A 57,671-nucleotide genomic window follows, 5' to 3' on the forward strand; every position below is an offset into this window, starting at 1 on the left:
TCGAACACGAACAGCTCCGCGCCCGGCAGGCGCGTCTCGGTCATGGGGATGCGCAGCAGGATGCCGTCGTCGGCGGCCATGGCCTGCGGATCGAAGTTCAGCGTGCTCGTCACGCGGTCCTGCACCGCCATGGCCCACGGCTCGTGCACGCGGCGGCCGTAGGGCGAGTGCAGCATGACGCGCCAGTCGCCCGTCTCGTCCTCGCACCGCTCCACCACGAGCGTCTTGTCGTCGGGCACCGCGCCCGTGGCCGCGCGCTGCGCGCGCACGAGGGCGGCCAGGTTGCGCTGCGCGTCCTCGTCCAAGCCGTCCTCCGCCAGCCGCTCGCGCAGAGCGGGGTCGAGGCGCGACGCCGCGTCGACCAGTAGGTCGGCCTCTCCCGCCGGCTCGTCGTCGATGCCCGCGGCCAGCGCGCGCAGAAACGCCCCCCGGGCCCGCCCCGTCTCGGCGGGACGGCCCACGCCCTCGCCGTGCCAGAACGGCAGGCGCGCCGAGCGGCCCGGCGCCGGCTCCACGATCACGCGGTCGCGCGTGATCTCGCTGATGCGCCACGAGCTGGTGCCGAGCGCGATGATGTCGCCCACGCGCGACTCGTACACCATCTCCTCGTCCAGCTCGCCCACGCGCCGACGGCCCTCGTTGCCGTCGCCCTCGGGCAGCACGACCGAGAACATGCCGCGGTCCGGGATCGTGCCAGCCGCCGTCACGGCCAGGCGCTGGGCGGACGGGCGCGGCGCAAGCTCGCCGCTCTCACGGTCCCACACGATGCGCGGCGCGAACTCGGCCAGGTCGGCCGAGGCGTAGCGGCCGGACAGCATGTCGAGCACCGAGTCGAACGCACGCCGCGGCAGCTCCGAGAACGGAGCGGCCCGTCGCACCGTTTCGTACCAGCCGTCGGCGGTCGCGCCGCCCATGGCCACGGCAGCCACCGTCTGCTGCGCCAGCACGTCAAGCGGGTTGCGCACGAGCGCGGTGGCCTCGATGGAGCCGGCGCGCATGCCCTCGGCCACCACGGCCGCGTCGATGATCTCCGTGCGCGTGCGCGGGTAGATGGAGCCGGCGGAGCGGCCGCCCACCTGGTGGTTCGCGCGCCCGATGCGCTGCAGGCCGCTCGCCACGCTCGGCGGAGCGGCCACCTGCAGCACCAGGTCGATCGAGCCCATGTCGATGCCCAGCTCCAGCGACGAGGTGGCCACCACGCACGGCAGCTCGCCGCTCTTCAGCTCGCGCTCGACCTGCAGGCGCTTCTCCTTCGACACCGAGCCGTGGTGCGCTTTCGCGATGATCTCGGGCGCGCCCTGCGCCAGCTCGCCCGTGGAGCCGAGGTCGGAACGGATGTGCGACGGCGCCCCGCCGTCGGCGCTGCTGCCGGGCTCCAGCAGCCCCTCGCGCTGCGCGTACAGCTCGTTCAGCCGCGCGGTGAGCTTCTCGCACAGCCCGCGCGAGTTCACGAACACGATGGTGGTGCGGTGCGCCAGCACCTCGTCCAGGATGGACGCCTCGATGAGCGGCCAGATGGACGACGACCCCGCGCGGCTGTCGGGCGTGGCGCCCTTCGTCGGCGAGCCGGCCAGGTGCGCCCGCAGAGCCCGGTCCGACTTCCACGCCTGCTCGGCCGGCGCGCGCCGCGGACCGCCGCCGCGCGCCGCGCCCGCACCGCGCGCGTCGGCGCCCGGGAACGCCGGGATGGCGGTCATGTCGCGCACGGGCACCACCACCCGCACGTCCAAATCGGGCTTCCCCTCAGCCGCGATGACGCTCACAGGGTGCGGCCCGCCCAGGAAGCGCGCCGCCTCTTCGCGCGGCCGCACGGTGGCCGAAAGCCCGACGCGCTGCGCGGGGCGCGCGAGCAGGTCGTCCAACCGCTCCAGGCTGAGCGCCAGGTGCGCGCCGCGCTTGTTGCCGGCCAGCGCGTGCACCTCGTCCACGATGACGGTCTCGACGGTGCGCAGCGTCTCGCGCGCCTGCGACGTGAGCATGAGGTAGAGCGATTCCGGCGTGGTGATGAGGATGTCGGGCGGGTTGCGCAGAAGCGAACGACGCTGGTCGGGCGTGGTGTCGCCGGTGCGCATGCCCGTGCGCACGCTCGGGGCCTTCGCGTCCTCGGCGGCGAGCCGCTGGGCGATGCCAGCGAGCGGCGCCTGCAGGTTGCGCTCCACGTCGGCCCCCAGCGCCTTCAGCGGCGACACGTACAGCACCCGCACGCCCTTGGCGGGCTTCGCCGCCGCGGCGACCTCCGCGCTCGCGCGCTCCCCGCGATCCGCGCCCGCCTTCTCGCGCATGAGCGCGTCGATGGCGAACAGGAACGCCGCAAGCGTCTTGCCCGACCCGGTTGGTGCGATGACCAGCGCGTTCTCCCCGCCTTCGATGGCCTCCCATGCCCGCTCCTGCACCGGCGTGGGGCCGGGGAACGCGTCGAGGAACCACCCGCGCACGGCGCCGGAGAACCGGTCGAGCGCGGCGTGGGGCAAGGCGTCGTTCGCAGCGTCCATGGGCTTTCGCCACTCCCTTCCGTCGGCGATCAAGCGGCAACTTCCATCTTAGCGCAAGCGCCTTGTCCGAAGCCCCACGCAACCCACCTGTTGCAAAACGCCCCCTCCGCGCCGCCCTCCGGGGTTGCCGAAAATCCACAGCGATCGGAGCCCGACGCCTACGACACGATCTCGAATCCCTCCGCGTCCAGCTCGGGCGCGCCCGCGGCCCGGCGGCGCTCCACCAGCCGGCGCGCCGCGGGGATGGAGGCCAGCAGCGCGGCGCCCATGACCACGGACGCGACGATCACCATGATCCACACGGGCGCGAACGACAGGTACGCGTCGAACATCACGCCCGAGATCACCGCGCCCGCGGCGGCGCCCAAAAGCTCGAACGCCGTCACGATGCCCGTGACGGTGCCAAGGTCCTTCTTGCCGTACTCCTTCACCACCATGATGGGCGGCGCCACCGTGCCCATGCACGTGGCGAACCCGAAGAACAGGCACGCGAGGATCGGGCCCCAATCGGTGGCCGGGAACAGCAGCATGGCGCCCGCCAGCACCGACGTGAGGGTGCCCAGCACCGTGCCCGCCCGCATGCCGAAGCGGTCGTAGATGGCCCCGAGCGCGATCTTCGCCACGATGACGACGGCCAGGTAGAACGACCACACCGAACCGGCCCACAACACGGAGTGCCCGCCGGTCACCACCTCCGTGCCGCCCACCGTCACGCTCGTCATGTTCGCGATGGAGTTCGTGATGATGCACCCGTTCGTCACGCCCATGGCCACGAAGCCCACCACCAGCAGCCAGAACGCGGCGCTCTTGCGCAGCGCCTTCCAACCCACCGACACCGTGACCGGCTCGTCGGGCGAGCGGTCGGCCTTCTGCTTCTCGACTTGGCCCGCGCCGTAGGGCTTGAGGCCCTTGTCGCTCGGCCGCGTGCGGAACGCGACCACCGCCAACGGCAGCGCCGCCACCAGGCACACCACGGCCAGCAGCAAAAACGCCGAGCGCCAACCGGACGCCTCGATCATGGCGCTCGTGGCCGGCGAGAGCACTACGCCGCCGATACCCGACCCCGAGAGGGCGATGGACACGGCCAGCCCGCGCTTGAGCGTGAACCAGTTCGAAATGATCACCGACACCAGCAGGCGCGTGCCGGCCACCACCACCATGCCGGCGACGACGCACAGCGCGTACAGCTGCCACAGCTGCGTGATGAACGACAGTCCCACGAGCACCACCGAGCTGGTGAGCACCGTCACCGCGCCCAGCACGCGCGCTGAGCACTTGTCCGTGAGCTTGCCGATGACGAGCGACGCGAACACCGCCACCACCGTGGTTATGGACACGCCCGTGTTGAACTGCCCCACCGTGAGCCCCAGATCCTGCACGATGTGCGTCTGGAACAGCGGGATGCAGTTCACGAACACCGTGTAGCACGTGGCCATGATCAGCAAGCCGCCGATCACGATCCACCACCCGTAGAAGAACCTCCCCTGCTTGCGTGCCGCCGCGTCTGCCATGTTCCATCCTTCGCTTTCCGGCGCCCGCCGCTGCGAGCGCGCTTCCCTATCCCGCCTTGCCCGCCGTGCGCACCCGCCCGTCGGGCCCGGCTACTCCCCCAGCTGGTCCAAATGACGGATGAGCTCGGTGTAGAACCCCACGCCGCGCTTGTACGAGTCCACGTCCAGGTTCTCGTCCTGCCCGTGGACGCGGGAGCGCTGGTCGCCCTTGAACAGGAAGCCCGCGAAACGGTACGTGCGCGGGCAGACGCGCGCGAAATGGCGCGCGTCGCTGCAGCCGGACTGCACGTAGGGCGCGATGCCGGCCGCGGGGTACACGGCGTGGATGACGCGGCGCAGGTAGTCGAACGCCGGATCGTTCTCGAACGGTGAGACGGGCGAGGGCTCGCTCACCTCGAACAGCGAGAACTCGGTCTGGTCGTCGAAGCGCTCCTTTATGCGGGAGAAGGCCTCGTCCACCGTCTCGCCCGGATCCACGCGCACGTTCACCGTGGCGTGCGCCTGCTTGGGAATGATGTTGTGCGCCGGCGCCCCTTCGAGCTGCGTGAGCGCGTAGGTGGTGCGCACCATGGCCGCCGTCTCGGAGCCGCCCTTCATGATGCGCACGACGACGGGCCGGAAGAGCCAGAGGTTGCCGAACACGATGCGCAGGGCGAAGCCGCCGTGCGCCACCAGCTCCCGAAGCATGGCCGCCACCGGTTCGGACAGCTTCGAAGCCGGCGGGTTCTTCTGCAGCGCGTCCAACCCCGCCACGAGCTTCGCCGTGGCGTCCTTTAGCGAGGGCGTGGCGGCGTGGCCCCCCTCGGAGTTCGTGGTCACGCTCGTGTTGAACACGCCCTTCTCCGACACGCCCACGACGGCGAACTGGCCCTTCACGCCAAGCGGCGGGTTGTCGATGACCGCGCCGCCCTCGTCGAGCACCAGGTACGGCACCCGGCCCGCGTCCCGCAGGCGCTCGACCATGTGGGGCGCCGTGTCGCCGCCGTCCTCCTCGGTGTTCGACGAGAAGAAGTAGACGTCGCGCGGCGGCACGTAGCCCTCGGCCAGCAGGCGCTCGGCGGACTCCATGAGGGCGGCCCACACGCACTTCGTGTCCACGGCGCCGCGCGCGAACACCCTGCCGTCCTCGACGTCGGCGGCGAAGGGGTCGTGCGTCCAGCCCTCGGGGTCGGCCGCCACCACGTCGTGGTGGGCCATGAGCACGACGGGGGCGAGCTCGCGGTTCGAGCCCTTCCACAGAAGCGAGATGCCGTAGCCGTCCACCAGCTCCAGCTCCAGATGCTCGAACACGCCGGGATACAGCCGGCGCAGTTTGGGCACGAACCCGTCGAAGGCCGTGCGGTCGGCGTCCGGGTTGCGCAGGTCCCACACGGTGGCGCTGCGCAACAGCTCGCGGAAGCGCTCCACCGCCGCGTCGTCGCCCTGCACGTCGCTTTCCGGCAGCGGGTCGACCACGGGCGTGGGCTTCAAGCGCGCCGCGTTCGCCACGAGGACCGCCGCCAAAACGACGACGATCGCCAAGATAACCAAGAGTGCAACCATGCCCGCCCCTTTCCGAGCCGCGTCGGCGAACGCTGGCGCCGGCCTCCGCGAATTCGCCGCCTCGCGCAGGAAAGCCAAGCGGAAGGCCGGCGACGAGTCGCTCTGCTGTCGTCGGCCATTATAAGCCTCTTGGAGACGGACGCGCCCGGCTTTAACGAGTCGAAACAAAGACAAGGGAATGCGATCCGCAAGAAGGCCCGTCGGCGCGGGGCGAAACCGCGCAATCGCCATGCGGGCGTGTGCGGGCCGCCCGCCAAGCAGCTCGGACCTTGCGCTACAGCGTCACCAGCAACCCGAGCGCCACCACGGCGATGCCGCTCAGCAGGTTCACGGCGTCGTTCGTGATCCAGGCGTAACCGGACACCAGCGTGTAGCTCGACGCGCTGCGGGCGGGCGCGGCCTCCACGAGCGTCTCGTCGACCCCGGCGAGCGCCGCCGTGCCGGCCATCGCAAGGCCGCCCGGCAACGAGAAGCCGGTTGCCGCGGAACCCTCGACCGCGTCGGCGCCCGACACCCGGTACTTCGCCTGCAGCAGCGCGCCCAAGAAGCTGTCCACCACCGAGCCCGCGACGCCGCACGCGACGATGAGCAGGAACGCCTCGGGGCCCGCAGGCACCGCGAACCCGAACGCGTGGAACAGGAACGTGGCCAGGAAGGCCGAGGTCGCGGCCCCCACGACGGTGGCCCCCAACCCAAGCGGGCTCACGCCGCCCGACAGCCCGCGCTGCATGGGCTTGCGCGTGACGATGTTGACGGGAGGCTTTTTGCTGTGCACGCCCACTTCCGACGCCCACGTGTCCGCCGTGCTCGCCGCCAGCGCGCCGGCCGACACGACGAGGAACCACGCCTCGCCGGTGGCCGCGTAGGCCAGCGCGCACACGAGGAACGGCACGCTGTTTGCCAGCACCTGGCGCAGCCTGCGCGGACCGCCGCTTTTCTCGCTTTCCCGCACTCCGCGCACCCGGCGCATGAGCTTCGACGCCACGTTCGAGCTGCCGAAGAACCACATGAGCAGCAGCCAAAGAGGCCATCCGCCGAACGCGAAGGCGAGCGCGCCAACCGCCACGGCCCCCAGCGCCCCGGGCACCGTGAGCAGCCGCAACCGAAGGGCGGCCAAAGCCACGGCGCCCGACAGCAGCATGCCGGCCAGCAGCGGCGTGTAACCCGTCGCCGGCAGGAACAGCACCGCGTACAGTCCCGTCGCGCCCAGCGGCACGCTCAGGTTGTCGAGCCCCGCCGGCGACGCCGCCTCCAGAAACGCGGCCGCCGTGGCCAGCCCCAGCGCCACGAGCACGATCGCGCCCACGAGCCCTGCCGTCAATCCGGGAGCATTCGCCGAGACGTCCGCTCCCCCGATCGCCGTCGCGAACGACGGCGCCGCGCCCTCCCAACCCGTCGCACCCGCCGCCGTCAGCACCGCCGCGCACGAAGCGAAGCTCGCCGCGAACATCACGGCGGTGCCGACGAGAGACTTCCCGCCGCCCGTCCCCGGCAGCGCACGGCGTCCGAACCGCTTGCCCAGAACGGCCGCGAACCCGTCGCCGAACGCCATGCAGAACACGCCGAGCGCACCCACGTAGGGCGCGCCGATACCGAACGAGAACAGGGCGAGCAACGTGAGCGACACGGCGTAGTACACGGTCCCCGGGGTTTCCTCGCCCTCGCCGCGCGCCATGAAGGCGAGCGTCTGCTTGCGATAGGCCAGCGCGTTCACCACGACGAACGCAGCCGGCAGCGCGGCCGCCCACCACGGAGACGAGAAGAACAGCGCCGCGACGACCCACCAGCCGCCCAGCGCGATGTGCACGAGCTTGCGCGTTCCCTCGGCACCCATGCCGCGCCGCGAGAAAAGGCTCGACGCGCCCAGCACCGCCAGCACGTACGCCAATGAAAGCACCAGGCCCGCCACGTTCCGTATGTCCATCACCAACCTCCCGTCGCGGCGGCGCCGTAAGCGCCCTCCGCCGAAAGCGAGGGCGCGGCCCCCTGCGAAAAGGCGCGGGAGGCGCCGGGGGCGCGGCTTTCGGCCTCCTCGTCCTGAAGCCCGGCGAGGAGCGCGGCCGCCTCCGCCGCGAGCGCCCGCGTTCGGTCCGGCGGCACGACGCTGCGGCGGTCGAGACAGCGATAGCCGTCGGCGCGTACCTGGTCCAAAATGCCGCGGTACAGGAACAGCGCCGAGAGCGTGGGCAGGCGGCTGTCCCCGTCCAAGCGCAGGATGTCGCGCTGCATGGGAAGGTACAGCTCCGCGGAGCGACGCGCGACGCGCTCCCACGCGCTGCGGAAGGCGTCGCCCGCCCGGCCCGGTGCCAAGTCGGCGGCGGTGCAACGCGCCTCGTCCAGCACCTCGACGGGCAAATAGACGCGCCCGACGTCGCGATCCTCGCCCACGTCGCGCAGGATGTTCGTCAGCTGCATGGCCGCGCCCAGCGCCACGGCGTCCGCCCGCAGCGTCTCGTCGATCGGCCGTTCGGCGCATAGCAGGGGCAGCAGCATGAGCCCTACCGAGCCCGCCACGTAGTAGGCGTAGTCCTCCAGGTCGGCCATGGTTTCCGGCTGCCGGAACGCCAGGTCGCGCCGCTGGCCCTCCAGCATGTCGAAGAAGGGCGCCGCGTCCAGGTCGAAGGCTGTGAACACCGTGCCGAGCGCGCGCCACAGCGGATGCTCGGGCACGGAGCCTGCGCGGAACCGCTCCAGATCGCGAGCGAGCCCGTCGAGCCGCTCGCGGCTGGCGTCCACGTCCGCGCAGTCGTCCGCCGCGCGGCAGAACGCGTAGACGGCGTACACGCCGTTGCGCTTGAATTCGGGCAGCAGCGAGAACGCTCGATAGAAGCTGCGCGAGTTCCGCCTGATCACGTCCTCGCACCAGGCGAAGTCTGCGGCACGAGCCTCGAACGCATCGCGTTGGACGATCATCGCGCACCCCTTTCCGCGTCCGCCCGGCCGCGAATGCCCGAGCCGGCCGACGCGGAAACACGAGCCCCGCGCCCCGCCGCGAGCGTTCCGTCGCCTGCGGCGTCTTCCGCGCCCCCCGCCACGGCGACTCCCGTCCTGCCCGCCACGGCGGCCCCGCGCGCCGCCACCACGGCAACCGCGCCCGCGGCCTCGCGCTCGGCCGCCGCGCCCGCGCGGTCGTCGGCCGCGAGCTCCTCGGCCGCGAGCTTCGCGCTCAGCAGCACGATGGGAACGCCGGCGCCCGGATGCGTGCTGCTGCCGCAGAAGTACAGCCCTTCGCAGTTTTCGGCCTTGTTGTGCGGTCGCCAGTAGTTGCTCTGCCGCAGCGTAGGGCGCAGCCCGAACGTGGCGCCGCGGTGGGCGTTGAAGCGCTCGGAGAAATCGAGCGGCGTGTAAACCCGTTCGAACGCGATGTGGTCGCGCACGTCCTCGTAGACCGTCTCGCGCTCCACCAGGTCGAGCACCCGGTCTCGATAGGAAGCCGTCTCCTCGCCGTCCCAAGCGGGCCCGTCGGGCGACAGGGGCGGCACCGGCACCAGCACGTACAGCGTCTGGCAGCCCTCGGGCGCGAGCGACGGGTCGAGCGACGAGGGCGCGTAGCAGTAGAACGACGGATCGTCCGGAAAGCGCCCGGCGTCGAAGATGTCGGCTATGTTCCGCTCGAAATCGGGTGCGAACCTTATGGAGTGCACCGCGTCGTCGGGATAGCGCTTGTCCAAGCCCAGGTACAGGATGAAGCACGAGCACGAGTACTCCATGCCGTCGATCTTCTCGTCGGTGTAGCGTCCGCGCGCACGCCCGTCGTCCACGAGCTCCTTCATGGCGTAGGGGAAGTCCGCGTCGCACACCACGTAGTCGGCCGGGACGAACCCGCCGCCCGCTTCCACGCCCACGGCGCGGCCGCCCTCGACGACGATGCGCTCCACCGGAGCCGACGTATGGAGCTCTCCGCCCAGTTCCCCGAACAGCCGCCCCATGCCCTCGGCCATGGCGTACATGCCGCCGGGCATGAACCACACGCCGTACAGAAGCTCTATCAAAGGGATGATCATGTACAGCGACGGCCCCTCGTACGGCGATATGCCGATGTAGAGCGTCTGGAACGCCAGCGCCTTGCGAAGCCGATCGTCCTTCACATGGCGGGACACCGACGAGTAGGCGTCCCCCAACGTGTGAAGCCGCAATCCCGCCACCAGGCTCTTCGGGTTGTAGAAGTCGGCCGGCGTGCGGAAGGACCGCTGCAGGAAATTGTCCTTGGCTATGCGGAAGCGCTTGTACAGCAGCGCCAGGTACTCGAAGTAGCCCTGGGCGTCCGCCTCGCTCACGTCCTCGAGCGTGCGCGTGAGGTCTGACAGGTCGTTCGACAGGCGCACCCGCTCGTCCGGGCCGAACGATATCTCCATGAGCGGCTCGACCTTCTCCAAGGGGATGTAGTCGTCCGGATCGCGTCCGGCCAGCTCGAACACCTCGCGGTACAGCGCTGGCATCATCACGATGGTGGGGCCGACGTCGAAGGTGAAGCCGTCCTCGCGAATGCGGTTCATCTTGCCGCCGACCTGCGGCTCCTTCTCGTACAGCGCCACGTCGTATCCCGCGCACCGCAACCGGATGGCCGCTGCCAACCCGGCGGCCCCCGCACCCACCACGATTACCCGTTTCATGCAACTCCTAAGCCGCAACCGATATGCCATCCGGTTATGGTACGGGTTGCCGCACAGGTGCGACCTGAGCGCCCACAATTATGGGGCAAGCCGTTTCGCCCACGTCAAACGGCCGTTGCCGACCCGCTGGGGCACCTTGGCGGAAGCAGCGCGCCCGCTCAATGTCCGCGATGCTTGCGCTTGCGCTTCAGCGTGCGCAGCTCGAAGGCGCGGCGCGCCTCGGCCTCGCGGCGGTCGCGGGCATCCGCCCGATGCTCGTCCTTGCGCTCCTCGTAGGCCGCCGCAAGCGCCTGCTGCGCCTTCGTGCCCACGCCGCGCCTGGCAGCCTCGAGCGTCCTGCGCGCCTCGCGCTGGGCGCGCTTCGGGTTGCGTGCGCCGACCGGCGCGCCCTCGCTCGCGTCACCGCCTTCGCCGTCGCGCATGCGGAAGTCCAGGCGGTCCCATTGCCGGCACACGAAGGCCAGGACCTCCTCGTCGGCCGGCTCGGGGCCGAACACGAAGCGGCACGCGCCGTAGCGCGAGCCGTCGCGCTGCTCGCATATGCCCACCCAGAATTGGCCGTCGTGAAGCACCGTCAACGTCGATGACGTGTTGACCTGCATGAATCCTCCTTATGTCGTTGTGAACGAACGAAGAAGGGACAACCAAGGAGGCAGGTTACTGACGGCGTCCGCCGTGCCCGTTGGCAGGCGGATCCACCGCACCCCGACTACCCGACGGGGTCGTGTTTTCATCTTCGCAGGGGCAGTATAGCACGATCGGCCAGGGGGCGAACGCCTCGCAAGGCGGACCCGCGCACGCGCGACGAGCCGCTCCGCCGGCAAGCCCGCGCTCTTCAGCACGCCAACCGCGCCTACGCGTCGCCCGAGCGTTTCCCCACCTGCCCGAAGCGCAGGGCGAGCGTGTCCTTCGGGCAAACGTCCGCGCACGCGCCGCACTGGATGCACTCGGCGTCCACGATGGCCCCGCCCTGCAGCAGGCCCGGCACGACCAGGCTCATAGGGCACGCCTTCGCGCATTTCCCGCACTCGACGCACGTCTCCGGCCGCGCGCCCACGTGCAGCTGCGGGATGCGCAGAGCGCGCCCCAGCTTCCCGCCCAGCACCATGAAAGGCGCCATCCAGCAGATGCAGTGGCACATGGCCCGACGGCCCAGAAACAGGTTGGGAACGAAGAACAGCGCCACGATGCCGAAGTAGATGCCCAGGCCCAGCGGGTTGTTCAGCGACACGCCGCCCGGAATGCCCAAAAGCGGGTCGACCGCCGCGAACCCGCCGGCAACCCACGCGCAGGCGGCGATGGAGGCCAGCCACGGAACCCAGATCACGTACTTGATGCGCGTGCGCCACCCCAGCTTCGCCGGCTTGCCCACCGCGTCGGCCTCTATCTCCTGCAGCCCGCCCGCCGCGCACAGCCACCCGCAGAACGCGCGGCGGAACGCCAGCGCCAGCGCGAACTGCAGCGCGAACACGAGCATGCTGCCCGCCACCACCCCCGCCAGCGCGCCCTCGATGACGAGCACCGGCGAGAAGTAGAAGATGGTGACGGGAAACAGCAGGAACGACACCGTCAGCAGCAGCCGGCGGACGCGCTGGCGCCGCCCCGCCGCGCGTCGGGCGCGGGTGCCTGCCGCGCGCCCTCGCCCCGCCTTCGCCGAACGCGCCATCGCCCTCACCGCGCCTTCGCCAGAAACGCAAGCGACGCCGCGTTCAGGCGCTCGCGCATCTTGTCCGCGTCGAAGCCGGCGCCGTTCGCCAGCATGGCCGCCAAACCGTGCGTGTAGATGATCATGTCCAGGTACAGCTCGTGGGCCGCGCGCGCGTCCAAGCCGCCCATCCGCGCGATGCACTCCTCGATGCCGTCGAGCGCCACGCTGGCGAACAGGCCCTCGAAGCTGTCCGGCTGAAGATGGGGCGACAGGTACAGGAAGCGGAACAGGTTCGTCTCGGTCTGGGCGAGCCGAAGATGCGCCAAGCCGTTCGACTCGAAGGGGTTCTTGCCGTCGCGGGCATGGTCGCGGTTGTAGTCCGCCACCCACGCGCGAGCGTGCTCGTACAGCGCGTCGACCAGCCCCTTCATGTCGCCGAACAGGCTGTAGATAGGCTGCACGGAACAGCCGGCCCGTTCCGCCACCGCTCGCGCGGAGAGCGCCTGTTCCCCCTGCTCGCGCACGATGGCGAGCGCGGCGTCCAGCACCCGCTCCCTCGAAACCCGCTGCTCCGGCATGGTATCTCCCTATAGATAACATACGTTATATTACAGTCGTAATATATAGGGGTTCGAAGCGGAAGTCAAGCGGGAAGCCCCCTCCGCCTTCGATGTGTCATCATAGGGGGCATCGAACGAAACGAGGAGGACCGCACCCGCATGCCGAACGACAACCCCGCCGAACGAGAGCATCCCAACGACCCGCTGCACGGCGTGACGTTGGAGACGATGCTCAAGCGCCTGGTCAACAAGTACGGCTGGGACGGTTTGGCCAAGCGAATACGCATCAACTGCTTCAAGAACGACCCGAACCTCAAGAGCTCGCTGGCGTTCCTGCGCAAAACGCCCTGGGCCCGCAAGAAGGTGGAGGACCTCTACAAGAGCTCGAAGTTCTGGGTGGACCTCTAGGCTGCGTCCTCTTTCACGCTCAACGAAAAAGGGCTCGGCCTTCGCAGCCGAGCCCTTTTCAAACGACGCGCCGTCGCGAATCGCGAAAACCCCTACCCGTTCGCCGGGCGAATGTCCTCCAGCGGCATGGGCACGTCGGGCATCTCCTCGGGTTCGCGCGGCGCGCCGACGGCCTCCTCGTGGCCCGGCAGTATCACGTTCATCAGAATGCCCACGACCGAGCCCACCGCCAAGCCCGACAGCGAGATGGTGATGCCGCCCAGCGGCAGCACGATGGCGCCCGCCGCGCTGTAGGCGATGCCCAGCGACAGCACCAGGATGAGCGCCGTGATGAGCACGTTGCGGCTCTTCATGAAGTCCACGTGGTTCTCCACCAGGTTGCGGATGCCCACGGCGGATATCATGCCGTACAGCACGAGCGACACGCCGCCCACCACACACGCCGGCATGGCCGCCACCACGGCCGCGAACTTCGGCGAGAACGAGAACACGATGGCGAAGCACGCGGCGATGCGGATGACGCGCGGGTCGAACACGCGCGTCAGCGCCAGCACGCCCGTGTTCTCGCCGTAGGTGGTGTTGGCCGGCGCGCCGAACAGCGACGCGATGATGGTGGCCAGGCCGTCGCCCAGAAGCGTGCGGTGCAGGCCCGGCTCGGCGATGTAGTTGCGGTTGCACGTGGAGCTGATGGCCGAAACGTCGCCGATGTGCTCGATCATCGTGGCGAACGCCAGCGGCATGATGGTGATGATGGCCGTGATGGCCAGCCCCGCGTCGAAATTGTCCCCGAACAGCGCGAACACCGTGTTGTCCCACGCCACCGGCAGGCCGATCCACGGGGCCGCGGCCACGGAGGCGAAGTCCACCTCGCCCGCGAACGCCGCCACGATGTAGGACACGATCACGCCCAACAGGATGGGGATGATCTTGATCATGCCCTTGCCCCAGATGTTGCACACCACGATGACCGCAATGGCCACCACGGCGATGAGCCAGTTCGACGATGCGTTCGTGATGGCCGAGCTGGCCAGAATGAGCCCGATGCAGATGACGATGGGCCCGGTGACCACGGGCGGGAAGAAGCGCATGACGCGATCGGCCCCGAACACGCGGAACAGCGCCGACAGCACCAGGTACAGAAGGCCCGCGCACGCCACGCCCAAACACGCGTAAGGCAGCAGGTTCGCCTCGCCGTTGGGCGCGATGGCCGCGTAGCCCGCGATGAACGCGAACGACGACCCCAGAAACGCCGGCACCTTGCCCTTCGCCAGGAAGTGGAACAGCAGCGTGCCCAGCCCCGCGAACAGCAGCGTAGCGGACACGGAGAGCCCCGTCAGCGCCGGCACGAGCACGGTGGCCCCGAACATGGCGAACATGTGCTGCAGGCCGAACAGCGCCATCTTCGGCACGCCGAGCGGGCGCGCGTCGTACACCGCGTCCGGACTGTCCTTGGCCCCCATGGTCGGCGTCGGTTTATCGCTCATTGGCAAACCCCTCTCGCATCGCACCCGGCGCGGCCCGTCCCCTGACGGCCGCGTACGCAAATCTACGACATTATCCTACAAGCAGATACCGAGAGAGACGACAATCGAGAAGAACGCCCGCATTCCCGCCGGAAGGCGGAGGCCCTGCACGGGCTCCGAGCAACCCCTCCCCGGGAGGCAACCGCGCCAGCACCGCGAGACCGGCGCGACACGGTACAATCCCCTTTATTGGCAAGGCTCAAAACGGAGGGCTCTATGTTGGAGCAAGATCGAAACCCCCTGCGAGAGGGTGGGCAACCTGTGCCGCAGGCGGATAAGGCCGACGAGGAGCCGCTCAAACTGTACGAGTTCGACGCCATGATCCAAAAGGTGCCCGACATCGACGGCGCCTACGTGGAGTTTCCCTACGACGTGCGCGCCGAGTTCGGCAAAGGGCGCGTGAAGGTACATGCGACGTTCGACGGCGCGCCTTACAACGGCAGTCTCGTGCGCATGGGCACGCCCGGCCACATCATAGGCATCCGCAAGGATATCCGCGCAGCCATCGGCAAGCAGCCTGGCGACACCGTGCACGTGACGGTGCGCGAGCGCAGCTGACCTGCGCGCTCCCTACGAACGCCGGGCTTTGAGCGTCCGCACCGTCGCGTCGACGGCGTCGATGGCCAGCGCCAGCAGCACGAACCCGCAGAACGCCGTCTGGATGTTCGACAACGCCCAACGCACGGGCCCGACCACGACGTCTCCCGTCGACTCCAGAGCCCCGATCAACGCCTGCCCGTCGACAATCTGGTAATTGGACAGCCAGAACACCACGAGCGCCGCTGCCAGCACGTCCACCACCAGCGTCACCGCCAGCAACCGCATCGTGTAGCGGCCCTCGACCAGCTTGAAGCTCTCCCCGGCAACGCACAAGAGCGTCCACGCGATGACGATCCAAGCCGAGGCGCGAATGGCCCCCACGTCGAACGGATCGAACGGCACGCCGTCCGCACGGTGCGATAACGCGTTCAGCACGTCGGGGAACAGCAGGAACACGGCCGCGAACACCACGGAGAACACGATGCCCGCCACAGCGTCGCCGCGCGTGGATGCCTTCGCCTCGCGCGGCACCGGCGGCAGGTCGTCGAGCGATCCCATCACCTCCACTTCCACGCCTTTGTGCGAGAACACGGCGAACAGCACCGTCACGAACGAGAACGCGAAGGCCAGCGCCGTGACCAACGTGCCCAGCCAGCCGAGACCTTCGATCAGCATGCCCCCAGAAGCCCCGGAAGCCAGCGACAGCACTCCCGCCACGACAATGCCGCCGGTCGTGCAGGCCAGCACGATCTTCAACACGAACAGGTACTGCGAGTAGTACGGCTGTCCGATGAGGCACTTCCCCTCCCCGTCGGTGTACTTGCGCACCATCTCCCCCGGCGTGCCCAGTTCAGTGAGCACGACGCGAACGTCTTTGGCGGTGGGAGGAAGCGCTCCGCAGCGCTCGTCCAGCATGTCGGATATGAGCGTGCGCAGCTCGTCGGCCACGTCGGCGCGCTGGCCGGCGGCAGGCGTCGCGTGATGGCGTACAGGTAGCGCTCTATCAGGTCGTTATCGTGTGCCATCGTTGCGTTCCTCTCCTTCGCCGTTGCCGGTCTCTTCCACGTGCACCGCCGACTCGAATCGTTCGCCGCCGGCGGAGCCGTCGGCATCTTCTCCCGCGCGAAGCAGCGCGTTCACCCCGCCGCACAGCACGCGCCACTGCTCCTCCACCTCGCGCAGAACCCGCAGGCCTTCGTCGGTGGTTCGGTAGTACTTGCGCGGCTTCGAGCCGCCGTTGTCCCATTCGCTCGCCAGCAGCCCCTGTGCCTCGAGGCGGCGCATCAGCGGGTACAGCGTGTTCGCCTCGATGGGGATGCCGTGGTCGGCGAGCGACTTCACCAGCGCGTACCCATAGGCGGGCTCGCGAAGCTGGCTGAGCACCAGCATGACCAACGTGCCGCGGCGCAGCTCCAGCACCATGCTCGAAACGACGTCGTCGTGACCCATGCGCTCCCTTTCCCTTACTGTGTGCCGCACACTATATCATATATCACACATTAGTGTGCGGCGCACAGTATAGAAATCTCGCATGTTGCGCGAGACCGGATAACGAAGCGCGGCCGGCAGGTAGACGCAGACGAGCCGAAAGAGCGCCGAAGGAGAACGGGGTAAGCTCATCAGCCTTCAGCAGTAAAGGCATCGGCGCTTGCGACTTCGAAACCGCGCCCGGCCCCATCGCCGAGAGCGACATCAAGGAGGCGGCGGGCGGCGGCGCGGCGGTCATCGGCAGAGGTTCTTCTGGTTTGCGCCGCACTTACGGCAGCGGAGAAAGGGTCAGCCGCACCGAGGCTCGTCTGCAGCGCGTCCAAGCTGGAACGACGCTATGCGAACGGGCACGGCTACCGGCGCGTTTCGCAACGGCAACGAACGGGCTGCCACTCATGCGCCGCGCAAGGGGTGCGGTTCCGCTGCGCTACGCTGGATGCATGAGCATAGAGCAGCGACACGACTCCCGCCCTGCGGGGCATCCGGCGAAGCCTTCCACGGCGCGCCGCTTGATCGTGGTCGGTCGCTGGGCCCTCGTCGCGGCGGGCGTCGTCGCCATCGCGCTGGGATTCGCGGCCGCTTCGCCGGCGGTGCGGTTCGCAGCCTTCGCCGGCCTGAGCTTCCTTTTGGCGAACGCGCTTTGGCAGCATGCGCCTCTTTCGCGGGCTTGCGTCGCGGCGGCGGCAATCGCCATCCTCTTCGGCGCGGCCGTCGCGCTGTACCGGCTGTTTTTCTGGGGCATGGGCCTTGACAGCTGGCTGCCCGACGCCCTCGGCGCATTTATCGGGGCCCTCGTAGCCTACCCTGCCCTCAAGCGCATCGACCGCGTCTCGCCCAGCGGTTTGTAGCGCCTCCTGCCGGTACCGAAGCCCAACGGCCTTTGCCTCGGAAAACCAGCGGCCCTACGTTCGGCACAAAAACCACCGACGTCCCCGTCAAAATGCCCGCCGAAGCCCGTCAAAGCCCCTCCTCTGCACGCGCGCCTCGTCACATTAAACGCGTTTTCGCAGATCGCAAGATTCCAAAAACAGCGCGATCTCCTTGCGAGCGCTTCAGGATGGGGGCATCGGTGATTTTTGCGCAACGGACGCCCTTCCCCGAAGATGCAGGCAGCTCGTCGGCGGCGGCCCAAGCGAATGCCCCGACCCCCGATTTGCAGAGAATCCAGGGCTCCGCCGTTAAACCGCCGTTGACGTAAGCCCTTTCGAGCCGCATGGCGCCCGATGGCGACCTGGCGCTCCGCAGAGGCGAACGGGCATGCCGAAGTGTGGGTTTAACGGCGGAGATCCGAATCTTGGCACAAAAACCGAGTTCAGGGAATCGGTTCGGGCCGTTTCGTGACCTTTCGCGATGAGGGTTTTAGAAAACCCCAGGTCACACGATTCGGCAATCATCGAAAAGCGAACCGGCAAGCACTTCCCATTCCCTGAACTCGGTTTTTCTGCCAAGATTCCCCTTCTCCGTTGATAAACCACCGTTATGCACCCCTGCATAGCGCCTGATGGCGGCCTGGCGCTCCGCAGAGGCGAACGGACGTGTCAACGGTGGTTTAACAGCGGATCCAGAGCCGATGGCACGATAATGACAGATTCTCTGCACGTGTACCGCCTTGTTGGATCTTTGGAATCGTTTGCAAGTTGTGCGACCTGGGGAGACAATGGAACTGGGTGATGGCAGCCGAGTTTCGGGGAAGCTTTCGGCTTTGGACCTGCAGAGAATCTGTCATTATCGTTCCAACGCCCCCCCCCCCCGAAGAAACCATGCGTCTTGCTGGCAGTGATTTGAAGATTGCGCATCGAAAGCAACTTGGACAGAGCGCCATCCTTCCCATACCCGCACGCGCGCTCGCGACATCTTCGATGCGCCGGGCGCGACCGACCCCGCCGGCAGGCTCCGGCAGCACCGAGCGCTCAAGCAACCGCCCGCCCATCGGGCGAAATGCTTGGAGTTCGCCCCCGCCTGCCTCTTGAACGACACCGCTTTCCGTTATAATCTCCCCACGAGAAAAACCGGCTTGTGCCGGGTCGAACACGAGGAGGTCCCGCATGGATTCGAACAAGCGCCCCGAGGATATGGAGCGAATCACCACGCCCGAGCTGGCGAACGCGTTCATCGACGAGCAGGTCGACGCGATCCGCGCCCAGATCGGCGACCAGAAAGTGCTGCTGGCGCTGTCCGGCGGCGTGGACTCGTCGGTGGTGGCGGCGCTTTTGATCAAGGCCATCGGCAAGCAGCTCATCTGCGTGCACGTGAACCACGGCCTCATGCGCAAGGGCGAGAGCGAGCAGGTGGTGGACGTGTTCCAGAACCAGCTGGACGCGAACCTCGTGTACGTGGACGCAGCCGACCGCTTCCTCGAGCTGCTCGACGGCGTGGCCGAGCCGGAGGCCAAGCGCAAGATCATCGGCGCCGAGTTCATCCGCGTGTTCGAGGAGGAGGCACGCAAAGTGGGCGACGAGGTGAGCTTCCTCGCGCAGGGCACTATCTACCCCGACATCCTGGAGTCCGACGGCGTGAAGGCGCACCACAACGTGGGCGGCCTGCCCGACGACCTGCAGTTCGAGCTGTGCGAGCCCGTGAAGCTGCTGTACAAAGACGAGGTGCGCGTCATCGGCCGCGAGCTGGGCCTGCCCGAGTCCATGGTGGAGCGCCAGCCCTTCCCCGGCCCCGGCCTGGGCGTGCGTTGCCTCGGCGCCATCACGCGCGACCGCCTGGAGGCGCTGCGCGAGGCCGACGCCATCCTGCGCGATGAGTTCGCCGCGGCCGGCCTCGAGGGCAAAGTGTGGCAGTACTTCGTGAGCGTCCCCGACTTCCGCGCCACCGGCGTCCGCGACGGGGTGCGCGCCTTCGAGTGGCCCGCCATCATCCGCGCGGTGAACACGGTTGACGCCATGACGGCGGAAGTGCCGGAACTCGACTGGGCGCTGCTCAAGAAGATCACGGCGAGGATTTTGGACGAGGTGCCGGGTATCTGCCGCGTGGTGTACGACATCACGCCGAAGCCCATCGGCACCATCGAATGGGAGTAAAGGGCCTCCATAGCGCCACCCACAAAACCCTGCTATAAAAAGACCTTTCCAACGATCCTATTGGCAAGGTCTTTTTATAGCGACGCTAAACTTCGAATCCATTTCAGATTGCAGATCCGTCTTTCCCATCCAGCAGCTCCCGATGCACGAAGCAATCCACCACATGGTCGTTCACCATGCCGATGGATTGCAGGTAGGCGTACACGATGGTGGAGCCGACGAACTTGAAGCCGCGCTTCTTGAGATCCTTGCTGATGCGGTCGGAAAGCGGCGTGGTCGCGGGCACGTCCGCCTGGGTTTCCCAATGGTTCACAATGGGGACGCCGTCCACGTATCCCCATATGAATGCATCGAAGCTCCCAAACTCATCGTCCACGTCCAGGAACAGCCTCGCGTTGGTCACGGCCGCCTCGATCTTGCGGCGATTGCGGATGATCCCTTCGTTCGCCACGAGCTCCTCGACTTTTTCCCTGCCGTAGAGCGCCACCTTGGCCGGGTCGAACCCGTCGAAAGCCTCCCGGTACGCTTCCCGCTTCTTGAGAACGGTTATCCACGAGAGGCCCGCTTGCGCGCCCTCCAAAACCAGCAGCTCGAACAGCTCGCGGTCGTCATGGGTAGGCCTTCCCCACTCGTTGTCGTGGTAGTCCAGGTAGATCGGAATATCTCCCGGCCACGAGCATCTGGTTTTCTCTTCCATGCGATCGACCCTCGTTCTCAAACCGTCGCTTAGCCTAGCGAAAACATCATACGACGTTTCGACCATGAGGCCTCGGACAAAACGAACGTGCACATGCTCGAGTGCTCAGGCGGGTCGCGCAAGGAGAAGCGCGCGCATTGAAGGTTCGCCTTCCTCGTTCGCGCATCCAATCCGCGTTAATTTCTTCTCTGATGCACGGCGTGAGACCGCTCGAGCCCTACGGCGTCGAACGTGAAAACGGAGGCGGCTCGCACGGCGTCGCTACCGTCGCCCGGACAAAGCAAGGCCCAAGCCGGTTCGATCTTTGGCGAACCGGCTGGGATCGGACCGCTTTAAAACCTCCGAGACACCACCGTGGAAGCAGGATCGCTCTCGAGCTTGTCGATCTCGGTCTGCGATGCGTAAATGACTTGGCCTTCGAGCAGGACAGAACCATAGTAAGGCGCACTCCAAGTCGAGTCGGACTGAACCACCGTTTCCGTCATCGAACCGTTCGGCCAGGTAATCGAGATCCTGGAACCGGGCACTCCTTGGCCGTGAACGAATAGGTCGCCCGCGTAGACAACTTCGAACGCAGGAGGAACGCTCTTGGCCATCTTGACGTTCGAAACGGAGAAGTCGGCCAGGGGCGCGCCGTCGACGGTGACGCCTCCCGCGCCCACCTCCACGGCGTAGGCGGTCGAATCCGGCTGGTAGCCGACGGGCGCCTGCGTCTCCACCAGATCGTAGGTTCCGTACCCCACGTCGGGGAATACGACCATTCCCTCGTCCGTCGAGGTGGCGGTGAGCGCAGCGCCGCCCGACCGATCCTGCAGGGAGAACACCGCGCCGGCGAGGGGCTGCCCGGTCTCAAGGTCCAGCTTCGGGAACGATACGTCAACGGCCTGCCTCGGAACGACGTACGTTCCCGTCGCGCCCAAGGCGTAGTCTTTTCCAAGAATCTTGACGTTCTCGGTCGTCGAAACGCCCGACGGGGCCGCCACCGCCTGCGCCGAGCCGCCGCCCGCGAGGACGGGGGCCGCAAGCAGCGCCACGAGCAGAACCGACACGACGCCCGCGCCCCCCTTGCCCTTTTTCCGCAGAACGACCAACGCGGCTCCCGCCAAAGCAGCGAGGCCGACCAGCCCGCACGCCAGCAGGGGAAGGGGATCCGCCGTCTTCGCCAAGCTCTCGCCACCACCCGGGCCAACGGGAACGGGGACGGGGAGCTTCGCTTGGAAGTCGATCTCGAGGGACTCCCCCGGCTCGAGGCTCGCGGCCGCAACCGGCGCCTCCGTCGTGACGAACCCGATCTCCGCGGGAAGGTCGACCGACAGCGTCGCCTCGCTCACGGCGAAATCGTTGCCGTTCGTGAAGACGGCCTTCCCCGTGACGGTGTCGCCGGCCTCGTACGCGGCCTTGTCGGTCGTCAGGTCGAGCGTCATGCCGTCCTGCCCCGCCTGGCCGGCGAAAGCGGTGCCCGGGATCAAGAGCAACGCCGTGGCGAAAAGGGCTATGACGAGGTTCCGTGCTGCGTTTCGTGTTGCGGTTTTGGCGCCCATATCCACTCCTTTTCGGGTTTCCATGGGCGCACCATACCAAAGCCCTTTCAACGGTTGCGAATTTGTCACGAACACGTTGGATTCGAAGCTGTTCGCCGGCCTTTCTTGAACGACCGCCTGCCAACGAGACATCTCGAACGCGTTGCATCGCAACCGAACGACCCCTGGGCGCGAAATAGCTATCGGAAGGTCATGCGGTAGGCCAATGTGGCGCTCTCGCCCGGCTCGAGCGTGCGCACGCCGGGCTTCTCGGCCAGCTCGCGCGGGGAGAAACGGGCATCGGGCAGGGCCGACCACGGCTCGATGCACAGGTAGCGCGCGTCGTTCTGCCCCGCTTTCGTCCACAAGCCCAGGTAGGGGAAGTCGGGGAACTCGACGGTGACCGAATGGCCGTTCTTGGAGCAAGCCAGCATGGCCGTGCTGCCGGGCACGTTTTCCAGCACGATGGTGTCAATGCCCAGTTGCTCGGGCGTCTTCGCCAGACGGCCGTCTTCCAGCGGCACCGCGATCTTCGGCAGCGTCAGGATGCCCGCCTCGTCCATACCGAACATCTCGATCTTGTCGAGTCTCTCGAAGAGCACGTGGTAGTCGGCCATGCGCTCGCCGGGTAGCAGGCGCGTCGCATAGGCCTCGTGGCCGCCCAGCTCGAACGGCATGGGAGCGTCGCCCGTGTTCTCCACGGTATGCGTTTTGACAAGGGTGCCGCCCTCGAGCGAGAAATCCACGGTCAAGCGGAAGCCGAAGGGATAGACGCCCCGAGTGCCTTCGTCGGATGCCGTCTCGAAGCGCACCTGCGTGTGCGACTCTTGCAAGACGGCGAACGCGCGGTCCCGGCAGAAGCCGTGCGTCGGCGCGGCTATCCTGCGGCCGTCAAGCTCGTACTCCCCGTCCCTCAAACGACCGATCAAGGGAAACAGCAAGGGCGCCCGTCGCCCCCACACGGCCGGATCGCCCGACCACATGCGCTCGATACCGTCGCGCACGACGCTCTGCAACTCCGCGCCCACCGACGAGATGCGCACGGCAAGCGCGTCGTTTTCGAGCGCGCATATCAACGGATCCGCCATCGACAATCCTCCACCCTGCAAGGAAATCTTTTTAAATAGGGAACGTGCTGCCACGCTTGAGAAGACTCGCCACGAAGCAACGCCTTCCTACTTCCCGCACTCCGCGATCTCGCCGCGCCTATATGCGGCCAGCAGCTCCTCCAGCTCGGCGATCTGCTGCTTCAGCTCGGCGCCGATGTCGGTGTCGGCCACGAGGGTGCGCTTGTCCAGGCTCTCCACCACGCTGCGGGACGAGTGGATGTCCAGCTCGTTCACCACGGCGGCGCGCATCGACTCGAGTGGCTCGTGCGCAGCGAGAACGAAGCCGTACGAGTTCGAGATCAGCGTGTAGCCCGCGATGCCGGTGGTGGGCTGGTAGGCCTTCGAGAAGCCGCCGTCGATGGTGAGCACGTGCCCGTTGCACTTCACCGGATCCTCGCCGTCCTTCACCTTCACGGGGATGTGGCCGCACACGATGCGCGACGTCTCGAAGTCCAGCCCGAAATCCTCGAACACGCCGGCCATCACGCGCTCGTCGTCCAGGTAGGTGTAGAACGGGTTCTTGACCTCCTTGCGCGCCTCCTTCTCGGCGATGAGGTACAGCTCGAACGTGGCCATCTTGCTCTTCGCGAACAGGGGCGAGCCCTCCCCCAGCCACATGTACCACAAGAGGTCGCGGCCGCGCTTGCGCATCTCGGGGTCGGGGTCGAAGAACGCCGCGCGCACGTAGCGCTCCATGACGTCGTAGAGAGCGCGCCCCTTGTACTTCGTGCCGAATACGTCCGTCTCCATGAGCGAGCCGTCCGCGTTCAGCGGCACGCACGCGTGGAACAGCAGGTTGTTGTTGTACACCTTGTACAGGCTCCCCGCCTCCAAGAAGAAGCGCATGTGGCGCTGCAGCTTCTCGCAGCCGGTGAACGCCTGCTCGAGGCGCTGCATGACCTCCTCTTCCTCGGGCGTCAGCCGGTAGGGATCGGCCGGGTCCACCGTGGGGAATACCGTGTCGGTGAGCGCGTACTCGGTGCCGTCCAGCATCACGGTGCCGCGTTCGTAGTCGATCTTGTCCAGCAGCTTGCGCCCCTCCAAGCCGAAGCCGGGGTTCTCGTCGATGAGCTTGCCTTCCACCTTGAACTGGATGATGGCCATGGCCTTCTGGATCTTGACGTTCATCTCCAGCTCTTGCGGCGGCAGGTCGGGGTTGCCCTTCAGGCCGAACGCGACGCAGGGGTCGTCGGCGTACGCATCGAGCGCGAACGAGGCCAGCGGCAGGATGTTGATGCCGTAGGCGTCCTCCAAGATGGACAGGTTGCCGTAGCGCGCGCAGTTGCGCACGACGTGCGCAATGCAGCCGCGCTGGCCGAGCGAGGCGCCCATCCACACGATGTCGTGGTTGCCCCACTGCATGTCGAGCGAATGGTAACCCTGGAGCGTGTCCATGATGACGTCGGGGTACGGTCCCCGGTCGTAGATGTCGCCCACGATGTGCAGATGGTCGATGGCCAAACGCTGGATGAGCAGGCACAGCGCCTCGATGAGCGCGCCCACGCGGTCCGTGCGGATGACGGCGTCGATGATGGCGGCGTAGTAGGCCTTCTTGTCCGCGCCGTGACGGTCCTCCGTCATCAGCTCCTCGATGATGTAGGCGAAGTCGCGCGGCAGCGCCCTGCGCACGCGGGAGCGCGTGTACTTCTGGGCGGCGCGCTTGCACACGGCCACGAGGCGCGGCAGCGTTTCCTCGTACCACGCCTGCGGGTCGTCGGTCTGGGAAAGCACCAGCTCCATCTTCTCGCGCGGGTAGTAGATGAGCGTGGCCAGCGAGCGCTTCTCCTCGGCGCTCAAGGCGTCGCCGAACACGTCGTCGATCTTGAGGCGGATGGAGCCGGAGCCGTTGCGCAGGATGTGCGAGAACGCCTCGTACTCGCCGTGAATGTCCGAGGCGAAGAACTCGGTGCCCTTCGGAAGGTTCAGGATGGCGCTGAGGTTGATGATCTCCGCCGAAGCCTTGGCGGCGGTGGGAAACGACCGGGAGAGAAGTTCCAAGTACCGCTTTTCCGTCACATCCATGTACAGCCTCCTTGCAGGGTACCGTTCAGCACGTCAACCGTTTTATAGTAGCCGCTTGCGCGCCGCATGGGGCGACGTTGCATCCAAACGGCACGAATAGTCGATGGAAAAAGTCCGTGTCTTTTCCGGCCGAGCGCCGCCAAGCCCCTCTTCGCAAGCTTCGCAGAGCCCTTCCGCACCGCGAACCGCACGCGGACATCGCATCCCGTCCGAGCAGCCAAGGACTCGCGACGCGTTTTCCTCCTGCAAGCTGCGAGAGCCGGCGCGTTTGTTCGATCCGCAGCCGCAACGGAAGATCGACTTGGGGTAGAATGGGGTAAGCGGTCTAGCATTTACCGCAATACCGTCGAACCGCGAGGCCTTCTGCGCCTCCCCTGTTCGGAGCGCACTTTGCGAAACCCACGTCCGGATTGCGTCGTCCCGTTCAAGGGAGCGCGGCCCGTATAAGAAGAGGGAACGTATGACCGAGACGAACGCAGCCGAAGAAAAGGCGGAGACCCCGCAGCCCGCAGCGAAAAAGGGCACGGATCGAAGCGAGGTGCTCGCCGACCCGCACGATGCCGAGGTCCTTGCGCGGGAGATGAACGAGCAGCTCCTCTTTCTCGGCGATATTTCCCGCTACCTGATCGTCGGCAAGAACCCGGACGAAGCTATTCACCAGGCGCTGCAGAAGATCCTGGAGCACTTCGACGGCGATCGATCCTACATCTTCGAGCTCGACGACGAGAGGCGGGAATCCAGCAACACCTACGAGGTGTGCGCCCCGCACGTCGTTTCGGAAAAGCCGAACCTGCAAAACGTGCCCTATCAAAAGCAAAGCTATCTTTTGGAGGAATTCCGCAGCAGCCGCGTGGTCTGCATCGAAAGCGTGGACGACATGCCGCCCGCCGGCAAAGAGGAGCAGCGAATTCTCCAGCGGCAGGGCATCCGCAACGTCTTCCTCGTGCCCCTGTGGAACGACGGCGAACTTATCGGCTGCACGGGAGTGGACAACCCGAAAAGGAACGCTCGGCATGCGAGCATCTTGGCGTCCGTCGGCGATTATATAGCAGCCATGCTCCTAAGGCGCGACCACGTCATGCGCATGGAGAAGGACAACGAGCTCATGCAACGCCTCATGAACGACACCCCCGGCGGCTTCGTGCGCATGAAGATGCTGCCCGGCGGCAACGCGGTCCCCGAGTTCATCAACGACGGCTTCTGCGAGATCATGGGCATGACCCACGACGAAGCCATGGCGCTCTACACCGAAAACGCCTACGCGGGCGTGCACCCCGACGACATTTCCGGCATCCAACGGGCGGCCGCGAAGGCCATGGAGGAAGACGCCATGTTCTCGGCGCGAGCGCGCTTCCTCCACCGAGAGAAAGGCTACGTGCCGTTCCAAGCGTTCTACCGAACCACCACCGAACCCGACGGGTCGCAGTACACGAACGGCTACTACGCCGATATGACCACAGAGGCGGAGCAGGAAGAGCGCCAGCGGGAGCTGCTCGACAACCTGCCCTGCGGGGCCATCATCTTCGAGATCGACGCGAACGGCACCATAGACTCTCCGCACATCAACAAGCGCTACATGGAGCTGGTGAACCGATGCGACGAAGAGCTGCGCGCGCACGACTCCATCCAGGCCATACACCCCGACGACCGCGAGAGGCTTACGCGGTGCATCGACGACGCCATCCGGCAGAATTGCGACGTGGAGACCGACGTACGCGTGCTGAAGGGCGGAGGCGGTTACGTCGCATTCCATCTGGTGGGTCGCATCGTCGAAAAAGAAGAGCAGAAAACCGTCATGTACACCACCTACACGCCCATCAACGAAGAAACCCGCTCGCTCAGCGTCGCGCTGGCAGACCAGCGCAGGGCCGAGCAACTGGCCCGAGAGACCAACGAGCAGCTGCGCTTCCTCAACGACGTGTCCCGCTGCCTGCTCACAGGCGACGACCCTCACGACGCGATCCACTCGGCGCTCCGAAAGACGATGGGGTACTTCGGCGGGGACCGATCCTATATCTTCGAATCGAACGACGAGAAGCGCGAAACGTCCAACACCTACGAGGTGTGCGCTCCGGGGGTGACGCCGGAAAAGGACAACCTGCAGCACGTGCCTTTCGAGCTTCAAGAATATGCTCTCGATCTGCTGCGAAAAGGCGAAAGCATCTACCTTGACAGCAAGAGCACGATAGCGAACAGCGGAATCGACGCGGAACGAATCATCACGAGCCAGGGCATTGACAGCATCATCCTCGTTCCGCTACGGGTCGGGAAACGGCTTGTCGGGTTCATGGGAGTGGACAACCCGAAACGGCACATCGTCCACATCAGCCACCTCATGGGCCTAGGCGACTCCGTGACCGCCATCCTCCAGCGCCGCGACAACGAAGAGCAGATCCTGCGCGACAACCGCGTCATGCGGGACCTCATGAACGACATGCCCGGGGGCTTCGTGCAGCAGCGAGTGAGCCCCGACGGCAAGACCGTACCGGTCTTCATCAACGAGGAGTTCTGCCGTATGAGCGGCATGAGCCACCGCGAGTGCGTCGAGTTCTACAGCGCGGACGGCTTCACCGGCGTGCACCCCGACGACAACGAGATGGCGAAGCGCGCGTTGGAGAACCTGATCGTCACGAGGGAAACGCTGACGCTGCGCCTGAGGCTCATACGCGGCGACGGCAGCTACGTGCCCATGCAGGTGTTCTACCGGGTGACCGACGACCGCGACGGCAACCTGCTGCTGAGCGGATACTACACCGACCTCACCGACCAGTTGGCCCTTGAAGAGCGCGAGATGGCCGAGCGCGACGAGCTGACCGGGCTGTTCAACCGAACGAAGCTCGCGCATATGCGGATGGGCGCGTACCAGGAGCTCCAGTCCTGCGGCATCCTGTTCTTCGACGTGAACCGCCTCAAGATAGTGAACGACACGCAGGGCCACACCCAGGGAGACGTGCTGCTGCGCCTCGTCGCAGACGGCATCCGTTCCCTCGCCAACGACCGCGTCCACGGATACCGCTACGGCGGCGACGAGTTCCTCGCAGTGGTGTGCGACGGCACGGAGTCCGAGCTTGAGAAGCTGGTCGAGCAGTGGAAGGCGGACATGGGCGAGCTGGCGAGGGAGAGCGGAACCCCCGTTACCGCCGCCGTGGGAACCGCTTGGGGCGAGCGCCCGTTCTCGCTGAGCGATCTGATCCGCCAAGCGGATCAGGCGATGTACGAGAACAAGCACCGCAACAGGCAAGGGGCGGAGTAGCGGAGCAGGACGGGTCGAAGGTCGAAGGTCGAAGGTCCGCTCGAACCGCCCCTGCGCAACAGAGAACGGCCCTCGGACCGCAAAACCGGATCCGAGGGCCGTTCGGCGTTCATGCCGCTGCGTTCGCTACGCCAGCGGCGGGGTGCCCTCGGCGTTGCCGAAGATCGCGTCGATCTGCACCAGGGCGTCCATCGGCAGGGCCGAGGTGCCCACCACGCGACGCGCGGGCGCGCCGGTGAAGTAGCGGGCGTACGCGTCCTCGATGGCGGCGAGGTCGTCGAGGTTCCTCAAGTAGACGTTCACCTTGACGGCGTCTTCCATCGTGTGCTCGACGTTCTCGATGATGGCTTTGATGTTCTTGAGCGCCTGCTCGGCCTGCTCGGCCACGCCGCCGGCCACCAGCTTGCCCGACGCGGGGTCGACGCCGATCTGCGCCGAGATGTTGTTGTAGTGCGAGAAGGCCACGGACTGCGTGGACAGCGGGTCGATCGGGGCGTTCGTCGTGTTGTTCGCCTCGATGATGAGGCCGTGGCGGGCCTCCACTTCCTGCGGGGGCGTGCCGTCGCCATGGGACACCACGGCTTCGATCTGCACGAGGGCGTGCATCGGCAGCTCGGCGACCTCCACTACGGTGCGGGCGGGCACGTAGGCCACGGCGCGGGCGATGGCGGAATCCGGGAAGAAGCGCGTGTACACCTCGTTCACCGCGTCGAGGTCGGAGAGGTTCTTCAGGAAGACGGTGATCTTGACGATATCGTCGAAGGGCACGTCGATGCTCTCCAGAATGGCCTTGACGTTCTTGAGGCACTGGGCCGTCTGCTCAGCCACGCCGCCTGTCACGATCTGGTTCGTCTTCGGGTCGAGGGGCAGCTGGGCCGTGACGTTGTTGTAGTGCGAGAAGGCCACGGTCTGCGTGGACAGGGCGTCGTAAGGGGCGTTGTGCGTGTTGTTCGTGTACTTGACCAGGTCGCCCGCCTGCGGCTCGTTCGGGATGGTGCCCTCGCCGTTCGTCAGCAGCGCCTCGATCTGCACCAGGGCGCCCATCGGCAGGTCGGCCACGGCCATGACCGTGCGCGCGGGAACGTAGGTGGCGAAGAACGCGCGGTACACCTCGTCGACGGCGTCCATGTCGCGGATGTCGCGCACGAAGACGGTGAGCCTGGCAACGTCGTTCAGCGAGTGGTCGATGCTCTCGACGATGGCCTCGAGGTTCTCGAAGCACTGCTCGGCCTGCTCCAAGACGCCGCCCTCGACGATCTCGCCGGTCTCCGGGTCGATGGGCAGCTGGGCCGAGATGTTGTTGTAGTGCGAGAACGCCACGGTCTGCGAACGCAGAGGGCTTTTCGGGGCGTCGTCGGTGTTCCTTGCCAATACCACGTTGTCGCCGCTCATGTAGTACCTCCCTTGTATAGTGCTCCGCTTAACGATTCCTGCAACCAGGCCGCGCGGGCCTGCCTTCCCCTTTGGGCCGTTCCATCGAGCCCCGTCTTTTGGGAAGGCTGCATTATATCGTTTTGTGCACATGCACAAAACAGGTTTCGAGCGATTTCTTTTTTCGGGGAAATCAGGCGATAGACCGTTCGCCGGAAAATGTGGAAGCCCCTGGGGGCGCCATGCAGAAAACGGGTGCGAAGCCCGCGTTTCATGCAGGATTATCGCACCTACCGCTCGCCGATTGGTTTCCGGCGTTTCCGCGCCCTCCGCAGAAAGTCCATCAATTCCGGCCTACCCCACCAGCTTGGAGGACTCCACCTGCTCCACGTACCAGTTCATGAACTTCGCCAGCGGCTTGCGCAAGACGAGGCCGACGAGCGCCGCAGGCACCAGGAACAGCAGCAGCAAGCCGATCTCGATCCAGAAGTCGTTGCCGTAGACGCCGAACATGGCGGCGCGCATGGCGTTCACCACGTGCGTGGCGGGCAGCCAGGGGCTGAGACCTTGGATGAACGACGGCAGCAACTGCAGCGGGAACGACCCCCCGCAGCCCGTCACCTGCACGATCAGCAGCAGCACGGCGATGGCCTTGCCCAGGTTGGCGAACGCCGCCACCAGCGCGTAGATAAGGAACGTGAACACCAGGCCCGCCGTCCAGAAGCACAGCATGAAAAGCATCGGGTCCGCCACCTGCACCTGCAAGAACAGCATGTTCCCCAAACCCATGAGCGTGGTCTGCGCAAGCGAGATGAACGACATGACCCCGAAGCGGCCCAGGAACAGCTCGTGCGGCTTCGGATCCGCCAGACCCTCCCGCGCGCGCCCGGAAACCGTCGGCTTCACCACCACCAGTATGAGAAGCGAGCCGATGAACAGGGCGAGCGTCGTGTACAGCGGGGCCATGGCGGATCCGAAGTTGTCCACCGGGAACACGGCGACGCGCTCGATGCCCACCGGGGCCGCCAGCGCCTTCGCCAGCACCTGCGAGTCCGACCCCAGCACCTGGCGGAGCAGCTCGACATCGCCGGTGGCCAGCGCCTGGTCGATGCCGTCCGCCAGCGTGCCCAACCCGGCCGAGGCGTCGTGCAGCTTCTGGACGACCGCGTCGATCTTGTCTGCGGCGCCCCCCATCAGGCCGCCGGCGGATCCCGCCGAATCGGACAGGCCGGAGCCCGCGGAACGCAGGTTGTCCATGCCGGCGCCCACATTGGCGGCAAGGGAGGCCGCGTCGTCGGCAAGCTGCTGCAGGCCCGGCCTCAGGTCGGTGTCGAACTCGTTTTTGAGGGCGGCGGCGTTTTGCCGCGCTTGGTTCGCCAGCTGCTTGATCTCCTCGCGCTCGGCCTGCGTGTCGGCATCGCCCGCCTCCAGTTTGGCGGCGGCGCTGCTCAGGTTGTCGCGCATGCCCGCCATCAGGTCGATGGACGCGTTCAAGCGGGCGATCGCGGCATCGACGGCCGGCCGGTACTCGTCGGGCACGCTCTCGCGCAGCTTCTCGAGCTCGTCGACGATGGCCTCGCATTGGGCGACCTGCCCGTCGAGCACCTCGGCCTGGCTGCGCATCTGCGCCGCGCATTCCCGCGCCCCCGCCGAAGCGGTGTCGAAGAGCGCGTCGACGGAGCTCGACACGGCCTCGAAACCCTGCCCGCTGCTCTCGATGGCGCGCGAAAGATCGTCGAGCGAGGCCCTGAGCGCATCGACCATGCTCTCGGCCGACGACGCGCCCTGCGATGCCGCGGCCCCCATGCCGTCGATCTCGCCTTGGGCCGCGTCCACGAGCTTCGCGGAGTCGCAGATGAGCGACTGGGACGCGCGCGCGAGCGACGAGTACAGCGCCAGCACCGACGCCGTCCGCTCCGTCTGGTCGCCCATGCTGCGCACGTGGTCGGCGACGTCGGCGATGCGGCCGTCCAGGCCGGACTCGTCGGCGTACTTGGTGAGCGAATTGGCGATTCCCAGCGCCACCTCGGAAAGCGTTTCCGCGAACACCTCGTTCACCTGGTACGAGACGGAGTCCGCGCCCTTGTCGGTGATCTTGGGGGCGATGGCGCTCTTCTTCTCGTTGGAATAGTAGACGATCTTCGCGTGCTGCACGTCGCTGGAATAGAACGTGAGCATGTCCCTGCTGAAGCCCTGCGGAATGACCACCGCCGCATAGTAGCGGCCCGACTTCGCTCCGTCGACGGCGTCCTGCTCGGTGGTGAAGGTCCAGTCGATCTCGTCGTTGGCGCGCAGCGCGGACACCACCTGCTCGCCCACGTTCACGCGCAAGGGCACCAGATCGCTCTCGTAGCCTTCGTCGACGTTGGCCACGGCCACGGTGAGGTTGCCTGTGTTGTCGAACACGTTCCAGCAGGCGATGATGTTGTACCACGCGAAGATGGACGGCATGACCACCAGCCCGACCACGATGATGACGCTCATCGCGTTCGCGAACAGGTGCTTGAAGTCGCTGCGGACGAGGTGCCAGACGTTACTCACGAGCAGCGCCCCCTTCCGCCCCGTCGCTCGCGTCGCAGTCGGCGTCGACGTCGGAACTCGCGTTCGCATCCGTCTCGGCGCCCGAGCGCTCCATGGCGTTGCGCGCAGCGCCCAACCCGAGCAGCCCTTCCTCGGTCATGTCGTCGAGCCTCATCTGCCGCTCGAAGCTGGCGCGCAGGCTCTCCAGCACCACCAGGAACACGAACACCGCCACCAGCCACACCAGCCACGCGGTGAGCAGCCACACCTTCTCGGTGGGCGTGAGCGCGAAGACCACCGTGAGCGCGACCGGCACCGACAGGCCCAGGGCCACGGAGGCACGGATGAGGCGCGGGTACCATCGCGCGAAGCGCTCGTAGCGCGCCTGCAGCTCCTCGCGGTACTCGTCTTTGTCCGACAGCGCGCGGAACAGCTGCGAGAACCGGTAGGGGCGCGCGGGTATCTCCACGTCCTCGCCGTTGAAGATGCCGCTTTCCCTCACCTGGCCGGCCACCATGCGGTTGACGTTCGCCATCAGGGGACGCACCAGCAGCCCCAGCGCCATGAACAGCGCGAAGAACAGCGCCAGCGTGCCGATGGCGTCCGCGTAGTGCGATCCGTAGAAGCCGCATATGGCCTCGCGCATGGCGCCGATGCCGTACGTGAACGGGAAGAACGGGTAGACGGCCTGGAAGAAGCCCGAGGTCATCTCGATGGGGTACAACCCCGTGGCGCCCGGAATCTGCGCGAACACGAGCACGATGCAGATCCCCTTGCCGATGTGCTGCAACGTGACCGAAAGCGCGTAGATGATGCTCAGGTACGAAAGCGAGGCCACGGCGGCCGCGAAGAACAGCGCCGCCGCGTTGGCGGCCTGCACGCCGAGCGCCAGCACGCCGGCGCAGCAGATCACCGCCTGCAGCACGGCCATGGCCGCAAGCAGCAGGAAGCGGCCCAGGTAGCGCTGCGTGACGGTGAGGTTGCGAATGCCCTCGCCGTCCACCTCCTGCTTCATGATGACCAGCAGCATGAAGGCGCCTATCCAAAACGTCAGGTTCATGAACAGCGGGGCCATGGCCGAGCCGTAGGCGTTCAGCTCGTAGAGCTGCTCGGTGACGAGCTCGGTGGGAGAGCCCATGAAGTCGGCGATCTTGGAGGCGTCGAGGCCGTCTTCGCCGAACGCCTTCGTCAGGGCATCCGATTCGCTCAGCGCCAGCACGTCCGTGCGCACGGTGTCCATGTCCCGCTCGAGGTCGCCGAGCATGCCGTCGGTTTGGCCGAGCGCGTCCTTGGCGACGCCCAGCGTGGAGGAAAGCTGGTCGAGCACGAGCTGGGCCTGGTCGATGAGCAAGCGCTGGTTCGACACGGCGGTCGCCAGCGACGCCGACGTCGCGCCCAGCTGCGCCAGGCTCTCGTTGACGGCGGGTATCGTGGTGCCGAACAGGCTGTTCGAATAGGCCTCGGCTCCGCTGGCCGCCTGCTGCACGGCGGCGTTGAGGGAATCGCTCGCTTGCGACACGGCCTGCGTGGCGCTACCCGCCTGGTCGTTGAGCTTGCCCAGGCCCTCCAACGTTTTCTCGGCGTCGGCGGCGTTTCTGTCGAGCTCGTCGGCGATGTCCCGCATCGCTTGCTTGGCCGTCTCGTCGACCTGCGAATCCGCCAACTCCCGCAGATAGGCGGCGAGGGCCTTGCTCTCGTCGACCACGGCCTGCCCCTGCGCCAGCGTGGTGCCGATGCTCCCCTGGGCCTCTCCCGCCGCGCCGATAAGGCCGGACGCCGCCTCGTTCGCCTTGGAAGACGCCTGGGAAACCGCAGCCAGCCCTTGGCTCACGGCGGGCATGGCCGCCGCGGAGAAGCCCGCCAGCTCGGATTGCATCCGCATCGTCAGGTCGGAAATGGTCGAAAGCGCGTCGCTTGCGGTCCCCGCCGCCGTGCGCGCGCGGCCGAGCGCGTCCCTCGCATCGCCCACCTTGCCCTGCGCCTGGTCGGTGGCCGACGATATCTCCGCGAACGAGGCGCGGGCGTCGCCCACCGCCCGCACGACCTCCGCTATCTCGGAGACGGCCCGGGAGCGCGACGCGTCCATCGTTTCGCGCGACTCGTCCAGCGCTTGGTCGATGGCGTCGGCGGCGACGTCGCTCACCGTGGACACGAACGTCGAGTTGATGGTCTCGTCGAGCGTGCTGGCGCCCGTGTCGGTGATCTTGGGGGCCACAGGGCCGGCCTTCTCGTTCACGTAGTACTCCAGCTTGGGCTGCGTGAAATCCCCCGTGGTCAACGAGAGCAGTTGCTCGGTGAAGTTCTCGGGGATGACGAACGCGGCGTAGCTTTCCCCCGACTCAAGCTCGCGCATGGCGGCGTCGCGGTCGGTGAACGCCCAGTCGAGCTGCGTGTTCTCATGCAGCTCGTCCACGATCATGTCCCCCACGTGCAGCTCGCCGGTGAGGTCGCTCTTGCCGCCCGCGTCCTCGTTCACCACGCACACGCGCAGGTTGCCCGTGTTGTCGTAGGGGTTCCAGAAGCCCACGACGTTGTACCAGGTGTACACCGAGGGCAAAACGAGCAGGGCGAGCACCACCACCAGGGCCGGAGGCACTTTGAGCAGGCGCAGGACATCGCGCTTGAATACGCGCCACACGTTTCCCATGCCCGCCGAGACCCCTTTCCGCACCCGATCGAAATACCGGTCAATGATACTCCTACCGCGAGGGACCGTCAGGCAAGTTTGACGGATCGGCGCGTTTTGTCAATCCGCAGCGAAGGCCCGAGCAGAGACCGAAGGCCGAACCTTTTTCGTCATCCTGCGGAAACCGAAGCCGGACCCCCGTTGTCATCCTGAGCGGAGCGCGAAGCGCGCAGTCGAAGGATCTTCAAGAACGAAAGCCCTCTGTTGCCGAAGATCCTTCGACTCCGGCCTTGCGGCCTCCGCTCAGGATGACAACGGGGGCAGCCTTGCGGCCTCCGCTCAGGACGACAACAGGGACGACCTCCTTTCGCAAGCGCTGCCAGGCTTCCGCCTCTCCCAGTTGCGTCCCGTCATCGCCTATAATGGCAAGCCGACACATCCTCGAGATCAGGAGCAAAGACCGTGCCTTCCATCCAAGCAACCATCGCCCAGGAGCTGAACCTCACCGCCGCGCAGGTGGCGGCCGTCATCGCCCTCATCGACGAGGGGAACACCATCCCCTTCATCGCCCGCTACCGCAAGGAGGCCACCGGCGGCGTGGACGACGCCACGCTGCGCGACCTGGACGAGCGCCTTGCCTACCTGCGCAACCTCGAGGCCCGCAAAGACGAGGTGCTGCGCTCGATCGAGGAGCAGGGCAAGCTCACGGCCGACCTGCGCGCGAAGATCGAGGCCGCCACGGTCATGCAGCGCGTGGAGGACCTGTACAAGCCCTATCGGAAGAAGCGCGCCACCCGAGCCTCGAAGGCGCGCGACGCCGGGCTCGAGCCGCTCGCGCTGCTCATCCTCGCTCAGGGGCGCAGCGGCAAGGAACCGCTGGCCCTGGCCGCCGACCTCGTGAACGCGGAAGCCGGCTTCCCCACCCCCGAAGCCGCGCTGCAGGGCGCCCAGGACATCGTGGCCGAGGTCGTCGCCGACGACGCCGAGCACGTCGCGGCCCTGCGCACCTTCACCAAGCGCAACGGCGCGCTCGCCGTCGAGGCGGCCGACGCCGCCGAGAAGACCGTCTACGAGGCGTACTACGATTTCTCCGAGCCGCTGACGCGCATCCCCAACCACCGCGTCCTCGCCGTCAACCGCGGCGAGAAGGAGGGCAAGCTCAAGGTGAAGGTGCGCGTCGACGCCGATGCGGCCATCGAACAGCTGGAGCGCCGCATCGTGCGCGGCACCGGCCCGTTCGCCGCGCCCCTGAAAGCCGCCATCACGGACGGTTACAAGCGCCTGATCGCGCCGTCGGTGGAGCGCGACCTGCGCGCCGAGCTCACCGAGCGCGCCGAGACGGACGCCATCCGCGTGTTCGCCAAGAACACCGAGAGCCTGCTGCAGCAGCGCCCCGTGCGCGGCGCGCGCGTCATCGCGCTCGACCCCGGCTACCGCACGGGCTGCAAGGTGGCCGTGCTGGACGAGTACGGCAAGCTGCTCGACCACACCACCGTCTACCCCACCCCGCCGCGCTCCCAGGTGAAGGAGACGCAGGCACGGCTGGCGGAGTACGTGCGGCGCTACGACGTCAACGTCATCGTCATCGGCAACGGAACGGGCAGCCGCGAGACCGAGGAGGTGGTGGCCGACCTCATACCCCAGCTGAATAAACCCGTGCGCTACACCATCGTGAACGAAGCCGGCGCGTCGGTGTACTCGGCGTCCAAGCTGGCGAGCGAGGAGTACCCCGACCTCGATGTCACCACGCGCGGCGCCATGAGCCTGGGCCGCCGCCTGCAGGACCCGCTGGCGGAGCTCGTGAAGATCCCGCCCCAGTCCATCGGCGTGGGCCAGTACCAGCACGACCTCAACCAGGCGGCGCTCGAGCGCGCGCTCACGGGCGTGGTGGAGAACGTGGTGAACCGCGTGGGCGTCGACCTCAACACGGCCAGTCCCAGCCTCTTGGGCTACGTGTCGGGCGTCAGCGCCGCCGTAGCCCGAAACATCGTGGCCTACCGCGAGGAGCACGGCGCGTTCGCCGACCGCAAGGAGCTCAAGAAGGTGCCGAAGCTGGGCGCGAAGGCCTTCCAAAACTGCGCGGGCTTCCTGCGCATCAGCGGCGGGAAGAACCCGCTGGACGCCACGAGCGTGCACCCCGAAAGCTACGCCGCAGCGGGTGAGCTGCTCAAGCGGGCGAAGGTGAATCCCGAAGCGCTCGCGGACGGCGGCGTCCCCGACATCGCAAGCCGCCTCGGCGACGTGGACGCGCTGGCCGCCGAGCTGGGCGTGGGCGCGCCCACGCTGCGCGACATCGTGGCCGAGCTGGAGAAGCCGGGCCGCGACCCGCGCGACGACGCGCCGGAGGTCGTGTTCAGCGAGGGCGTGCGCGACTTCGACGACCTCGCGCCGGGCATGGAGCTCACCGGCACCGTGCGCAACGTCGTGGACTTCGGCGCGTTCGTGGACGTGGGCGTGAAGCAGGACGGCCTCGTGCACGTGTCCAAGATGGCCGACCGCTTCGTCAAGCACCCGAGCGAGGTGGTAGCCGTGGGCGACACGGTCACCGTGTGGGTGACCGGCGTGGACAAGGACCGCGGCAAGATCTCCCTTTCCATGGTGAAGGGCAAGGCGTAAAGCCCCTCCCCCGATCCTCCGCCCCATCGGCAGGGCGGGCTCCCTTCTTGCAGCACAGCATCCGCTGGCGAACGAAATGCGGAAAAGAGGGGTGAAAGGGCGGAAAACCGCCTCGATACACTACCATGTCAAAGAAACCGACTACGCGGAAAGCAGGCGATCCTTCGGCATGGAACCGGTCCATTCGAACGCAACGGCGGCAAACGCAGACCGCTGCCAGCACGGCCCCGACCGCATCCAGGTGCGCGGGGCGCGCGTGCACAACCTGAAGAACATCGACGTGGACATCCCGCTCGGCCGGCTCGTGGGCATCGCGGGCGTGTCGGGGTCGGGCAAGTCCTCCCTCGCTCTGGGCGTGCTGTACGCCGAGGGATCGCGCCGCTACCTGGAGGCGCTCTCCACCTACACGCGGCGGCGCCTCACGCAGGCGGGCCGCGCGGCGGTGGACGAGGTGCTGCACGTGCCCGCGGCCCTCGCCCTGCACCAGCGCCCCGCCGTGCCCGGCGTGCGCAGCACTTTCGGCACGTCCACCGAGCTGCTGAACAGCCTGCGCCTGCTGTTCTCGCGCGCAGGCAGCCACGTGTGCCCGAACGGCCACCGCGTGCCTCCCACGCTGAACGTCGCCGCGGAGCGCCCCATCACGTGCCCCGTCTGCGGCGTGGAGTTCTTCGGCCCCGGCGCGGAGGACCTGGCCTTCAACAGCGGCGGCGCCTGCCCCGAGTGCGACGGCACGGGCATCGTGCGCACCGTGGATCGGGATTCGCTCGTGCCCGACGAGACGCTCTCCATCGACGAGGGCGCCGTCGCGCCGTGGAGCACGCTCATGTGGGACCTCATGAAGCAGGTCGCGCGCGAGATGGGCGTGCGCACCGACGTGCCCTTCAACCAGCTGACGCCCGCCGAGCGCGACATCGTGTTCAACGGCCCGGCCGAGAAGAAGCACATCCTGTACAAGGCCAAGAAGACCGACACCTTCGCCGAGCTGGACTTCACCTACTACAACGCCGTCTACACCGTGGAGAACGCGCTGGCGAAGGTGAAGGACGAGAAGGGCCTGAAGCGCGTGGCCCGCTTCCTCAAGCAGGGCGCCTGTCCCGTCTGCCACGGCACGCGCCTATCCGAGGCGGCGCGCCGGCCGCAGGTGGCGGGCATCAACCTGGCCGAGGCGTCCGCGAAGACCTTGGGGGAGCTGGTCGCATGGGTGGATGCCGTGCCCGACGGCCTCGCGCCCGAGATGCGCCCGATGGCCGCGAACATCGCCGAGTCGTTCCAGCACACGGCCGGCCGCCTCGTTGACCTGGGGCTGGACTACCTCGCGCTCGACCGCGCGGGCTCCACGCTCTCCACCGGCGAGCGCCAGCGCGTGCAGCTGGCTCGCGCCGTGCGCAACCGCACCACCGGCGTGCTGTACGTGCTGGACGAGCCGTCCATCGGCCTGCACCCGTCGAACGTGGACGGCCTCCTGGACGTGATGCGCGACCTCTTGGCCGACGGCAACTCCATCGTCATGGTGGACCACGACACGCGCATCCTCTCCGCCGCCGACCACATCGTCGAGATAGGCCCCGGCGCCGGCGCGGACGGCGGGCGCGTGATCGCGCAGGGCTCCGTGGCCCAGATCGAGGCGGACCCCGCCTCGCGCACCGGCGGTTTCCTCTCCGGCGCGCAGTCGGTGCGCGTGCGCCGGCGCGCGGCAGCGGAGCACGTCTTCGACCTCGGCCGCATCCGGCTGGCCACGGACGCGCTGCACACGGTGAAGCCGCTCGAGGTAGCCATCCCGCGTGGCCGCCTGACCGCCGTGACGGGCGTGTCCGGCTCGGGCAAGACCACGCTCGTGCTGGAGAGCCTCGTCCCGGCGCTCAAGGCGCGCGCGAGCGGCGCCAAGCTCCCCGCCCACGTTTGCGCGATCGAGGCCGAGGGCATCGATCGCGCGAACCTCATCGACGCCTCCCCCATCGGCATCAACGTGCGCTCCACCGTGGCCACCTACGCCGACGTCCACGACGAGCTGCGCCGCGCTTTCGCGCGCACGCCCGACGCCAAGGCAGCCGGGCTTAAAGCGGGCGACTTCTCCTACAACACGGGCAAGCTGCGTTGCCCCGAATGCGACGGCACGGGCTCCATCAGCCTGGACGTGCAGTTCCTGCCCGACGTGGACATCACCTGCCCCGTGTGCGGCGGCTCGCGCTACGCCCCGGAGGCCGACCGCATCCGCCGGCCGCATGCCGACGACCCGGTGGATATGGTCTCGCTGCCCGACCTCATGGCCCGGAGCGTGGACGAGGCCCTGGAAGCCGTGGCGGACCTCAAGAAGGCGCGTGCCCGCCTGCAGACGCTTCACGACCTAGGGCTCGGCTACCTCACGCTGGGCGAGGCCACGCCGGCGCTGTCGGGCGGCGAGGCCCAGCGCCTGAAGCTGGCCAGCGAGATGGGGCGCGAGCAGGAAGACGCCGTGTTCGTGTTCGACGAGCCCACCATCGGCCTGCACCCCTTGGACGTGCGCACGCTGCTCGAGGTGTTCGAGCGCCTGGTGGAACGCGGCGCGACGGTCGTGGTCATCGAGCACGACCTGGACGTCATCGCCAACGCCGACTACGTGGTGGACCTCGGCCCCGGCGGCGGCGCCCTCGGCGGCCGCATCGTGGCCGTCGGCACCCCCGAGGAGGCGGCCGCGAACCCCGATAGCGTCACCGGCAGGTACCTGTAGGACCAGGCGAGCCGACCGGCACCCCGAGCGAGCAAGGCTCCCCGGCTGTCATCCTGAGCGCAGTCGAAGGATCTTCGACAACGGGAGACCTCCTGCGCTGAAGATCCTTCGACTCGCTTTGCTCGCTCAGGATGACAAAGGAAGGAACGGCGAAAAAGAAGCAAAGGCTATGCATCCACCTCGATGTCCGCGATGTCGTCGAAGGCGATGCGGGTGCGGACGACGGTGACAGTACGGGCCGCGAGGTCGATGTCGCTCACTAGGCCGCGCGTCGTCACGTACGCCTCGCCGTCGTAGTGGACGACGCGCGCCATCGTGCGCCGCTCCACCTGCGCGAAGCGCTGCGACAGCTCGAGCGCCTCCTCGTCGGTCAGCTCGCGCTTCGGCTCCACCGTGCGCTCGCGCTCGCGGATGAGGTCGTAGTAGCCCCTGAGCGCCGCGAAGGGCATGAACTGCTGCGCGCGGTCGGCGCGGGGGCGCTGCTCAGGCATGGTGGCCCCCTATCTGCTCGTTGCGCTCGCGCGCCGTGGCCTTCTCCTTCAAGCTGGTGCCGCGCAGAAGCGCGTTCTTGCCGAACCGGTCCTTCACGGCCAGCACCGCCTTTTGCAGGTTGCGCTCCTCGGCCTCCGCAGCCTCGTCTGTGAACAGGTCCATCGTGGCGAATTCCTCGGGCATCACGCCTCCAAAGCCCACGCTGATGCGACGAATGGGAAGGTCCTTGCGCGTCGTTTCCTCGAACAGGTCGAGGAAACGCGGCATGAGCTTGGAGTAGAGGTTCGTGCGGTCGGGCTGTCGGCGCGTGGCGCCGGTGTGGGCTCCGCCGCGCCTGCCGCTTGCGGGACGCCTTCCGTGGCCGCCGTCGAAATACGCGCCGGGCCCCTCCCGCCCATCCGGATCCGCATCCGCTCCCCGCTCTTTCGCGTACCCCACGTACAGCGATATCGAATCGGCCACCAAGCCTTTGTCCACCAGGTCGAGCACCAGCTGGTCCACCATCTCCTTCAGCACGTCCTTCGCCTCGTCGTGGGCGTAGTCGCACGGCAGCGCTTGGCCGTTCATCAGCGAGTGCGCGCTGGGCTCGTAGGCGTGGATGTCGGCGATGGTGCACGGCTCCACCCCGTGAGCGTGGTCGATCAGGTACTCGGCGTTCACGCCGAACTCGCGGTACAGCGTGCTCTCGCTCATCTCGCACACGCCGCGCAGGTCGTACACGGCGTACTTCGCCAGGCGCTTCGCGATGCCCGGACCGATGTTCCAGATGTCGGTGATGGGCCGGTGGGTTTGAATGGTGCGCTCGAACTCGGCCTGGTCGAGATAGCCGATATGGTCGTCCACGTGCTTCGCCGTTATGTCCAGCGCCACCTTGGCCAGAAACAGGTTCGTGCCCACGCCGGCCGTGGCGCAGATGCCCGTCTCGGCCAGCACCGCGTCCATGAGCATGACGGCGAACTCCTTGGCGTTCACCTGGTACAACGCCAGATACGGCGTCGCGTCGATGAAGCACTCGTCGATAGAGTACGCGTGGACGTCCTCGGGCGACACATAGCGCAAGTAGACGGAATAGATGTTGGCGGAAACCTCCATGTAGCGCTGCATGCGCGGCTTCGCCATGACGTAGTCCACGCCCGTGGGAATGTCGAACACGCGGCAGCGGCTCGAAAGCCCCAGCGCCTTCATGGACGGCGTGATGGCCAGGCAGATGGTCTTCTCCGTGCGGTCGGGGTCGGCCACGACGAGGTTCGCCGTCAGCGGGTCCAGCCCGCGGTCGACGCATTCGACGCTCGCGTAGAAGCTCTTCAAATCGATGCACATGTACGTGCGCTCCTTGGCCACGCCGCCCTCCTCACCGCACAATCATAGAAACACTTGTTCGTACAGTATACTTCTTTTCCAACGGAAACCTTGTGCGGATATTGCATGGATCTTGCGCGGATCTTGCTCGAATCCAACGCCGAAAAATTCTACTCTCATCAGGTATTACACCATGGTACACTCGCGCCATGAACATGATCCTCGCCTATACGTCCGCACTCGAATTCTGGCGCTCCGCCCTCAGCGACGCGGGCTCCGCGCGCGATCCGTGCCGCACGTGCAAGCTCCCCGAGAACGCGCCGACCTCGTTTTTCGCGCAGGAACACCCGCTTGTCAAAAACGGAGCCCTTTCCCTCCCCGTCCACGTCCTGGCACTCGATGGGCACCGAAGGAACACGCCCGGGCTCGTCGTTCATCAAACGAAGCCCCTGCCCGTCGGCTCGCTGCGAGCGATCACGCTTCCAAACGGTGGCGAGGCCCTTCTTGTCACGAGCCCCGAGCTGACCTTCGTTCACCTGGCCTCGCTCCTGAGCTTCCCCCGCGCGGTTCATCTAGGCTGCGAGCTCTGCGGCACCTACGCACCCGACGAAAGCCAGCCCTACCGCGTCAGGAACAGGACGCCCCTCACCACGCCCGCGAGATTGGCCGCCTACCTGAACAGGATCGAGGGTGTACGCGGCGCGAAAGCCGCGCGTCAGGCGCTTCCCTTCGTGATGAGCGGGTCGGCTTCTCCGCGCGAGTCCACCTTGACCGCGCTGCTGACGCTTCCCTGCACGCGGGGAGGAAGCAACGTGTCCCGGCCGCGCATGAACGCCCCCGTCCCGCTCGGCAAGCGAGCCGGCTGGATCACCGACCGCGATTTCTTCCGATGCGATTTGCTCTGGCCCGGCGAGAAGGTGGCCGTCGAGTACGACAGCACGCTGTGCCACACCGGCGCGACGCGCATCGCCGAGGACGCCGCGCGTCGCAACGCGCTCGAATCCCTCGGCCTCACCGTAGTGACCGCAACGTGGCGGCAAGTGACCAACTATCGCGAGTACAACCGTTTCGCACGCATCCTGGCCGGGCACTTGGGCACAAGGATCAGACCGCGATGCCGCGACTACCCCGCCCGACAGCTCGCGCTTCGCTCGGAACTGCTTCGTTAACGCCGCCTTCCGGTTCTTCGATGTCGCTCCTGTGCGCGCTCGTGGCCGAATACGACGGAAGTTCGTCATGCGGTATACCGCACATGGTTGGTTGCGAGTATTGCCTCTTTCGCGAACAGGGGAAACACTGCAGGCTGCTGGAGACCCCATGCGCACGACAAAAACCGAAGCTTCAAGATGACAAATTTCCGTCATATTCGGCCACGATTCGCCAAATCAGACACGCAGGCCGTCTGCACCCGCGGCGGCACCGCGCTCCGCGCGCAGACCGCCTGCAACGCCCATCCGCACCCCTCGGCCGCGCTGCACGCACCCGCGTCGGTGCCGCCGCATGCGAACGCCACGCCTCCCTATTCCAGGTACGCGCCCGTCTGGCGGCTCCACAAATTCGCGTACTCGCCGCCGGCCTCGATGAGCCGGGCGTGCGGGCCGTCCTCGGCCACCTTGCCGCCGTCGAGCACCACGATGCGGTCGAGGCTGGCCACCGTGGACAGGCGGTGCGCCACCACGATGCACGTGCGCCCGCGCATGAGCGTGGCCAGCGCGTCTTGCACCAGCTGCTCGCTTTCGGAGTCGAGCGCGCTCGTGGCCTCGTCCAGCACGAGCACCGGACAGTCGGCCAGAAGCGCCCGCGCGATGGCGATACGCTGGCGCTGCCCGCCCGACAGCTTCACGCCGCGCTCGCCCGTGACGGTGTCGAAGCCCTGCGGCAGCCGCTCGATGAACTCCAGCGCGTTCGCCTGGCGCGCCGCTTCGCGGATCTGCTCCATCGTGGCGTCGGGCCGCCCGTAGGCGATGTTCTCGGCGATGCTGCGATGGAACAGCAGCGCCTCCTGCGGCACGTAGGCGATCTGGCGGCGCAGCGACTGCTGCGTCGTCTCGGCGATGTTCTGCCCGTCGATGAGGATGAGCCCCTCCTGGATGTCGGACAGGCGCAGCAGCAGCTTCGTGAGCGTGGTCTTCCCCGCCCCGCTCGTGCCCACGAGGCCCACGCGCTGGCCCGCGGGGATGTGCAGCTCGAAGTCGTCGAACACGTGCGTGCACGCGTCGCCGTCGGTGTACCAGAAGTCGATGCCCTCGAAGTCGATGGCGCCCTCGCGCACCTCCAGCTCGGGCGCGCCGGGCTTGTCGTCCACGAGGCGCGGCTCGTCGAGGATCACGGTCATGCCGCTCGCGTCGCCGAACGCGCGGTTGAAGCGCTGCAGCCCGTTGTTGATGAAGTTGAACTGGTTCGTCACCGTGTAGGTGTAGGTGAACATCACCACCAGCGTGCCGGGCGTGATGCCGTACCACGCGTTGCCGCCCGCGATGAACACGGCCACCACGCTCATGATGACGATGGTGATGCACGCCGTCACGATGCCGCGCGTCAGCGACGCCCACATGCGCTTCGAGTCGCGCGCCACCACCTCGCGGTTCGCCTGGTCGAACAGCCCCCGCTCGTAATCCTCGCGCCCGTAAGTCTTCACCGCCAGGATGTTCGCCACCGAATCGGACAGCTCGCCCGACAGCTGGTTCTGCGCGCTGGCCGCCTGCTCGTTGAGGTGCAGGATGCGCTTGTACATGTAGTACGACACGCCCGCGTACACCGCCAGCAGCACCATGAGGATGGCCACGTACACCGGCACGCGGGGCGCCAGGATGGCGCAGGTGAACACCACCGAGCAGATGACCGGCAGAAACGGGAACGTGATGGTTTCCAGCAGAAGCTGGTAGGCGCTCATGAACTTCGTCGTCTGGCTGACCAGCGTGCCGCCGAAACGGTTGGAGTGGAACGACATCGATTGGTTCGACAGCGCGTCGAACGACATGGTAGCCAAATCGTAGGATGCGGCGATCTCCAGCCGGTACATGGTGTAGTCCTGCACCTTGCTGGCCGCCTGGCCGGCCACGTTGATGAGGATGAGCGCCAGGATGTAGGGGCCGAACACCGCGAACACCTCGTCGGGCGCCACCGAGCCCGCGCTCACGCGATCCACGACGAGGCTCATGACGTAGGGGTTACCGTACGAAAGCAGCGCCACGAACAGAAACGTCGCGGTCATGAGCGCGGCGAACAACCCGAGGTGCTTTCGGGTGACCAGCCAGAAGTAGTGGAGCGTGCGGCGCGTCGTCGACGGAGCCCCGGTTCGTGCCATGCGGATTCCCTTCTCTTGCATCCGCTTGATTATGCCACAACAAGGCGAGGCCCGGGACAACTCCCGGGCCTCGTAGCGCGCTTCGGCCGCAAGGGCCTACCGCGTCTGATCCTCTTCCTCGTTTCCGAGCTCCTTCGCAGCGGCCTTCTGCTGCTCGTTGAACTGGTCGGCGCTGCGCTTCTCCGCGTCTGTCGCCTTCTTGAACTCGGTGGGCTGGTTAAGCACCACCTGCGGGTACGGGATGCTGATGTCGTACTTGTCGAAGATCAACTTCATCTCGCGGTTCAGGTCGCGCTCCAGCTGGATGCGGTCCGTCTCCGCGCACTGCACCACGATGCGGATGTTCACGCTGTTGTCACCCAGCGCCACCACGCCCTTGTAGAACGGGCCGTCGATGATGGCCGGCAGGCGCTTGCGGACGAACGGCAGCTCCTTTGCCAGGATGTTCTCCACGCGCTCGAGCGACTCGCCGTACTCTATCCCGACGTCGCACGAGGCGTAGGACGTCTCCTTGGTCATGTTGATCACGTTGCTGATGTCGCTGTTGCGGATGACCTTGATGTTCTGCGAGCCGTCCTCCACCTTCGTGGTGCGCACGCCTATCTCCACCACGGTGCCGCGCCAGTCGCCCACCTTGATGATGTCGCCCACGCGGAACTCGCCCTCGAAGATGATGAACAGGCCCGACAGGATATCCGACACCAGCTCCTTCGCGCCGAAGCTGATGGCGATGGACAGGATGCCCGCCGAGGCAAGCAGCGTCGTGGTGTCCACGCCCACCAGGGCCAGGCAGTAGTACAGCATGCCGATGATGGTGGCGTACTTGATGAAGCTGCCCAACAGGCGGCACACGGTCTCGCCGCGGGCGCCCAGCACGGTGGCCAGCAGGTTCAGCAGCTTTTGCACCACCGCGACCACGGTGAGGGCCACGCACACGAACATGAGGCATGCGGTAAGGGCGAACACGTTCAGACCGCGCTCCCACTCGCCGCCAAGAATGTAGGAGAAGATGGAGTTGCTGCCGAAGAAGCGGTCCTGGAACACCACGGCCACGCACACGGCGACCACCGAGATGCCCACGAGCCACTTCACCACCGCTGCCGTCTTCTGCTCGGCCGTGCGCTCTTCCCACCTGAACGATCGGTCGAGCCAGCGGCTTGCGGCGGACTCGGTCTTGGCCACACGACCGCTCGGCATCTTCACGTCGAACATGCGCGATTCGGTTCCCTCCTCCTTGCGCCGAGGCGCAGAGGAGCTGCGACGGGGTTCGAACGACAGCAGCAGGAATATCACCGCCAGGCACACCAGGGCCACGCCGCCCGTGGCGAGCGTCAGGGGAACGCGCTCGGCCATGAGCTCGCCTTCGGCGCCGGCGATGTAGAGGTAGTAGTCGTCCGTTTCGGCCGATGAGGCGTAGTACTGCACGCCGTCGACGGACACGTAGTCGCAGTACCCGTCCTTCAGCTGGTTTTCCGTCATGCCGTGCTCGAGCGCGTTCTTGCCGACGAGCCGCTGGTCGGGGAAGTAGGCGAACGTGTCGTCGGCCTTGCTCACCGCGAAGGCGAACCCGTCGGATCCGGCCTTCACGCCGTCGAGCACGCTGCCGATCTGCACGGTGGACAGCAGGTTCTCCAAGCGCGTCGGGCGGACGCTGATCTGCACGAGGCCGCTCGCGTTGCCCTTCGCGTCATGCAGCGACACGCCGATGTACTGGCGCAGCTCGCCGGTTATGTCGTCGGCCCGCGGCTCCTGGACCACCGCGTCGGCGCCCTGGAGCAGCCTCCTGAACTCGTAGGACTGGTCGTCGGGGTTCTCGCTCAAGGTGAAGTTCGTGTACGAGGAGCTGGTGGCCGTCATGAAGCCGGTCTCGTCGTAGACGTACAGGTACTGTATCTGGAGCACGTCGCCGAGCTTCTTCAAATCGTCGCTGTTCGCCAGCGCGGGGTTGCGATCGAGGATGTAACCCGCCACGCGGCATTTGCTCAGGTAGCGCTCGCCGTACTGGTTGCTGAGATCGTCCGTGCGGTCGTTCGCGCGTTGGATGGTCTCCACCATCTCGTCGGCGCGCTCGTTGTTGGCCACCGACTGCGACGAGAGCGCGAACAGCGTTTGCATGTAGAACGACACCAGCAGGATGCCCAAAAAGCCCACGAGCGACAGCACGGCCGCCTTCCTGCCGATGACCTTGTTGTAGCGCAACGGCCCCATTTCGCGATAGTTCTCGGAGTCGTGCCCTTGGCGCTCGTCCTCGCGCATGACGAACACGCCGTACATGATGACCACGACCATGACCGCGAAGAAGATGAACAGGATGACGCCCACCGTGATGTTGCGCGTGGCGGCCATGTCGCTTTCGGGCACGGCGGCGATGTAGTACGTGTCGCCGATCTTGCTCACGTGACAGTACAGCGACTCGCCGTCCAGCGTCATCCACGAGAAGGCGCCGTTTTCCAAATCGGCCGCGTCGATTCCCTTGTCGATGGCGTCGGCGCCCACCAGGTTCCTGTTCGGGTGGTACTCAACCAGGTAGTCTTGCGCCGACACCGCGAACATATAGCCGTGCTGGCCTATGGCGATGTTCTTGAGCACGCTTTCGGTGGAACCCGCGATCTGCGTCAACTCGCGCAGCTCCGCGGGGTTCTGCTCGATCACCACCATGGTGGAATCGTCGATGCGGGCGGCGTAGTAGCGCATGAGCCAGTCTTGGTCGGGCAGCTCTATCTCCACCGCCTTCGACGGCTTCCCGTCCTCGAACACCGTGCGCAGCTGGTTGAAGCGAGAGTAGGTGAAATTCGCGCGCGTGTCCTGAGCCTGCGCGATCAGATTCCCTTCGCGGTCGACCACCATGACGTTGTCGACGCCTAGAAGATCCTGGTACTCGGCCATCTTCGCCGGCGTGGCTTCGAACCCCGTGTTGTTGTTCGCCATGAAAGCCACGCTCTCGGCCTTCGATTGGAATATGGCATCGTACGTGGCCGTGTTCTGCTTGACGCCGTCGTCGGCGTCCACCAGCAAATCGGGAAGCGCGCCCGCCTCCTGCTGCATTTCCTGGGTGTAGCCGTCCAGCGACAGGTCGGTCTGCATCGTGGCCAGCAACACGCCCATGGCGGCCATGCTGACCGCCGCGACCGCGATGAGGATGGCGATCTTGACTTTGAGTTTTCTCGACATGTTCCAGCGCCTCCCCGTCAGTCCCACTTGTCCGTCAGCTCGGCGACCGTACCGTCGTCGATCATCGCCTGAACGGCGTCGGAAACCGGTTTGCTCAAGGGGGAGTCCTTCTGCGTGGCCACACCATAGCTCTGGGTGGCGATCTTGAAACCGAGAATGCTGCGGCCGTCGTTCAGGTACGTGTGGGCGATGCTGCCGTCCATGCACGCGGCGTCGACGGTGCCCTCCTCCAGCGCTTGGCTGAGATCCCGATACGAGTCGAGCTGCACCAAGCGGAAGTTGTCGAACACCGTTTCCGCGTGGTCCTCGGTCTGAGAGACCACCTCGCCCGACGTGAAGCCCACGTCCGTCAACCTCTGCGCCAGCTGCGGAGCCGTGTTCGCTCCGGACATGGTGGCGATCGTCTTGCCCTTGAGTCCCTCGATGCCGGCGACGAGCGAGCTGTTCTCCACCATCACGATGGAGGAGTCCTCGTAGTACGCCGGCGAGAAGTCGAAGTTCTTCTCGCGCGACTCCGCGACGGAATAACAGGCGACCAGGCAGTCCACGTCGCCGTTCTGCAGCATGTCCTTGCGGTTCTCAGGCAGCACGGTCACGAACTCCACATCGTCGTAGCCCAGCCGCTCGGCCATCTCGTTGGCTATGTCGATCTCCAGGCCGTAGTACTTGCCCGTGTCCTCGTTGAGGTAGCCGAAGCCCACCACGTCGCTGCGCACGCCCACCCGCAGCGTTTTGCCGTTGCCCGCAGCCTCTTTGCCGCCATCGCCGCCGCACCCGGCCAGTCCCGCGAGCGCAAGCGCGAGCGCGAGCGCAAGGGCGGCGAGCAGGAGCGCCACGCCCCTTCTCATGCCAGCTTTGCCCATCCTTCTCCTCCGATCCGAGTACCTCTACCCCCGCCGCAGCGCGCCCCGTGCAAGCTTCGGCGCGTGCGGGCCCATCTTGAAAAACGCGGCGCAACCTGCCCGAGCGCTTTTGAGCGCGATGCGGTCGCATATGCGTCGCTAAAACTGTAAGTATGCCAAAACGAAAGGAGGACAACGGGGTCGAACGAAGGTTCAAATTATTATTAAGGGTTGCCAAACCGCAGGTCAAAAAGGTAAGGCGATGCGGATGAAGCCGCAGCCGCGAACCTCTTTGACGGCAAAGAAAAGCGGCCTTGGCGGGACGATCCCGCCAAGGCCGCTTCCGCGTTCGCAAGAATGCGCGCCGTTACGCCGCCAAGCGCTTGGCCACGGCCAAGATGAAGTCGCGCGTGCTGAGCTTGACGGGGTTCGGCAGCGTGGTGATGAGCGCGAGATCGCCCGTCATCTCGCCGGCCTCGATGGTGTCAAGCGTGGCCTTCTCCAAACGGTCGGCGAACGCCACGAGGTCGTCCAGGCCGTCCAGCTCACCGCGCTTGCGCAGCGCGCCCGACCACGCGAAGATGGTGGCCACCGAGTTCGTGGAGGTCTCCTCGCCCTTCAGGTGCTTGTAGTAGTGGCGCTGCACCGTGCCGTGCGCGGCCTCGTACTCGTAATAGCCCTGGGGGCTCACCAGCACCGACGTCATCATGGCCAGCGAGCCAAAGGCGCTCGACACCATGTCGCTCATCACGTCGCCGTCGTAGTTCTTGCACGCCCAGATGAAGCCGCCGTCGGCCTTCATCACGCGCGCCACGGCGTCGTCGATGAGCGTGTAGAAGTACTCGATCCCGGCTTCCTCGAAGCGCGCGGCGTACTCGGCGTCGTAGATCTCCTGAAAGATGTCCTTGAAGCGGTGGTCGTACTTTTTGGAGATGGTGTCCTTCGTGGCGAACCAGATGTCCTGGCGCACGTCGAGCGCGTACTCGAAGCAGCTGCGCGCGAAGCTCTCGATGGACGCGTCCAGGTTGTGCATGCCCTGGGCGATGCCGGGGCCGTCGAACTTCTGCACCAGCTCGCGCGTCTCGGCGCCGTCGGCCGCGGTGTACACCAGCTCCACCGTGCCGGGGCCGGGAATGCGCAGCTCGGCGTTCTTGTACACGTCGCCGTAGGCGTGACGGGCGATGGTGATGGGCTTCGTCCAGTTGCGCACGCACGGCTCGATGCCCGCGACCGTGATGGGCGTGCGGAACACCGTGCCGTCCAGGATGGCGCGGATGGTGCCGTTGGGGCTCTTCCACATCTGCTTGAGGTCGTACTCGTCCATGCGCGCGGCGTTCGGCGTGATGGTGGCGCATTTCACGGCCACGCCCAGGCGCTTCGTGGCCTCGGCGGAGTCCACCGTCACCTGGTCGTCGGTGGCGTTGCGGTGCTCCAGGCCCAGATCGTAGTACTCGGTTTTCAAATCGATGTGCGGCTCTAGCAGCTCGTCTTTGATCATCTGCCAGATGATGCGCGTCATCTCGTCGCCATCCATCTCCACCAGCGGCGTGGTCATCTGAATTTTCGCCATGGTCGCCCTTTCGTCCTCATGCGGCCGCCCCGACCCTCCGGGCGCGGCAAACCCGTTTTCTCGTACCCGACCATGATACCGTCAGATTCAGCCGAATCGCCCCGAAAACAGAGCAAGAACCGGAGCCGCCGGCCCCAACCGCGCGGCGCCGGCCGGAATCGCCCCGCAGGAGCGGGCTGCCGCCCCTGCGATCGCCCCGCTCAGGCAACGCCCAGCTTCTAGGCGAACAAAGGGCGCCCGATGAAACCCGACACACCGTTCGCCACGAGGGTCTGCATCATTTCGAGGAATTCCTCGGGCGGCAGGTCCCTGCCGTTCCCGCCCCACTGGCTCACGAGGCCGAACATCGCGTGGAACATGAACGCGGCAAGGTACTCGACGTTCGGCTCGTCCTCCGACACGCCCGTGACCTGCAAGAAGAACGGCATCATGGTCCGCTTCACCTTCACGAGGAACCGCGGGTCGCCCTTGTCGCCCAGCAGCACGAGCACCTCCTCGTTGTGCGTGGCGAACAGCTGCGCGCACCGCATCGAGAACTCGTGGAGGCTGCGCGGGATCCCTGCGCCGACGATGGCCGCCGCATTGCGCTCGAGCTCGTCCAGCAGCTCGTCCTCCAGCTGATCGAGCAGGTCGTACACGTCGGTGAAGTACTCGTAGAACGTTCCGCGGTTGTAGCCGGCGTCCTTGGTCACCGCCCCCACCGTCACCTGCTCGATGCCGCCCTCGCGATACCGTTTCCAAAACGAGTCCATGAGCTTCTTGCGCGTCTGCGCCGTCTGCTCCGGCTGCTTCTTCATGCCATGCGCCTCCGATCGTCCGACATTCGCAACGAAGTTGTCGGTTGATGTACGGGCTTGCGCCCCCTATGCTTTTATCACACAACACGTTGTTGGATAGTTTACCACAAGCGTAAGGGGTGATGCGCATGCCCGAGATAGCGATTTCCCATCTGACGAAGGACTACGGCCACGGCCGCGGCGTGTTCGACGTGTCCATCGAGGTGGAACGCGGGGAGTGCTTCGGCTTCCTCGGCCCGAACGGCGCCGGCAAGACCACCACCATCCGCCACCTCATGGGCTTCTCCCGCCCGCAAGCAGGCACGACCGCCATCCTCGGGCAGGATTGTTGGACGCGCTCCGCCGAGCTGCAGCGCAGCGTGGGCTACCTGCCGGGCGAGATCGCACTGCCCGCCGGCATGACCGGCACGGCGTTCCTGCGCATGATGGAGCGGATGCGCGGCGTGCGCAACGACGAGCATCTGAAGCTGCTGCTCGACACGTTCGACCTGGACCCGAGCATCTCCACGCGCGAGATGAGCCTGGGCGTGAAGCGCAAGATGGCCGTGGTCACCGCGTTCATGCACGATCCGGACATCCTGATCCTCGACGAGCCCACGAGCGGCCTCGACCCCGTCATGCAGCAGGTGTTCATCGACTACGTGCGATGGGAGAAAGGACGCGGCAAAACCGTCTTCCTCTCTTCGCACCTATTCAACGAGGTCGACGCCACCTGCGACCGCATCGCCATCATCAAAGACGGGCGCATCGTGTCGCAGTTCGAGACGAACGAGTTCCACCAGCGCGGCGAGAGGTTCTACCAGGTGTCCTTCGCAAGCGACAACGCCTATCGCGCGTTCACCGCCCTGCCCTACGAGTTCGCCGCGCAGAGCCCCGAACGGCGCCGGGCGAAGATCCACGTGAACGACGCCCAGGCGAACCGGCTGATCGCCGACCTCGCCGACACGGACGTGACCGACTTCGAGGAGATCCCCTTCACCCTGGAGGACTACTTCATGCAGTTCTACCGGGAAGACCGCCAATACGAGGAGGTGAGGTAGATGGAAGACGCCGTCATCCGCGTGGACGGCCTGACCAAGGACTACGGCCACGGTCGCGGCGTGTTCGACCTCGACCTGCGCGTCAAGCGGGGCGAGGTGTTCGGCTACGTGGGCACGAACGGCTCCGGCAAAACCACCACCATCCGCCACCTCATGGGCTTCATCAAGCCCGACGCGGGCAGCACGTCGATCTTGGGGATGGACTCGTGGCGCGATTCCACGCGCATCATGAACCACGTGAGCTACGTGCCGGGCGAGATCGCCTTCCCCAGCCTGCCCACCGGCACCGCCTTCCTGAAATCGCAGGCCGAGTTCCTGGGCGTGACCGATTTCACGTACCTGAACCACGTGGTGAAGCTGCTGCAGCTGGACCCGTCGGCCAACCTCAAGCGCATGTCGAAGGGCATGAAGCAGAAGACGGCCATCGCCGCCGCGCTCATGGGCGACAAGGAGATCCTCGTGCTGGACGAGCCCACCACCGGCCTGGACCCGCTCATGCGCGACACGTTCCTCGACCTCGTGCGCGCCGAGAAGGCGAAGGGACGCACCGTGTTCATGTCGAGCCACATCTTCGAGGAGATCGAGGAAGTGTGCGACCGCGTGGCCATGATCAGGGACGGCAAGATCATCGAGGTGTTCGACCTGCGCGAGCTGCGAAACGGCGACGCGAGGACCTTCCATGTCGCGTTCGCGTCGCGCAGCGAAGCCGGGCGCTTCGCAGGCGCGTGGAAACCCGTGAAGTCCGTCGACGAAGCTGCGGCCACCGTCACCGTCGAGGTGTCGGCGAAGGACCTCAACCACCTGCTGCGCACGCTGAAAGCCTATTCGGTGGCCTCGTTGAGCGAAGAGCATTTCACGCTGGAGCAGCACTTCAAGAACGTGTACCTGAAGGGAGCGAACTAACATGGGCGCGAACACCAAGACGACGCGCTTCTTCTCGAAGCCTTTGATGAAGCAGACTTTCAAGTCCAACCTGGTGCTGGCCTTGGTCATCCTGGTCATCATGTGCGGCATGTGCGTGGTCATCAACTACGCGACGAACCTCATGGGTTCCGACAGCAAAAGCGAGCTGACCGCAGACGAGAAGACCGAGGCGCAGCAGGACTTCTACTCGTACCTGTACGCCATGGCCTCCTACGACGAGATGGCGCAGGCCGACCTGTCCTACGACGACTTCGCCAGCACGTCGGACAAGGCGCCCTACGAAACGCTGTTCGATCTCATGAACAAGCAAGCCGACCTGGACCTGAGCGTCCAAGGGCTGCAAGACGCGGCGGTGCAGCTGGAGAAGTCCGACGTTCCGCTCGACACCTACGTCGAGCAGTTCGAGTACGTGTACGCGCTGGGCCAGGTGAAAGGCGTGTTCAGCGGCGACGACCTCGATATCGAGGACATGATGAACACCATGTTCGCCACCATGGGCGTGTCCACCGACCTCATGGACACCATGGGCTCCATGGACAGCACGTCCATGCTCAACCAGATGTACTTCACGGTGATGGGGCTGCTGCCCATCCTGCTGCTCATCGTGATCGTTGCGAACTCGCTCGTGGCCGACAAGGTGGACAAGGGATCGATGGCCTACGTGCTGTCCACGCCCACGAAGCGCTCGGCCGTGGCCATCACCCAGGCGACCTACCTGATCGTGGTGCCGCTCGTCATCATCGGCATCGTGTGCTGCGTGCGCATCGGATCGTCGATCGCGCTGTTCGGCGAGGTGAACGTGGAGAAAACCGTCATGTTGTACGCGGGCATGTACGTTCTCGTCGAGGCGATCGCGGGCCTGTGCTATTTCGGCAGCTGCGTGTTCAGCCAGAGCAAGAAGTCCATGGCCTTCGGCGGCGGCCTCACCGTGTGGTTCTTCCTCGCATCGCTTCTGGGCATGTTCGGCTCCCAGAGCCTCGTCGACATGGGCATCGGCGTGGAGGCGCTCGGGGTGTTCAACAACCTCACGCTCATCGGGCTGTTCGACATCAACGCCATCGGCACCATCGGCTCGGGTGCCGTGGACTACGCCTTCGTGTGGAAGCTGGCCGTGCTGGCCGCCGTGGCCGTCGTCTGCTACGTCGCAGGCGCCATCCGCTTCCAGAAGAAGGACCTGCCGCTGTAAAGCGGCAGGCGGAGATATCTCGAGATGCGCTTGCGCGGCAAGCGCCCCGCTCATGCCGCGCAAGGTCGCCCGGAATGCCTCGCAAAGGGACAGTTCCCTTTCGAGGCGTTCCGGCTCAAGATCCTTCTCCGCTTGCACGCCCCTCCCGCAAGCGCGATAATCGAGTCTTCGATACCGTGCTCGACGAAGCAAGGAGACGCCCATGAAGGTGCTCGCCGTCAACGGAAGCCCGCGCAAGAACAGGAACACGGCAACGCTTCTCGAAGCGGCCCTCGAAGGCGCGACGTCCGCCGGCGCGCAGACCGAGCTCGTGCACCTGAGCGACTTGAACTGCAAGGGCTGTGCGAGCTGCTTCGCCTGCAAGCTGAAGGACGGTCGGCTCGTCGGGCGCTGCGCCCTGCGCGACGACCTCTCGCCCGTGCTCCAGCGCGCCATGGAAAGCGACGTGGTGATCTTGGGGTCGCCCATCTACCTGGGCGGCGTCACCGCCGCGACGAAGGCGTTCCTCGAACGCCTCGTGTTCCCGTGCCTGTCCTACGACGCGCCCGACCGCCGGTGCTTCGAGGGGCGCATCGCCACCGGCTTCGTTTACGCCATGGGCATGCCGCACGACCGGGTGGAGGCAGCGGGCTACCCGCATCTGTTCGACGAGAACAAACGATATCTGGAGCTTCTGCGCGGTCCGTCCGCGTACGTGGTCTCGGCCGACAACTACCAGTTCGACGACTACGCCCGCTACGCGGCCTCGAACTTCGACGAGCCGCACAAGGCCGCCGTTCGCGCCGAACGCTTCCCCCAAGAGTTGCAAGCCGCCCGTGACATGGCGGCGAGGCTGTGCGCGGTTTCCGCCTAATCGGCCTCGATGGATGAAACGTAGTCGATCAGCTTCTGTTGCGCGTGTATGTCCGTCTTGTTGTAGACATGGTAGATGTGAACGCGAGCCGTGTTCCTTGAAATGAACAGCTGCTTGCCTATGTATTCCGCCGTTCTGCCTTTGCACAACAGGAAAAGTATTTCGGCCTCGCGCTCGGTCAGCCCGCACTCGCCCCGAACGATGTCGCATTGCCGCCTCAAAAGCGCATCCGGCCCCTTGTCCGGAACGCCAACGGGCACTCCCTTGCCCGCATTCCCCTCGCCGTCCTCCCGTGCGAAGGGGGTGGCAAGGCTCGGTGTGAAAAATACGGCAGACACCACCAGCACCAATACAACAGCCGCGTCGGCGTAGACGACGAGATCCTGGCTGCCTCCCACCGCCAGCCCCAAGGCAACGAGCGAACCCGCGAAGAAGCCCGCCAGAAGGGGAAGCAGGGCCCGCGAGATCACCGGCGTGTCCAAGTTGCCGATCTTGACGCACTGGCCGAAAGCCCACCCAAGGTTGCGCAGAAAGTAGAAGCCGAACAACCCCAGCAGCACGCCGTTGGCAACCGGTGCCAAGAACTCCGGCTCCACCATAATGCAGAGGAAGCAGCCGGCCGCCACCAACACCACCGCTTCGTTAACCAGCTTGTCGTTGCTCTTGCGCGGCAGCAACCCGGCAAGAACGACTCCCAGAGCCAACAGGGCAACAACAACCAGGCCGTTTGCCTCGTACTTCAGGGAGAAGGACGCCGTCATGCCGAACACGATGCCGTACAGGGCGTTGGCAAACGGAGCGCGCTTGTTGAAGCGCGCGAAAATGTTCACCAGGGGCTTGTCCTCATCCGCCTCGATGTCCTTCGCCTCCGCAAGCTCCGCGCTTAAAAGCACCGCCCCCACGAAAGCCAGGATGACGAAGGGGACCACCACCTGCTCAACTGCCATCAGCGCAAAGCACGTCGCCAGCGAGAAAGCCGCCGCCACGCCGTGAACGCGCATCGGGCCGGACAGCACGTCCGAAAGAAAAAGCATCGCGACGATCACCGTCCAGCTCAAAGCGCCCGAAAGGGCGGCTGAGATAGCGGCGACCGCCAGATTTCCCGGCATCATGCGCAGGGAAACGAGCAGGGCAGCCATCAAAACGCCGAAGCACAGGCCGCACGCCATCGGGCATGTGCGCTCGATGTCGGTCAGCACTTGGGCAAGGCTGGGCAAGCTCAGCAGGAAGGCGGCCACGGCGAACCCGCCGGCAAAGCACGCCAGCAAGAAAACGTCCAGCAGCGGCGGCATTGCGATAGCCGAGGCGACAAGCAGGCACACGCACGTTCCCAAGCACCACGATAGGGCGCCGTGCAGCACCGCACGCGTGCCCGACACCACGGTTTTTCGCTCCCCCATAGCTCTCCCTGCCCCTAAACGTCAGAAGCCTGCCCCATCGCGCGGACGGGGCAGGCGCGTTTACACGCTTATTCAGATAGTACCCAGAGCGAGACGATCACGCAAATGCTTGATCGTCCTTCGATGCGCGAGGGCCGCCGTCCGGGGCGCCTCCTTGCGCGATCTTCCTCGGATCAAAACCGCTGACCTTCGCAGCTATCGCCGTCGACAGCGGAAGAACGATCAACACCAATACGAACACGCAGGGAAGCGCGATGGGGTACACGTGGAGCCACGCGTCGATGGTGCCCATCAAGCCGAGCGCCTGAATGTTGTTCACCCAGCACAGAATCATGCTCAGAATCGTTGTGAACACCACGTCGAATATCAGGGCGGTTATCAGGCTCGACGCAACCTTGTTGGTAATGCGCAGAGCGGCGACCGCTTTATTCGCCCAATTCGAGACGGGAAGGGCTTCGCCGATGAAGCAGGCTACGCAATATCCCGGAATGAACATCACGATAGAGTTCAACGGGGTGAAGATGGGCGCTTGCGGCGCGGCGGCCTGCGCGCTGCCCAAAATCAGGCATACGAAGAAAATCGTTATGACGAAGTTCACGACCATGTTCATAATACGACCGAAACCTGCAGGTCCTTGATAGTACGGCATGTTATTCCTCTCTTCGGAAATACAGTAGGAACCCCGAGCGCTCTTGTGCGAAGTCGCTGCTATTTCTCAATCACGTAAAGGCATTGCTTGGCATCGGTAAGCCCCTTGGCCAACTCTTCCACCTCTCCGAACCGAAGGCAGTTCGCGAAGCAGTGCTTCACGCAGGTGGGCAGCTCCCCCTCGGAGGTGCGCGCGGCGCAGGCGTCGCATTGGTCCGTCGGCACCGGCAGGTACGAATGCTGCCATTTCTCGGCACCCCCCTTGTCCTCGTAAGGCCAAACGCCGATCTGGGTGACGACGATGCCGTTCTCCCCCACTTTCATGCCATGCTCGGTCTGGCAGGCAA

The 57,671-nt window shown here is 66.2% G+C and carries 41 protein-coding genes (2 of these 41 cut by a window edge); 12 read left to right on the forward strand and 29 right to left on the reverse strand.

Translation table 11 applies throughout. The features are described from left to right. The 9 genes from C1878_RS16810 to C1878_RS03410 form a co-directional block, all read right to left on the reverse strand. Nucleotides 1-2,492, reverse strand: partial view of a DEAD/DEAH box helicase gene (locus tag C1878_RS16810; RefSeq protein ID WP_114600298.1) — the 5' end (the start) only. Its footprint begins 2,824 nt before the window's first position; 2,492 of the gene's 5,316 nt are visible here — the first part of the coding sequence; the start codon lies at nucleotides 2,490-2,492; its stop codon lies off the left edge, out of view. A 158-nt stretch (nucleotides 2,493-2,650) separates the two neighbouring features. After that, nucleotides 2,651-4,003, reverse strand: coding sequence for an MFS transporter (locus tag C1878_RS03375; protein WP_114600299.1), 1,353 nt, complete (start codon nucleotides 4,001-4,003; stop codon nucleotides 2,651-2,653). Between the two features lie 90 nt (nucleotides 4,004-4,093). Next, nucleotides 4,094-5,545: a M20/M25/M40 family metallo-hydrolase gene (locus C1878_RS03380; protein ID WP_114600300.1), complete on the reverse strand. Its 1,452-nt coding sequence runs from the start codon at nucleotides 5,543-5,545 to the stop codon at nucleotides 4,094-4,096. Nucleotides 5,546-5,819: 274 nt separating this feature from the next. After that, nucleotides 5,820-7,469, reverse strand: a complete 1,650-nt coding sequence (locus C1878_RS03385) for a DUF92 domain-containing protein (RefSeq protein ID WP_241963583.1) — start codon at nucleotides 7,467-7,469, stop codon at nucleotides 5,820-5,822. Further along, nucleotides 7,469-8,458 carry a phytoene/squalene synthase family protein gene (locus C1878_RS03390; RefSeq protein ID WP_114600302.1) on the reverse strand — a complete coding sequence of 330 codons (990 nt, stop codon included), beginning with the start codon at nucleotides 8,456-8,458 and terminating at the stop codon, nucleotides 7,469-7,471. The genes C1878_RS03385 and C1878_RS03390 overlap by 1 nt, the downstream gene beginning before the upstream one ends. Beyond that, nucleotides 8,455-10,158, reverse strand: coding sequence for an NAD(P)/FAD-dependent oxidoreductase (gene crtI, locus C1878_RS03395; protein WP_241963584.1), 1,704 nt, complete (start codon nucleotides 10,156-10,158; stop codon nucleotides 8,455-8,457). The genes C1878_RS03390 and crtI overlap by 4 nt, the downstream gene beginning before the upstream one ends. Nucleotides 10,159-10,316: 158 nt before the next feature. Continuing rightward, nucleotides 10,317-10,760 (reverse strand): YjdF family protein, encoded by a 444-nt coding sequence (locus tag C1878_RS03400; RefSeq protein WP_114600303.1) that lies wholly within the window; start codon nucleotides 10,758-10,760, stop codon nucleotides 10,317-10,319. 251 nt (nucleotides 10,761-11,011) lie between these two features. Next, nucleotides 11,012-11,824, reverse strand: a complete 813-nt coding sequence (locus C1878_RS03405) for a 4Fe-4S dicluster domain-containing protein (protein ID WP_114600304.1) — start codon at nucleotides 11,822-11,824, stop codon at nucleotides 11,012-11,014. A 5-nt stretch (nucleotides 11,825-11,829) separates the two neighbouring features. Next, nucleotides 11,830-12,384, reverse strand: coding sequence for a TetR/AcrR family transcriptional regulator (locus C1878_RS03410; protein WP_114600305.1), 555 nt, complete (start codon nucleotides 12,382-12,384; stop codon nucleotides 11,830-11,832). A gap of 141 nt (nucleotides 12,385-12,525) precedes the next feature. On the opposite strand from C1878_RS03410, the gene C1878_RS03415 reads away from it, so the two are divergent. Continuing rightward, nucleotides 12,526-12,774 carry a VF530 family DNA-binding protein gene (locus C1878_RS03415; RefSeq protein WP_114600306.1) on the forward strand — a complete coding sequence of 83 codons (249 nt, stop codon included), beginning with the start codon at nucleotides 12,526-12,528 and terminating at the stop codon, nucleotides 12,772-12,774. 92 nt (nucleotides 12,775-12,866) lie between these two features. Here the strand turns inward: C1878_RS03415 and C1878_RS03420 are convergent, their stop codons facing one another. Then, a complete protein-coding gene (locus tag C1878_RS03420) occupies nucleotides 12,867-14,258 on the reverse strand; it encodes a uracil-xanthine permease family protein (RefSeq protein WP_114600307.1) in 1,392 nt (463 codons plus the stop codon). Between the two features lie 300 nt (nucleotides 14,259-14,558). Between C1878_RS03420 and C1878_RS03425 the strand changes: the two genes are divergently transcribed. Then, a complete protein-coding gene (locus C1878_RS03425; RefSeq protein ID WP_199519278.1) occupies nucleotides 14,559-14,855 on the forward strand; it encodes a DUF1905 domain-containing protein in 297 nt (98 codons plus the stop codon). A gap of 12 nt (nucleotides 14,856-14,867) precedes the next feature. On the opposite strand, the gene C1878_RS03430 is transcribed toward C1878_RS03425, so the two are convergent. Both C1878_RS03430 and C1878_RS03435 read right to left on the reverse strand, forming a co-directional pair. Next, entirely contained in the window at nucleotides 14,868-15,785 is a 918-nt protein-coding gene (locus C1878_RS03430; protein ID WP_241963585.1) for a hypothetical protein, read from the reverse strand. A gap of 63 nt (nucleotides 15,786-15,848) precedes the next feature. Beyond that, nucleotides 15,849-16,286, reverse strand: coding sequence for a PadR family transcriptional regulator (locus tag C1878_RS03435; RefSeq protein ID WP_241963586.1), 438 nt, complete (start codon nucleotides 16,284-16,286; stop codon nucleotides 15,849-15,851). Nucleotides 16,287-16,765: 479 nt separating this feature from the next. Here C1878_RS03435 and C1878_RS03440 point away from each other — a divergent pair, with 479 nt between their 5' ends. Both C1878_RS03440 and guaA read left to right on the forward strand, forming a co-directional pair. Further along, entirely contained in the window at nucleotides 16,766-17,173 is a 408-nt protein-coding gene (locus C1878_RS03440) for a Tat pathway signal protein (protein WP_147272897.1), read from the forward strand. A gap of 1,197 nt (nucleotides 17,174-18,370) precedes the next feature. After that, nucleotides 18,371-19,354, forward strand: coding sequence for a glutamine-hydrolyzing GMP synthase (guaA, locus tag C1878_RS03445; RefSeq protein WP_114600310.1), 984 nt, complete (start codon nucleotides 18,371-18,373; stop codon nucleotides 19,352-19,354). Between the two features lie 103 nt (nucleotides 19,355-19,457). Here the strand turns inward: guaA and C1878_RS03450 are convergent, their stop codons facing one another. The 4 genes from C1878_RS03450 to C1878_RS03465 form a co-directional block, all read right to left on the reverse strand. Further along, a complete protein-coding gene (locus tag C1878_RS03450; protein WP_114600311.1) occupies nucleotides 19,458-20,051 on the reverse strand; it encodes a DNA-3-methyladenine glycosylase I in 594 nt (197 codons plus the stop codon). Nucleotides 20,052-20,383: 332 nt separating this feature from the next. Further along, nucleotides 20,384-21,592 carry a SpaA isopeptide-forming pilin-related protein gene (locus C1878_RS03455; RefSeq protein ID WP_114600312.1) on the reverse strand — a complete coding sequence of 403 codons (1,209 nt, stop codon included), beginning with the start codon at nucleotides 21,590-21,592 and terminating at the stop codon, nucleotides 20,384-20,386. Nucleotides 21,593-21,771: 179 nt separating this feature from the next. Then, on the reverse strand, nucleotides 21,772-22,659 hold the full coding sequence (locus C1878_RS03460) for an aldose 1-epimerase family protein (protein ID WP_114600313.1): 888 nt from the start codon (nucleotides 22,657-22,659) through the stop codon (nucleotides 21,772-21,774). 87 nt (nucleotides 22,660-22,746) lie between these two features. Then, on the reverse strand, nucleotides 22,747-24,702 hold the full coding sequence (locus C1878_RS03465) for a fructose-1,6-bisphosphatase (protein WP_114600314.1): 1,956 nt from the start codon (nucleotides 24,700-24,702) through the stop codon (nucleotides 22,747-22,749). A 460-nt stretch (nucleotides 24,703-25,162) separates the two neighbouring features. On the opposite strand from C1878_RS03465, the gene C1878_RS16705 reads away from it, so the two are divergent. Beyond that, nucleotides 25,163-27,955: a PAS domain-containing protein gene (locus tag C1878_RS16705; RefSeq protein ID WP_199519279.1), complete on the forward strand. Its 2,793-nt coding sequence runs from the start codon at nucleotides 25,163-25,165 to the stop codon at nucleotides 27,953-27,955. A 126-nt stretch (nucleotides 27,956-28,081) separates the two neighbouring features. On the opposite strand, the gene C1878_RS03490 is transcribed toward C1878_RS16705, so the two are convergent. From C1878_RS03490 to C1878_RS03500, 3 genes are all read right to left on the reverse strand, one after another. Beyond that, entirely contained in the window at nucleotides 28,082-29,347 is a 1,266-nt protein-coding gene (locus C1878_RS03490) for a Rid family hydrolase (RefSeq protein ID WP_114600315.1), read from the reverse strand. A gap of 333 nt (nucleotides 29,348-29,680) precedes the next feature. Next, complete coding sequence (locus C1878_RS03495) at nucleotides 29,681-31,867, reverse strand: YhgE/Pip domain-containing protein (RefSeq protein WP_114600316.1); 2,187 nt, start codon at nucleotides 31,865-31,867, stop codon at nucleotides 29,681-29,683. Beyond that, complete coding sequence (locus C1878_RS03500; RefSeq protein ID WP_114600317.1) at nucleotides 31,860-34,493, reverse strand: YhgE/Pip domain-containing protein; 2,634 nt, start codon at nucleotides 34,491-34,493, stop codon at nucleotides 31,860-31,862. Before C1878_RS03500 ends, C1878_RS03495 begins: the two co-directional genes overlap by 8 nt. 441 nt (nucleotides 34,494-34,934) lie before the next feature. Here C1878_RS03500 and C1878_RS03505 point away from each other — a divergent pair, with 441 nt between their 5' ends. Both C1878_RS03505 and C1878_RS03510 read left to right on the forward strand, forming a co-directional pair. Next, nucleotides 34,935-37,088, forward strand: coding sequence for a Tex family protein (locus C1878_RS03505; protein WP_114600318.1), 2,154 nt, complete (start codon nucleotides 34,935-34,937; stop codon nucleotides 37,086-37,088). Between the two features lie 169 nt (nucleotides 37,089-37,257). Continuing rightward, nucleotides 37,258-39,795 carry an excinuclease ABC subunit UvrA gene (locus C1878_RS03510; protein ID WP_114600456.1) on the forward strand — a complete coding sequence of 846 codons (2,538 nt, stop codon included), beginning with the start codon at nucleotides 37,258-37,260 and terminating at the stop codon, nucleotides 39,793-39,795. A 167-nt stretch (nucleotides 39,796-39,962) separates the two neighbouring features. Here the strand turns inward: C1878_RS03510 and C1878_RS03515 are convergent, their stop codons facing one another. Both C1878_RS03515 and C1878_RS03520 read right to left on the reverse strand, forming a co-directional pair. Continuing rightward, nucleotides 39,963-40,286, reverse strand: a complete 324-nt coding sequence (locus tag C1878_RS03515) for a hypothetical protein (RefSeq protein ID WP_114600319.1) — start codon at nucleotides 40,284-40,286, stop codon at nucleotides 39,963-39,965. After that, nucleotides 40,279-41,607, reverse strand: coding sequence for a DNA repair protein (locus C1878_RS03520; protein ID WP_114600457.1), 1,329 nt, complete (start codon nucleotides 41,605-41,607; stop codon nucleotides 40,279-40,281). Before C1878_RS03520 ends, C1878_RS03515 begins: the two co-directional genes overlap by 8 nt. A 188-nt stretch (nucleotides 41,608-41,795) precedes the next feature. Here C1878_RS03520 and C1878_RS03525 point away from each other — a divergent pair, with 188 nt between their 5' ends. Continuing rightward, the gene (locus tag C1878_RS03525) at nucleotides 41,796-42,755 is read left to right on the forward strand and encodes a hypothetical protein (protein ID WP_114600320.1); all 960 of its coding nucleotides are present in this window, start codon (nucleotides 41,796-41,798) and stop codon (nucleotides 42,753-42,755) included. A gap of 350 nt (nucleotides 42,756-43,105) precedes the next feature. Here the strand turns inward: C1878_RS03525 and C1878_RS03530 are convergent, their stop codons facing one another. The 5 genes from C1878_RS03530 to C1878_RS03550 form a co-directional block, all read right to left on the reverse strand. Continuing rightward, nucleotides 43,106-44,893, reverse strand: coding sequence for an ABC transporter ATP-binding protein (locus C1878_RS03530; RefSeq protein WP_114600321.1), 1,788 nt, complete (start codon nucleotides 44,891-44,893; stop codon nucleotides 43,106-43,108). 96 nt (nucleotides 44,894-44,989) lie between these two features. Continuing rightward, nucleotides 44,990-48,064, reverse strand: a complete 3,075-nt coding sequence (locus tag C1878_RS03535; RefSeq protein WP_114600322.1) for a mechanosensitive ion channel domain-containing protein — start codon at nucleotides 48,062-48,064, stop codon at nucleotides 44,990-44,992. 17 nt (nucleotides 48,065-48,081) lie between these two features. Next, entirely contained in the window at nucleotides 48,082-48,927 is an 846-nt protein-coding gene (locus C1878_RS03540) for a transporter substrate-binding domain-containing protein (protein ID WP_114600323.1), read from the reverse strand. A gap of 346 nt (nucleotides 48,928-49,273) precedes the next feature. Continuing rightward, nucleotides 49,274-50,476, reverse strand: a complete 1,203-nt coding sequence (locus tag C1878_RS03545; RefSeq protein WP_114600324.1) for an NADP-dependent isocitrate dehydrogenase — start codon at nucleotides 50,474-50,476, stop codon at nucleotides 49,274-49,276. A 218-nt stretch (nucleotides 50,477-50,694) separates the two neighbouring features. After that, a complete protein-coding gene (locus tag C1878_RS03550; RefSeq protein WP_114600325.1) occupies nucleotides 50,695-51,273 on the reverse strand; it encodes a TetR/AcrR family transcriptional regulator in 579 nt (192 codons plus the stop codon). Nucleotides 51,274-51,401: 128 nt separating this feature from the next. On the opposite strand from C1878_RS03550, the gene C1878_RS03555 reads away from it, so the two are divergent. The 4 genes from C1878_RS03555 (at nucleotide 51,402) to C1878_RS03570 (ending at nucleotide 55,276) form a co-directional block, all read left to right on the forward strand. Next, nucleotides 51,402-52,313, forward strand: a complete 912-nt coding sequence (locus tag C1878_RS03555) for an ABC transporter ATP-binding protein (protein ID WP_114600326.1) — start codon at nucleotides 51,402-51,404, stop codon at nucleotides 52,311-52,313. Then, nucleotides 52,314-53,216 carry an ABC transporter ATP-binding protein gene (locus tag C1878_RS03560; protein WP_114600327.1) on the forward strand — a complete coding sequence of 301 codons (903 nt, stop codon included), beginning with the start codon at nucleotides 52,314-52,316 and terminating at the stop codon, nucleotides 53,214-53,216. It abuts the gene before it with no gap. A gap of 1 nt (nucleotide 53,217) precedes the next feature. Continuing rightward, a complete protein-coding gene (locus tag C1878_RS03565) occupies nucleotides 53,218-54,423 on the forward strand; it encodes an ABC transporter permease subunit (RefSeq protein ID WP_114600328.1) in 1,206 nt (401 codons plus the stop codon). Between the two features lie 202 nt (nucleotides 54,424-54,625). Then, on the forward strand, nucleotides 54,626-55,276 hold the full coding sequence (locus C1878_RS03570; RefSeq protein WP_114600329.1) for a flavodoxin family protein: 651 nt from the start codon (nucleotides 54,626-54,628) through the stop codon (nucleotides 55,274-55,276). On the opposite strand, the gene C1878_RS03575 is transcribed toward C1878_RS03570, so the two are convergent. The 3 genes from C1878_RS03575 to C1878_RS03585 form a co-directional block, all read right to left on the reverse strand. Then, nucleotides 55,273-56,598 (reverse strand): helix-turn-helix transcriptional regulator, encoded by a 1,326-nt coding sequence (locus C1878_RS03575; protein WP_158539701.1) that lies wholly within the window; start codon nucleotides 56,596-56,598, stop codon nucleotides 55,273-55,275. The two genes, C1878_RS03570 and C1878_RS03575, sit on opposite strands and share 4 nt — an antisense overlap. Before the next feature lie 175 nt (nucleotides 56,599-56,773). Then, nucleotides 56,774-57,325, reverse strand: coding sequence for a DUF2798 domain-containing protein (locus C1878_RS03580; protein WP_114600331.1), 552 nt, complete (start codon nucleotides 57,323-57,325; stop codon nucleotides 56,774-56,776). A 59-nt stretch (nucleotides 57,326-57,384) separates the two neighbouring features. Continuing rightward, nucleotides 57,385-57,671, reverse strand: the 3' portion of a protein-coding gene (locus tag C1878_RS03585) for an oxidoreductase (RefSeq protein ID WP_114600332.1). 55 nt of this gene lie beyond the right edge of the window; the window shows 287 of its 342 coding nt (coding positions 56-342); its start codon lies beyond the right edge, outside the window — the gene reads right to left on this strand; the stop codon is at nucleotides 57,385-57,387.

This window comes from Gordonibacter sp. 28C, from assembly GCF_003339845.1.
Lineage (GTDB): Bacteria > Actinomycetota > Coriobacteriia > Coriobacteriales > Eggerthellaceae > Gordonibacter.

What these genes read in the sequence shown, in the direction of transcription:
- C1878_RS03380 (WP_114600300.1), bottom strand. Translation starts at nt 5,545, where the DNA reads ATGGTTGCACTCTTGGTTATCTTGGCGATCGTCGTCGTTTTGGCGGCG.
- C1878_RS16705 (WP_199519279.1), top strand. Translation starts at nt 25,163, where the DNA reads ATGACCGAGACGAACGCAGCCGAAGAAAAGGCGGAGACCCCGCAGCCC.
- C1878_RS03455 (WP_114600312.1), bottom strand. Translation starts at nt 21,592, where the DNA reads ATGGGCGCCAAAACCGCAACACGAAACGCAGCACGGAACCTCGTCATA.
- C1878_RS03535 (WP_114600322.1), bottom strand. Translation starts at nt 48,064, where the DNA reads ATGTCGAGAAAACTCAAAGTCAAGATCGCCATCCTCATCGCGGTCGCG.
- C1878_RS03400 (WP_114600303.1), bottom strand. Translation starts at nt 10,760, where the DNA reads ATGCAGGTCAACACGTCATCGACGTTGACGGTGCTTCACGACGGCCAA.
- C1878_RS03550 (WP_114600325.1), bottom strand. Translation starts at nt 51,273, where the DNA reads ATGAAGAAGCAGCCGGAGCAGACGGCGCAGACGCGCAAGAAGCTCATG.
- C1878_RS03500 (WP_114600317.1), bottom strand. Translation starts at nt 34,493, where the DNA reads ATGGGAAACGTGTGGCGCGTATTCAAGCGCGATGTCCTGCGCCTGCTC.
- C1878_RS03555 (WP_114600326.1), top strand. Translation starts at nt 51,402, where the DNA reads ATGCCCGAGATAGCGATTTCCCATCTGACGAAGGACTACGGCCACGGC.
- guaA (WP_114600310.1), top strand. Translation starts at nt 18,371, where the DNA reads ATGGATTCGAACAAGCGCCCCGAGGATATGGAGCGAATCACCACGCCC.
- C1878_RS03435 (WP_241963586.1), bottom strand. Translation starts at nt 16,286, where the DNA reads ATGGGTCACGACGACGTCGTTTCGAGCATGGTGCTGGAGCTGCGCCGC.
- C1878_RS03450 (WP_114600311.1), bottom strand. Translation starts at nt 20,051, where the DNA reads ATGGAAGAGAAAACCAGATGCTCGTGGCCGGGAGATATTCCGATCTAC.
- C1878_RS03540 (WP_114600323.1), bottom strand. Translation starts at nt 48,927, where the DNA reads ATGGGCAAAGCTGGCATGAGAAGGGGCGTGGCGCTCCTGCTCGCCGCC.
- C1878_RS03385 (WP_241963583.1), bottom strand. Translation starts at nt 7,469, where the DNA reads ATGGACATACGGAACGTGGCGGGCCTGGTGCTTTCATTGGCGTACGTG.
- C1878_RS03580 (WP_114600331.1), bottom strand. Translation starts at nt 57,325, where the DNA reads ATGCCGTACTATCAAGGACCTGCAGGTTTCGGTCGTATTATGAACATG.
- C1878_RS03545 (WP_114600324.1), bottom strand. Translation starts at nt 50,476, where the DNA reads ATGGCGAAAATTCAGATGACCACGCCGCTGGTGGAGATGGATGGCGAC.
- C1878_RS03490 (WP_114600315.1), bottom strand. Translation starts at nt 29,347, where the DNA reads ATGAGCGGCGACAACGTGGTATTGGCAAGGAACACCGACGACGCCCCG.
- C1878_RS03530 (WP_114600321.1), bottom strand. Translation starts at nt 44,893, where the DNA reads ATGGCACGAACCGGGGCTCCGTCGACGACGCGCCGCACGCTCCACTAC.
- C1878_RS03570 (WP_114600329.1), top strand. Translation starts at nt 54,626, where the DNA reads ATGAAGGTGCTCGCCGTCAACGGAAGCCCGCGCAAGAACAGGAACACG.
- C1878_RS03515 (WP_114600319.1), bottom strand. Translation starts at nt 40,286, where the DNA reads ATGCCTGAGCAGCGCCCCCGCGCCGACCGCGCGCAGCAGTTCATGCCC.
- C1878_RS03405 (WP_114600304.1), bottom strand. Translation starts at nt 11,824, where the DNA reads ATGGCGCGTTCGGCGAAGGCGGGGCGAGGGCGCGCGGCAGGCACCCGC.
- C1878_RS03560 (WP_114600327.1), top strand. Translation starts at nt 52,314, where the DNA reads ATGGAAGACGCCGTCATCCGCGTGGACGGCCTGACCAAGGACTACGGC.
- C1878_RS03410 (WP_114600305.1), bottom strand. Translation starts at nt 12,384, where the DNA reads ATGCCGGAGCAGCGGGTTTCGAGGGAGCGGGTGCTGGACGCCGCGCTC.
- C1878_RS03460 (WP_114600313.1), bottom strand. Translation starts at nt 22,659, where the DNA reads ATGGCGGATCCGTTGATATGCGCGCTCGAAAACGACGCGCTTGCCGTG.
- C1878_RS03390 (WP_114600302.1), bottom strand. Translation starts at nt 8,458, where the DNA reads ATGATCGTCCAACGCGATGCGTTCGAGGCTCGTGCCGCAGACTTCGCC.
- C1878_RS03465 (WP_114600314.1), bottom strand. Translation starts at nt 24,702, where the DNA reads ATGGATGTGACGGAAAAGCGGTACTTGGAACTTCTCTCCCGGTCGTTT.
- C1878_RS03520 (WP_114600457.1), bottom strand. Translation starts at nt 41,607, where the DNA reads ATGTGCATCGATTTGAAGAGCTTCTACGCGAGCGTCGAATGCGTCGAC.
- C1878_RS03510 (WP_114600456.1), top strand. Translation starts at nt 37,258, where the DNA reads ATGGAACCGGTCCATTCGAACGCAACGGCGGCAAACGCAGACCGCTGC.
- crtI (WP_241963584.1), bottom strand. Translation starts at nt 10,158, where the DNA reads ATGAAACGGGTAATCGTGGTGGGTGCGGGGGCCGCCGGGTTGGCAGCG.
- C1878_RS03420 (WP_114600307.1), bottom strand. Translation starts at nt 14,258, where the DNA reads ATGAGCGATAAACCGACGCCGACCATGGGGGCCAAGGACAGTCCGGAC.
- C1878_RS03525 (WP_114600320.1), top strand. Translation starts at nt 41,796, where the DNA reads ATGAACATGATCCTCGCCTATACGTCCGCACTCGAATTCTGGCGCTCC.
- C1878_RS03565 (WP_114600328.1), top strand. Translation starts at nt 53,218, where the DNA reads ATGGGCGCGAACACCAAGACGACGCGCTTCTTCTCGAAGCCTTTGATG.
- C1878_RS03440 (WP_147272897.1), top strand. Translation starts at nt 16,766, where the DNA reads ATGAGCATAGAGCAGCGACACGACTCCCGCCCTGCGGGGCATCCGGCG.
- C1878_RS03375 (WP_114600299.1), bottom strand. Translation starts at nt 4,003, where the DNA reads ATGGCAGACGCGGCGGCACGCAAGCAGGGGAGGTTCTTCTACGGGTGG.
- C1878_RS03415 (WP_114600306.1), top strand. Translation starts at nt 12,526, where the DNA reads ATGCCGAACGACAACCCCGCCGAACGAGAGCATCCCAACGACCCGCTG.